The 57,671-nt window shown below is 49.9% G+C and carries 40 protein-coding genes (1 of these 40 cut by a window edge); 23 read left to right on the top strand and 17 right to left on the bottom strand.

Features of this window, described 5'->3' with window-relative positions:
• The first annotated feature begins 222 nt into the window (after window positions 1–222).
• On the top strand, window positions 223–2,829 hold the full coding sequence (clpB, locus tag IE117_RS18155) for an ATP-dependent chaperone ClpB (RefSeq protein ID WP_189565887.1): 2,607 nt from the start codon (window positions 223–225) through the stop codon (window positions 2,827–2,829).
• Window positions 2,830–2,962: 133 nt separating this feature from the next.
• Window positions 2,963–3,526: a type 1 glutamine amidotransferase domain-containing protein gene (locus IE117_RS18150; protein ID WP_189565886.1), complete on the top strand. Its 564-nt coding sequence runs from the start codon at window positions 2,963–2,965 to the stop codon at window positions 3,524–3,526.
• 98 nt (window positions 3,527–3,624) lie between these two features.
• Here the strand turns inward: IE117_RS18150 and IE117_RS18145 are convergent, their stop codons facing one another.
• Window positions 3,625–5,034, bottom strand: a complete 1,410-nt coding sequence (locus IE117_RS18145; RefSeq protein ID WP_189565885.1) for a dicarboxylate/amino acid:cation symporter — start codon at window positions 5,032–5,034, stop codon at window positions 3,625–3,627.
• Window positions 5,035–5,204: 170 nt separating this feature from the next.
• On the opposite strand from IE117_RS18145, the gene IE117_RS18140 reads away from it, so the two are divergent.
• Entirely contained in the window at window positions 5,205–6,572 is a 1,368-nt protein-coding gene (locus tag IE117_RS18140; RefSeq protein WP_189565884.1) for a hypothetical protein, read from the top strand.
• 221 nt (window positions 6,573–6,793) lie between these two features.
• Here IE117_RS18140 and IE117_RS18135 read toward each other — a convergent pair whose 3' ends face one another.
• Together IE117_RS18135 and IE117_RS18130 are read right to left on the bottom strand one after the other, a co-directional pair.
• Window positions 6,794–8,104: a dicarboxylate/amino acid:cation symporter gene (locus IE117_RS18135; protein ID WP_189565883.1), complete on the bottom strand. Its 1,311-nt coding sequence runs from the start codon at window positions 8,102–8,104 to the stop codon at window positions 6,794–6,796.
• Between the two features lie 206 nt (window positions 8,105–8,310).
• Window positions 8,311–9,564, bottom strand: coding sequence for a C45 family autoproteolytic acyltransferase/hydrolase (locus IE117_RS18130; protein ID WP_189565882.1), 1,254 nt, complete (start codon window positions 9,562–9,564; stop codon window positions 8,311–8,313).
• Window positions 9,565–10,030: 466 nt separating this feature from the next.
• Between IE117_RS18130 and IE117_RS18125 the strand changes: the two genes are divergently transcribed.
• The 8 genes from IE117_RS18125 (at window position 10,031) to IE117_RS18090 (ending at window position 23,350) form a co-directional block, all read left to right on the top strand.
• Window positions 10,031–11,344, top strand: coding sequence for an aspartate aminotransferase family protein (locus tag IE117_RS18125; protein WP_189565881.1), 1,314 nt, complete (start codon window positions 10,031–10,033; stop codon window positions 11,342–11,344).
• A gap of 104 nt (window positions 11,345–11,448) precedes the next feature.
• Window positions 11,449–12,405, top strand: coding sequence for a carbon-nitrogen hydrolase family protein (locus IE117_RS18120; RefSeq protein ID WP_189565880.1), 957 nt, complete (start codon window positions 11,449–11,451; stop codon window positions 12,403–12,405).
• Window positions 12,406–12,462: 57 nt separating this feature from the next.
• Window positions 12,463–15,225 carry an aminotransferase class I/II-fold pyridoxal phosphate-dependent enzyme gene (locus tag IE117_RS18115; RefSeq protein ID WP_189565879.1) on the top strand — a complete coding sequence of 921 codons (2,763 nt, stop codon included), beginning with the start codon at window positions 12,463–12,465 and terminating at the stop codon, window positions 15,223–15,225.
• Between the two features lie 109 nt (window positions 15,226–15,334).
• Window positions 15,335–16,810, top strand: a complete 1,476-nt coding sequence (locus IE117_RS18110) for a biotin carboxylase (RefSeq protein ID WP_189565878.1) — start codon at window positions 15,335–15,337, stop codon at window positions 16,808–16,810.
• Window positions 16,811–17,017: 207 nt separating this feature from the next.
• Window positions 17,018–17,455 carry a hypothetical protein gene (locus IE117_RS18105; protein ID WP_189565877.1) on the top strand — a complete coding sequence of 146 codons (438 nt, stop codon included), beginning with the start codon at window positions 17,018–17,020 and terminating at the stop codon, window positions 17,453–17,455.
• Between the two features lie 201 nt (window positions 17,456–17,656).
• Window positions 17,657–18,571 (top strand): ABC transporter ATP-binding protein, encoded by a 915-nt coding sequence (locus tag IE117_RS18100; RefSeq protein WP_189565876.1) that lies wholly within the window; start codon window positions 17,657–17,659, stop codon window positions 18,569–18,571.
• A gap of 156 nt (window positions 18,572–18,727) precedes the next feature.
• On the top strand, window positions 18,728–20,071 hold the full coding sequence (locus tag IE117_RS18095) for an ABC transporter permease (RefSeq protein WP_189565875.1): 1,344 nt from the start codon (window positions 18,728–18,730) through the stop codon (window positions 20,069–20,071).
• A 312-nt stretch (window positions 20,072–20,383) separates the two neighbouring features.
• A complete protein-coding gene (locus tag IE117_RS18090; protein WP_189565874.1) occupies window positions 20,384–23,350 on the top strand; it encodes a glycosyltransferase family 117 protein in 2,967 nt (988 codons plus the stop codon).
• Between the two features lie 92 nt (window positions 23,351–23,442).
• On the opposite strand, the gene IE117_RS18085 is transcribed toward IE117_RS18090, so the two are convergent.
• The 5 genes from IE117_RS18085 to IE117_RS18065 form a co-directional block, all read right to left on the bottom strand.
• Window positions 23,443–24,414: a GSCFA domain-containing protein gene (locus tag IE117_RS18085; RefSeq protein WP_189565873.1), complete on the bottom strand. Its 972-nt coding sequence runs from the start codon at window positions 24,412–24,414 to the stop codon at window positions 23,443–23,445.
• Window positions 24,415–24,506: 92 nt separating this feature from the next.
• Entirely contained in the window at window positions 24,507–25,484 is a 978-nt protein-coding gene (locus IE117_RS18080; RefSeq protein ID WP_189565872.1) for a gluconolaconase, read from the bottom strand.
• Between the two features lie 94 nt (window positions 25,485–25,578).
• A complete protein-coding gene (locus tag IE117_RS18075; RefSeq protein ID WP_189565871.1) occupies window positions 25,579–26,742 on the bottom strand; it encodes an AraC family transcriptional regulator in 1,164 nt (387 codons plus the stop codon).
• 59 nt (window positions 26,743–26,801) lie between these two features.
• Window positions 26,802–28,061, bottom strand: coding sequence for an MFS transporter (locus IE117_RS18070; RefSeq protein WP_189565870.1), 1,260 nt, complete (start codon window positions 28,059–28,061; stop codon window positions 26,802–26,804).
• 45 nt (window positions 28,062–28,106) lie between these two features.
• Window positions 28,107–30,692: a family 20 glycosylhydrolase gene (locus tag IE117_RS18065; RefSeq protein WP_189565869.1), complete on the bottom strand. Its 2,586-nt coding sequence runs from the start codon at window positions 30,690–30,692 to the stop codon at window positions 28,107–28,109.
• A 189-nt stretch (window positions 30,693–30,881) separates the two neighbouring features.
• Between IE117_RS18065 and IE117_RS18060 the strand changes: the two genes are divergently transcribed.
• From IE117_RS18060 to IE117_RS18050, 3 genes are all read left to right on the top strand, one after another.
• Complete coding sequence (locus IE117_RS18060) at window positions 30,882–31,979, top strand: acyltransferase family protein (protein WP_189565868.1); 1,098 nt, start codon at window positions 30,882–30,884, stop codon at window positions 31,977–31,979.
• A 124-nt stretch (window positions 31,980–32,103) separates the two neighbouring features.
• A complete protein-coding gene (locus tag IE117_RS18055) occupies window positions 32,104–33,612 on the top strand; it encodes a sodium:solute symporter family protein (protein WP_189565867.1) in 1,509 nt (502 codons plus the stop codon).
• Window positions 33,613–33,667: 55 nt separating this feature from the next.
• Entirely contained in the window at window positions 33,668–34,570 is a 903-nt protein-coding gene (locus IE117_RS18050) for a CPBP family intramembrane glutamic endopeptidase (RefSeq protein ID WP_189565866.1), read from the top strand.
• Window positions 34,571–34,581: 11 nt separating this feature from the next.
• On the opposite strand, the gene IE117_RS18045 is transcribed toward IE117_RS18050, so the two are convergent.
• The 6 genes from IE117_RS18045 to rfbC form a co-directional block, all read right to left on the bottom strand.
• The gene (locus IE117_RS18045; protein WP_189565865.1) at window positions 34,582–34,995 is read right to left on the bottom strand and encodes a hypothetical protein; all 414 of its coding nucleotides are present in this window, start codon (window positions 34,993–34,995) and stop codon (window positions 34,582–34,584) included.
• Between the two features lie 87 nt (window positions 34,996–35,082).
• Window positions 35,083–35,973, bottom strand: a complete 891-nt coding sequence (locus IE117_RS18040; protein WP_189565864.1) for a hypothetical protein — start codon at window positions 35,971–35,973, stop codon at window positions 35,083–35,085.
• Between the two features lie 89 nt (window positions 35,974–36,062).
• Entirely contained in the window at window positions 36,063–37,178 is a 1,116-nt protein-coding gene (locus IE117_RS18035) for an MBL fold metallo-hydrolase (protein ID WP_229581102.1), read from the bottom strand.
• Window positions 37,179–37,376: 198 nt separating this feature from the next.
• Window positions 37,377–38,837 (bottom strand): 1-hydroxycarotenoid 3,4-desaturase CrtD, encoded by a 1,461-nt coding sequence (gene crtD / locus IE117_RS18030; RefSeq protein ID WP_189565987.1) that lies wholly within the window; start codon window positions 38,835–38,837, stop codon window positions 37,377–37,379.
• A 74-nt stretch (window positions 38,838–38,911) separates the two neighbouring features.
• Window positions 38,912–40,378 carry a nicotinate phosphoribosyltransferase gene (locus IE117_RS18025; protein WP_189565863.1) on the bottom strand — a complete coding sequence of 489 codons (1,467 nt, stop codon included), beginning with the start codon at window positions 40,376–40,378 and terminating at the stop codon, window positions 38,912–38,914.
• Window positions 40,379–40,396: 18 nt separating this feature from the next.
• Window positions 40,397–40,942 (bottom strand): dTDP-4-dehydrorhamnose 3,5-epimerase, encoded by a 546-nt coding sequence (gene rfbC, locus IE117_RS18020; RefSeq protein WP_189565862.1) that lies wholly within the window; start codon window positions 40,940–40,942, stop codon window positions 40,397–40,399.
• A gap of 111 nt (window positions 40,943–41,053) precedes the next feature.
• Here rfbC and pyrF point away from each other — a divergent pair, with 111 nt between their 5' ends.
• From pyrF to IE117_RS17985, 7 genes are all read left to right on the top strand, one after another.
• Window positions 41,054–41,893: an orotidine-5'-phosphate decarboxylase gene (gene pyrF / locus IE117_RS18015; RefSeq protein ID WP_189565861.1), complete on the top strand. Its 840-nt coding sequence runs from the start codon at window positions 41,054–41,056 to the stop codon at window positions 41,891–41,893.
• Window positions 41,894–41,984: 91 nt separating this feature from the next.
• Window positions 41,985–43,187, top strand: a complete 1,203-nt coding sequence (lysA, locus tag IE117_RS18010) for a diaminopimelate decarboxylase (protein ID WP_229581100.1) — start codon at window positions 41,985–41,987, stop codon at window positions 43,185–43,187.
• Between the two features lie 80 nt (window positions 43,188–43,267).
• Window positions 43,268–44,068 carry an alpha/beta hydrolase gene (locus IE117_RS18005; RefSeq protein WP_189565860.1) on the top strand — a complete coding sequence of 267 codons (801 nt, stop codon included), beginning with the start codon at window positions 43,268–43,270 and terminating at the stop codon, window positions 44,066–44,068.
• An 87-nt stretch (window positions 44,069–44,155) separates the two neighbouring features.
• Window positions 44,156–44,797 carry a hypothetical protein gene (locus IE117_RS18000; RefSeq protein ID WP_189565859.1) on the top strand — a complete coding sequence of 214 codons (642 nt, stop codon included), beginning with the start codon at window positions 44,156–44,158 and terminating at the stop codon, window positions 44,795–44,797.
• 187 nt (window positions 44,798–44,984) lie between these two features.
• Window positions 44,985–47,300: a PSD1 and planctomycete cytochrome C domain-containing protein gene (locus IE117_RS17995; RefSeq protein ID WP_189565858.1), complete on the top strand. Its 2,316-nt coding sequence runs from the start codon at window positions 44,985–44,987 to the stop codon at window positions 47,298–47,300.
• A gap of 102 nt (window positions 47,301–47,402) precedes the next feature.
• Window positions 47,403–48,857, top strand: a complete 1,455-nt coding sequence (locus IE117_RS17990; protein ID WP_189565857.1) for a DUF1501 domain-containing protein — start codon at window positions 47,403–47,405, stop codon at window positions 48,855–48,857.
• A gap of 50 nt (window positions 48,858–48,907) precedes the next feature.
• Entirely contained in the window at window positions 48,908–51,070 is a 2,163-nt protein-coding gene (locus IE117_RS17985; protein WP_229581098.1) for a c-type cytochrome domain-containing protein, read from the top strand.
• 54 nt (window positions 51,071–51,124) lie between these two features.
• Here IE117_RS17985 and IE117_RS17980 read toward each other — a convergent pair whose 3' ends face one another.
• Window positions 51,125–52,591: an energy transducer TonB gene (locus IE117_RS17980; RefSeq protein ID WP_189565856.1), complete on the bottom strand. Its 1,467-nt coding sequence runs from the start codon at window positions 52,589–52,591 to the stop codon at window positions 51,125–51,127.
• A 126-nt stretch (window positions 52,592–52,717) separates the two neighbouring features.
• Between IE117_RS17980 and IE117_RS17975 the strand changes: the two genes are divergently transcribed.
• Together IE117_RS17975 and IE117_RS17970 are read left to right on the top strand one after the other, a co-directional pair.
• The gene (locus IE117_RS17975) at window positions 52,718–53,077 is read left to right on the top strand and encodes a BlaI/MecI/CopY family transcriptional regulator (protein WP_189565855.1); all 360 of its coding nucleotides are present in this window, start codon (window positions 52,718–52,720) and stop codon (window positions 53,075–53,077) included.
• Window positions 53,078–53,079: 2 nt separating this feature from the next.
• On the top strand, window positions 53,080–55,086 hold the full coding sequence (locus tag IE117_RS17970; RefSeq protein WP_189565854.1) for a M56 family metallopeptidase: 2,007 nt from the start codon (window positions 53,080–53,082) through the stop codon (window positions 55,084–55,086).
• A gap of 78 nt (window positions 55,087–55,164) precedes the next feature.
• Here IE117_RS17970 and IE117_RS17965 read toward each other — a convergent pair whose 3' ends face one another.
• Together IE117_RS17965 and IE117_RS17960 are read right to left on the bottom strand one after the other, a co-directional pair.
• Window positions 55,165–56,796 (bottom strand): sulfatase family protein, encoded by a 1,632-nt coding sequence (locus tag IE117_RS17965; RefSeq protein WP_189565853.1) that lies wholly within the window; start codon window positions 56,794–56,796, stop codon window positions 55,165–55,167.
• A 50-nt stretch (window positions 56,797–56,846) separates the two neighbouring features.
• Window positions 56,847–57,671: the end of an arylsulfatase gene (locus IE117_RS17960; protein WP_189565852.1), read on the bottom strand. The gene runs 963 nt beyond the window's last position; the window shows 825 of its 1,788 coding nt (coding positions 964–1,788); its start codon lies beyond the right edge, outside the window — the gene reads right to left on this strand; the stop codon is at window positions 56,847–56,849.

The following is a 57,671-nucleotide window of genomic DNA, read 5'->3' as shown; positions in this document are numbered from 1 at the left end:
TGCATGCTCATTTAAGCAGATTTTTTATCACCTTCCCACCCCTGGCCAGTAATTGACATATTGTCACCTCTAAGTACCAACCCTCCTTAATAAAATGTCATTTTGGCACTAATTGTAGAAAAAAGGGGACAGTAACAGCCATTTTTGCGGGCTCAATGGATCGGTATGTGCTTTTTTGAATTAAAAATGTAGTAGATAGTCAACAATTTTAGGAATAGAGTCATGAACTTTGATCAATATACCATCAAGGCCCAGGAAGTAATCCAGAAAGCCTTACAGATTGCCCAGTCGAATCAGCAGCAGGCTGTCAACACGGGGCACGCATTGCAATCAATCTTACAGGAAGATGTCAACACCTCCACCTTCCTGATGAATAAGCTGTACGTCAATCAGGAGGTGCTCGCGCAGGCCCTGGAAGCAATTGTGAAAGGCTACCCAAAGGTAAGCGGAGCACAACCGTATCTGGGTACCGGCCTGACGGATGCCCTCAACAAGTCTCAAACGTATTTGAAAGATTTCGGCGATGAGTTTGTAAGTATTGAACTGTTATTGCTTGGGCTATTAGCAGGCAAGGACTCGGTCGCCAAGCTGATGAAAGACGCCGGATTCAAGGAAAAAGAACTTATCGCAGCAATCAAAGAACTTAGAGGTAAAAACAATCCCGTGAAAGATCAAAATGCCGAAGCCAAGTACCGCTCTCTGGAACGGTACAGCAAAAACCTGAACGAACTGGCACAGGCCGGAAAAATCGACCCCGTCATTGGCCGTGACGAGGAAATCCGCCGCGTGTTACAGATTTTAAGTCGCCGTACCAAGAACAACCCTATTCTTATCGGTGAGCCTGGTGTGGGCAAAACGGCCATCGTGGAAGGACTCGCACAGCGCATTGTGCAGGGCGATGTCCCCGAAAACTTGAAGTCAAAGATCATCGTATCCCTTGACATGGGGCTGCTCATTGCGGGAGCCAAGTATAAGGGTGAATTCGAAGAACGCCTCAAATCGGTCATCAAAGAAGTCACTGACTCCGAGGGTGAAATCATTTTGTTCATTGACGAAATCCATACGTTGATCGGTGCAGGGGGCGGGGGTGAAAGTGCGATGGATGCCGCCAACCTTCTGAAACCCGCATTGGCAAGGGGCGAACTCCACGCCATCGGTGCAACCACGCTGAAAGAGTACCAGAAGTACATGGAAAAAGACAAAGCGCTTGAGCGCCGATTCCAGGTTGTAGTGGTAGATGAGCCATCCGTGGCGGATGCCATCAGCATTCTGCGTGGAATTAAGGACAAATACGAACTCCACCACGGGGTACGGGTTCAGGATGATGCCGTTATTGCCGCAGTTGAACTCTCCAATCGCTATATCAGCGACCGGTTCCTGCCCGATAAAGCCATTGACCTTATGGATGAGGCAGCCTCAAAGCTACGGCTGGAAATGGATAGCGTTCCGGAGGAGCTTGATGAGTTGAACCGCCGCATCATGCAACTGGAAATCGAGCGGGAAGCCATTCGGCGGGAAGATAACAAGGACAAGGAAACTGTCCTGAACAAAGAAATTGCCGACCTCAGCGAGGAGCGCGACGCCTTGAAAGCCGAATGGGAAAACGAAAAAGGGGTAGTTAATGAAATACGCAGCCTGAAAGAATCGCTTGATCAAATGAAGCTGGAAGCCGAGCAGGCCGAACGCAGCGGTGAGTTCGGTAAAGTAGCCGAAATCCGGTACGGACGCATACCCGAGGCGCAGCAGAAGTTGGATGAGCTGCAGAAAGCCGAAGGTGACCGGCGATTGATGCAGGAGGAAATCGGTGCGGAGGATATTGCAGAAGTTGTGGCAAAATGGACAGGAATCCCCGTTCAGAAAATGCTTCAGAGTGACCGCGAGAAACTACTCCATCTGGAAGACAGACTGCACCAACGCGTAGCCGGACAGAACGAAGCAATCGAGTTGGTATCCGACGCCGTGCGCCGCAGCCGCGCAGGCTTGCAGGATGCCCGGCGACCCATCGGTAGTTTTCTGTTCCTCGGTCCGACGGGCGTCGGTAAAACCGAATTGGCAAAGACCCTCGCCGACTACCTGTTTAACGACGAAAATTCCATCGTGCGCATTGATATGAGCGAGTATCAGGAGCGCCATGCCGTCAGTCGATTGGTCGGAGCCCCTCCGGGCTATGTGGGCTACGATGAAGGCGGCCAACTGACGGAAGCCGTGCGTCGCAAACCGTACAGCGTGATACTGCTGGATGAAATTGAGAAAGCGCATCCCGACGTGTGGAACATTCTGCTGCAGGTGCTGGACGATGGCCGCCTGACTGACAACAAAGGGCGGGTCGCCAATTTTAAGAACACGATCATTATAATGACGTCTAACATTGGCAGCCACATTATTCAGGAGAAGTTTGCCGAAGACGAGGGATGGAACCACAGCCTGATCATCGAGGAAACCAAGCAAGCTGTTCTGGAACATTTGAAAGCTTCCGTGCGGCCCGAGTTTCTGAACCGAATCGACGAGATCGTACTCTTCGAGCCTCTGACAAAAGACAACATCCGGATGATTGTGGACATCCAGTTCAAAGGAATTCAAAAGATGCTGGCCGAGCAGGGCATTACCCTCGATGCCACTGACGAAGCTTTAACCAAACTTGGTGAGGAGGGCTTCGATCCTGCCTTCGGTGCGCGCCCCCTCAAAAGGGTACTTCAGCGGAGTATTCTCAATGAATTGTCCAAAGGTATTCTGAGTGGACAGGTTGCCCGAGACTCCGTCATCATGATGGAACTGAACGACTCAGGTGAAATCGCATTTGAGAACGTCGGTGGCGGTGTGGAGATATAAGGACAGAGTCCATGGTGCCATGAGTCCTGACATAAATTAATAAGAGAAAGCGCGTACCAACTGGTGTGCGCTTTTTTGTTTTGGCACACCCTTTTTAGGTAATGCCAATAAGTACCAATAAATAGATACAATCATGGAAAATACCCTTAATAAAATGAAAATAGCCATCCTCGTAACAGATGGCTTTGAACAAGTTGAATTGACTAAGCCACGCGAAATGCTGGATGCTCAGGGCGCTACCACTCACGTGATTTCGCCGCAAAAAGATGAGGTGAAAGCCTGGAATAGCATTGATTGGGGAGAGAAGGTGAAGGTGGATGTACCGCTGGATAATGCCCGTCCCGAATACTACGATGCACTTCTCCTGCCTGGTGGCGTGATGAACCCAGACACATTGAGAACCAATAAAGAGGCTATTGCCTTTGTGAAGGCCTTTTTTGATGCCGGAAAACCCGTTGCCGCCATCTGTCACGGCCCTCAGCTATTGATTGAGGCTGGGGTGGTCAAGGGGCGTAAACTCACCTCGTTCCCATCGCTGCAAACCGACCTCAAGAATGCCGGTGCCGAGTGGGTTAATGAAGAAGTAGTCGTTAGCGACGGTTTGGTTACGAGCCGTAAGCCTGATGACATTCCCGCTTTTAATAAGGCAATCGTAGAGCTATATAGTCAGCAGTTGGCTGAATCCAGTCACGCATAGCCAAAGCAATGTGGGATTAAAGAAGGCGGCGACTGTAAACAATCATATGATTGTTTACAGTCGCCGCCTTCTTGTTTGAAGGTCAGAACGTTGTATTTCTAATGTTCCAGGATTTCTTCAATTATGTCTTCCTCTACCACCTGATCAGACATTTGCATTTTGGAGTCGTCAAGTTCTCCTTCCCAGCGAGCGATTACCGTTGTAGACAGACAGTTGCCTATTACATTGACCGACGTCCGGGCCATGTCCATCAACTCATCAATTCCCATAATGAGGAACACAGGCCACTCAGGCAAGCCGAAGTTTGCCACAGATCCCAGCAAAATGACCAGCGTGGCGCGGGGAATACCCGCCACGCCCTTACTCGTAAGCATGAGCATGAATACCATCGCGATCTGCTGGCTGATCGGGAAGTCAACGCCCGCCGCCTGAGCAACAAAAATGGTTGCCAGCGAGAGGTATAAAGTAGACCCGTCGAGATTAAAGCTGTATCCTGTTGGAATCACAAAAGAAACTATTTGCCGTGGCACACCGAAGGCCTCCATTTTCTCCATTGCCTTGGGCAGAGCGGCCTCCGAACTCGTGGTGGCAAACGCGATTGAAACAGGTTCGGCAATCTGCTTGGCAAACTTGATGATAGGTACTTTGGCGATCAGCGCTACGGGTACCAGCACCAGGATGATAAAAGCGAGCAGAGCGCAGTAGAGCGTTACAAGCAGCATAACCAGGTTGCGCAACACGTCGATCCCCATGTGACCGACGGTTTCGGCGATGGCCGCTCCCACCCCAATCGGAGCAAAGAGCATGACGATGTTGGTGAACTTAAACATCACTTCCGCCAAGAGTTCGACTCCCGAAACGAATTTGTTCTTTTGGGCGGCAGGCAACATTGCCAGGGCCACACCAAAGATCACGCTGAATACCACTACCTGAAGAACCTCACCGTTGTAAATGGACTTCGCCAGGTTCTCGGGAAAGACATGGACGATAATGTCCTGCCAGGTTTGCGGCTCCACCGTTGGTAAGGTACCGGCAAGATCAGTCGGCGCCACGATGCCCGCGCCGGGTTCAAACCAATTGGCGAAAAACAATCCGATGAATAGCGCGATGGTCGTTACGATTTCGAAATACACCAGTGACTTCCAACCCATTCGGCCTACCTGTTTCAGGTCGGAATGTCCGGCAATGCCCGCCACCAGCGTCGCGAACAGTAGCGGCGCAATGATCGTTTTGATCAATTTCAGGAAGATCTGCCGCAGGAAGTGTAGATTTTTGGCAAGTTCAGGGAAGTCGTAGCCGATCTCGGTCCCAATGACCATCGCGACCAGAATGGAGGTAGTAAGGTTGCGCTTGATGAAGGCGTAGGCGAGAAGTCCGGCCATCGCCGACCAGCGCAGTAAAAGGAGGATACCCTCGGGAATGGCAATCAGGTTGTATTCATTGAGGACTGTAGCGATAGCCGCCACGGTGATCAGCCCCCAGTTGAGGAGGGTAATGTTTTTCTTCATACAGGATAGCTAGTAGAACCTTTGGTAAATAAGGCGGTAAACTTAGCAAAAAGGATGATATTTACTGCGTAGACAAGATAAATTAATTCTCATGTCCTTGGATCTGGGATTCTTTGAGGTTTGATTCATTTTGCTTGATCATTTGACCAATGAAGTGAAAATATTCAAATATGTTTAAAGGCAGCGGTGGGTTAACAGATTCAGAAAAATATTTAAAGTGGCTTTGCGATAAAAGTTTTCTTTCACTTTGGAGTCATGCGAATGTATTTAGACAGTCAGGAAGTGAACTCTGTGATTTGTTAGTTATATTTGGTGATGAAATAATAATATTTTCTGATAAATATTGTCAATTTCCAGATTCTGGGAATTTAGATCAAGATTGGAATCGATGGTTTCGAAGGGCAGTTGCGTCATCAGCAAAACAACTTTGGGGTGCAGAAAATTGGATAAGGAACCATCCAGAACGTATTTATTTGGATAATAAATGCCAGCACAAATTATCAGTTCCTATAGAAATCACAGAGAATACAAATTTTCACCTTGTTTTAGTATCTCATGGAGCTTCAAATAAGTGTGCTCAACTATCTGGTGGTAGCGGAAGTTTAATATTTTTTAATGAGATAAAAGGTTTTGATAATCACTCTTTTCCATTCCATATTGGTGATCTAGATGTTAATAAAACCTTTATCCATGTACTAGATGATAATACGCTTAACATTCTATTAAACAATAGAGATACAGTTGCTGATTTTTCAATCTATTTAAAAAAACGCAAAAAGTTTTTACGATCAGGGATAACTGTATTTTCAGCTGGCGAGGAAGAGTTATTAGCACATTATCTTAAATTTCTAAATATTGAGGGCGAACATGATTTTGTATTACCCAACAATCTAGAATCAGATTCAGCAATAGCCTTTGATGAGGGGCTGTGGATAAACTTTCAAGGAAGTAGCCAACGTCTAGCGCAGTTACAAGCAGATAGAAAGAGTTATATCTGGGATGATTTAATTGAAGAATTCAGTAGGCATGCAATAGCTGGAACACAGCATTATGTAAGTGAAGGAGGCTTTTTGGATAGCGAGAAGGCGATTAGATTCTTGGCTCAGACCACGCGTTTGGAGAGACGATTGCTATCCAATAATCTTTTAGATATCATAGAAACTACACCAAGTAATATGCGTAGACTTCGCGTAATCATACCCACAAATCCAGACAACATATATTATGTATTACTGCTTTTTCCTTGTTATGAATTGAAGGATAAGTATTCTTATGAAGACTACCGAGAATCAAGAAGATATTTTTTACAAACTTGTTGCATGATTACTAGACTAAAATATCCTGATGCAAATTATGTTATCGGAATCGCCATGGAATCGGGGTACCATTTTACAAAAAGGTCTGAGGATCTTATTTGTTTTGATTGTAATAATTGGAACGAAGGTTTAGAACGATCTGCACGAGAAGACCAAGAGCAATTAGGGATATTAGTGTCACCAAGCCGATTTGAATTTAATGAAAAGGAATACCCTGATTGACTCCCTTCCTGTTTCAGCTTATTTCCCTATTGCTTCATCATCTCAAGAGTCCTCTGCTCAAAATATGCCATTAACCGCTAAGATCGTGCCTTTCCAGTTTCTATTTTTTGCAATATGTATGATCAGTTTCTTTATCAGTTAATCGGTCGAGAATGGTCTCTGCAACCCTTTCATGCTGTTTACTACTTGCGCATTCCTAATTGTAGTGTTTTTTAAACAATTTAAGACCTTTCCACCAAATGATCATCCCAATCCTTTACCTTAGGTCCGGTAATTTTTCCTAAACTTTTTCCAACCAAAATTGCCACCGTGGCATCGCTGGTGACGTTGACCACCGTGCGGCACATATCGAGTGGGCGATCCACGGCAAAGATGAGCGCGATGCCCGCCGGGTTGACACCAATGGATTCCAGGACAATCACGAGCATCAGTATGCCGGCGCCAGGTACGGCAGCCGAGCCAATGGAAGCGAGGGTAGCTGTCAGCACAATAGTCAGTTGCTGACCTATGGTCAGGGCATCGCCAAAAGCCTGGGCAATAAAGACCGCTGCCACGGCCTGGTACAAACTGGTGCCATCCATATTGATCGTCGCTCCCACGGGCAGTACGAACGACACCACATCCTTATCTACACCAATGTGTTCCTCCACCCGTTCCATCGTTACGGGAAGCGTAGCGGCGCTGGAACTGGTCGAGAACGCCAGCAGTTGCGCCGGCGCCATACCCCGGAAGAAATCGCCGTACGAAATATTGGTAAAGATTTTGACCAAGGTGGGGTAAAACGCAAAAACCAGAACCGCCAGGCCAAAAACTACCGTAAGAGCATAGGCACCCAAAGCCTTGAACACATCGGGAGAAGGTGACTCCACTACCAACGCGGCCAGTAATGCGAACACGCCATATGGCGCAGCCAGCATGATGAGGTCAATCATTTTCAAAACTACCTCATTGACCCCATCAAAGAATCGCTTCACGGGTTCCGACTTCTCCGCAGGAATGAGGATGAGGCCAATGCCGAAAAAAACGACAAAGAAAATTACCTGAAGCATGTTGCCATTGGAGGCAGCCGCCCCGATGACATTATCAGGGACCACATCCACCAGAGCGCTGAGCGGACCCTTATTCTGATTTTCGTTGGCCCGACCCACATTTTGCTCGGCACTCACGCCAAAACTCGCCATGAGGTCGCTGCGCGTGGCTTCTTCAATGAAACTGCCGGGCTGCACAAGATTGACGACCAGCAGCCCCAGAGAAACGGCGATCAATGTGCTCATGATGTACAAGCCGAGGGTCCTGGTACCAAGCCGCGACAACTGCCGGATATCGTCCAAGTCGGACACGCCTTTTATCAGTGACGCAACAATCAGCGGAATGGCAATGAGCTTCAGCAGATTGATGAAAATCGTCCCCCAGGGCTTGATCCAGGCTACCACAAAATCACTGCCCCAGTCGAAACGCGAAAAAAGGTAACCAGCGAGTATTCCGGCCGCCATGCCGATAAGGATTTGCCAATGGAGCGCGAGCTTTTTCAATTAGTTGAAATTTGACAGTGAAGACAGAGCCGCCTGAGCGTTTGACATTTGATGCTATTCTTTCTTCCGAATACAGGCCGAAACAACAAATAGTGTTTGGCTGCAAATACGAAGAGATGTCCAAACATCGGCATTTCAGGCGGGAATTGCAATTTCTGTCATACAGGGAAAATCCCGCTACTCCATTATCCATTGACCACTCTCAACTATTCACTTTCCCACAAATCCGCCAGCATTTCCCATGGTACCTGGCCTCGCTTTTTAGTTTCCGAAGTGAATAACTCGAGCAGGCGGGTGAGTTCCTTGTCATCGGTTTTGCCCGAAGCATTGAGTACCGCCTGCGCGACATTCTTGGCCATAACCGCCGGATCACCAGTAGCCCAGGCCTGTCCGTACTGCGTCCAGAAATCGTCGGTTGCAGTGGGAGCATATGGAGGAATTTCCTGCGTTTTGCCATCGTCATTCGCAGTCACTGGCATCGCCGGGGCTTTCTCAGAATAGTGTACGGAGGTGATGCCATCTTTGAAGCTATCGAAAGTTTGCCGCAGGGTTTGTCCCGGCCAGCGCAGTTCCATGGCGCCTTCTGTCGGACGATAAACAGCCGTGTAGATGGTACCAAAACCCTCATTGAAGCGACGAGCGTAGAGCGGCGAATGGAGAAACGTTTGTATGGTAGTTTCGGCATCGGGTTTGGTTATTTTCAACAATTCCAGCAAAAACTTCTCCCGCTCGATAGTCTTGGAAAATTTCGCGTGCTCCGGCCAGTCGACTTCGCCCTGGTGGTTTGTGGACACGGGTGCGTCAGTAATTACCGCCGCGTGATCGGGGGCGAGTTGCAGCATCTTATGGTTGCCACTTTTATCCAGTACCATGATATTGTAGGCCATGTGCGATGGAATGCGTACCAGCGCTTCCACTGCCTCTTCGACATTACTACAAAATTCCAGCACGTAGCGCAAAATGAAGGGAATACCGAAGCCCTTCCCAACTACCCTACGCCCGCCAAAGGTCAAAGATGCCACCAGCCCGTCTTCATTTATACCATCCACCACACCCCACAGGCAGTCGCCGGTAGCCATCACCTGTTTACCATTCCAGGCACTATGCAGTACGGTACCTTCGCTGAGGTTGGGGTGATAATCGTAGTTCCGGACCAGCTGCGGCGGGTTTTGGGTCACGACCTGCGAACAGCCCGAAATGTAAGCCGGCGGCTGCCAACCGGTTAGAAAGCGTTCAGCCACAGGATCATTGCCCGCCAGCGCGCACAAGCGGCGGTAGGTAGGCATAAGTTCGGGCATATAGCGTTCCAGCTCCGCTACCGATGTGGCCAGGTCAGGATTGTTTGTGGCTCCTTTGGATTGAAACCAGGCACGGTAGGCGGGCCAGTGCAGGTTAAACAGTTGGTTCCATTTGGGGCCGGGTGTGGATTCGGAAATTGAATTAAAGTCGAGATTGAGCATGATAACTAAGTACTAGCAGATGTTTGGGTGGGTGGATGAAAAAGCGGTAATCCACGGTGAGAGCTGCGCGGAATAAGACTGGGACTTAGAACGTTTGCCGGGGCGGTTAGTTCAAACTCAATTTTCTTTTGTGGCCTATTTTACGTATATTTGAGAAACGCAGTCAATTGCCCAAAGCATTTTATGAGTGAAGCTTCACTAAATACCAGCTTACCCACCTACTATTTTCTTCTTCTGAATAAAAGACGCCTCGGCAGGGGAAGTTACTTCTAGCATTTCCGATTGCTGATCAGAATTTCAGTCTGCTTGGCGGCCTTTGAAACCCTTCCGCACCACGTTCAACGTCTGGTGCTCCTGGTTCTGTTTAATCATAGTCAGCTATTCCTTATTGTTTGAAAATTCCGAATGTGGAATTTTCCAGATACCGCTTTGCCGTAATCTCCAAACTTATTAATGATCTACCCTAATGATAACCGAAGTCACTAAATCCCAGGAATTATTTAAAAGAAGAAAAAATGCCGTAGCCAATGGAGTTGGCGTTTTCAATACGGCCACCGCCCGAGATGCCAAGGGGGCAATCATCACCAACGAAGACGGCGAGGAACTTATCGATTTTGCGGGCGGGATCGGTGTTGTTAACGCCGGCCACTGCCCTGAGCCCGTCGTGGCTGCCATCCGTGAACAGGCAGGCAAGTACCTGCACACCAGCTTCAATGTCGTCACTTATGAGCCATACATTGAACTTTGCGAGCAGCTGTGTGAAATTCTGCCGCACGGCGAAAGTACCAAGGCCATGCTTGTAAGCACGGGTGCTGAGGCGGTGGAAAACGCCATCAAGATCGCCCGAATGGCAACCAAACGACAGGCAGTCTTATGCTTCACGGATGCTTACCATGGCCGTACCATGATGGCGATGACGCTAACCAGCAAAATAAACTACAAAATCGATTGCGGGCCTTTTGCCCCGGAAGTGTACCGCCTGCCCTTTCCAAATTTTTATCGTTACGGCAACGGTCTGAGTCTCGACGATTATATCGATCAGGAGCTCCGCCGCCTCGACGACAGCGGCCATAATCTTATTGCTCCCGGTAGTTTGGCAGCAATCATTCTGGAACCCATCCAGGGCGAGGGGGGCTTTTACGCCGTCCCACAACGCTACCTCGAAGGACTCCGCGCCTACTGCGACCAGCACGGTATCATGCTCATTCTGGACGAGGTGCAAAGCGGTTTTGCCCGCACCGGAAACTGGGCCAGCTGGCAGGAATACGGGGTCCAGCCCGATCTGAGTACTTACGCAAAGTCCATGGGCTCAGGTCTGCCCATCGCGGCGGTTGTGGGCCGGGCGGAAGTGATGGACGCGGCAGGGCCGGGGACCATAGGAGGTACTTATATTGGCAGCCCCATTTGCTGCGCGGCGTCGCTGGCTACCATTAAGTATATGAAGGAAATTGACCTGAACACCCGCGCCAAAGAAATCGGCAGGATGTTCATGGAGCGCTTTGAAAAACTCCAAAAGCAAGTGTCGGCCATCGGCGATGTGCGTGGGTTCGGTGCTATGAATGCCATCGAATTCGTAAAAAACGGCGACCCGACCCAGCCGGATGGCGACCTGTGCGACGAAATCGTCAAAGGGTGCGCCGAACGTGGCCTGGTACTTATTAGCGCTGGCACCAATAAAAATATAATCAGGGTACTTTCGCCGCTCGTCATTAAGGACGAACAGTTCACAAAGGGGCTGGATATCATGGAAGAAGTAATACTCAAGGTAACGAACTCCTAATAGTTTGGAATGTCGGGCTGTCGGAATCAGGGATTACGTATTGATTCCAGAGAACGACAATTGCATTCCGGCATTCACCAATTCACTCATTCAAAATCGATTAAATGAAACCATTTGCTATTGCGGGCATTCAGATGCGCGTATCGGCCACGTACCCCAACGTGGAAATGATGAAATTGAAACTGGACATAACCATGAACCTTTACCCTTGGGTGGAGATGGTTGTGTTCAGTGAGTTATGTGCCTACGGTCCGCTGCTGCACAATGCGCAGGAAGTACCGGGTGCTTTTGAGGCAGAAATGCAGGCGATGGCCAGAAAGCACAAGGTTTGGATATTGCCGGGTTCTGTTTTTGAAAAAAGGGACGGAAATATCTACAATACCGCCTCGGTCATTAATCCCGAAGGAGAAGTCGTGAAGCGTTACAGCAAGATGTTCCCCTTCTACCCCTTCGAGGTCGGCGTGACGCCCGGCAGCGAATTCTGCGTCTTCGATGTACCTGCGGTCGGCCGCTTTGGCGTATCGATTTGCTACGATATGTGGTTTCCCGAAACGATCCGCACACTCACGGTCATGGGAGCCGAAGTCATCCTGCATCCTACCATGACGGGTACCATTGACCGCGACGCCGAATTGTCCATCGCCCGCGCCATGGCAACCGTCAACCAATGCTACCTTTTTGATGTGAATGGTCTGGAAACGGGCGGAAATGGCCGCTCTATTGTCTGCGGCCCCGACGGGCGAGTGATTTATCAGGCAGGTAGTACCGAAGAGATTTTCCCCCTTGAACTAAACATCGAGCGGGTGAAACGCAGCCGGGAATTGGGCGTTTTGCGCCTTGGACAGCCTTTGAAAAGCTTCCGCGACCACATGGGAGATTTTACAATCTACCAAAAGGGACAAAAACACCCGTATCTGGAAGAGCTCGGGCCGCTGATAAAGCCCCAAAAACTCGAAACGCTGAGCGAACTCAAACAAAGGGAAAGCGAACTCGAAATACCTATCAGTGGCATTGCCTACAAAGGCGACGAGACCCTGAATTCTGAAATCACTTTTGAATGACCGAAAGCCGGGAAATTATTCCAAAAAAGGCCACACCCCAATATTCCTAAACTACCTATGAAAACCAAAAAGCCCCAATCTTCCTCCTATTTCAGTATCGGTCAGCTTCGGCTTGACCATTGGAACGAACTCAAAAATGAGTGCTCTTTCCTGGCGCGGGGCAAGCCTGATTCTAAACTCGCCAAACAACACAAAGCCCGAATCGAAGAGCTGCTGGATCATCTCAAAACGGTGGAGCGGTACTACACTTTTCCGGGAAGCGGGAAGGTCGAAAAGCTCCGCCATATGCTGACCCGGGATGAGCATACCGCATTGGCCCATAACGTGGCCGTAACTACCCGTCAGTTGGTAGGTGATGCCTATCGCAGTCATCCTTTGTCGGCTCTGGAAGAAGAAAGCGAGTACGGCGGGGTGCAGGAAATTCGGGAACTGGGCAACGGTACCGCAAAAAACTATTTCGAAGTACTTTTCGTCGAAGACATGACGCCCATCGACGAAACCGCTTTGCACGAAAAATTGCAAGATCTGCGCGACCCGAACGAGCAGTTCGTGTATGACGTCCTTGTGCAGCATTCATTTCAGGACGCGCTCATCGCTTTGATTTTCAACCATAACATTCAGGCCGTCGTAATACGGTATGCGCCCCCGTTCCTGTCAGAAAATATTTCGCCGCTCATCAAGCCCTATATCCAGAACGTCCTGAATATCGATCTGGAAGAGCGTTCGGAGGCCGATCTCGGTCCGCTGCTGGGAGAGTTGGTGAAGCAATTCCGGCCCGAGCTGGACACCTACTATGTCACGGACACTTCACTCAATGATTTAAAAGACAGCACTTTGCAAACTTTTCAGCGAATCTACTATCGCCGGGAAGATTTACAGGAGTTGCACTTGGGCATCATTCGCGGCATCCGTGAGCGGTACGCTACGCCGTTTTTCAGTGCCTTGAAAGAATACAGCCAAAAGCCCACCGGCGTCTTTCACGCGATGCCGATTTCGCGCGGAAACTCGGTATTCAAATCCCGCTGGATCAAGGACTTCGGCGATTTTTATGGTCGTAATATGTTCCTGGCCGAGACGTCCTCCACCACCGGTGGGCTGGATTCGCTTTTGCAACCTACGGGTTCATTGAAAAAAGCCCAGGAAATGGCATCGGCGGCTTATGGTTCTCAGCATACCTATTTCGTGACCAATGGTACTTCTACGGCTAACAAGATTGTTTTACAGGCTCTTGTAGAGCCGGAGGACTTGGTCTTGATTGACCGTGATTGCCACAAGTCGCACCACTACGGCATGGTACTGGCGGGCTCATATCCCGTATATCTCGACTCCTACCCCATCGAAAAGTACTCGATGTACGGCGCAGTGCCGCTGGCTTCGATCAAGGAAAAATTACAGCTACTCAAAGCCGCCGGACAACTCCACAAAGTCAAGATGCTGCTGCTCACCAATTGTTCGTTCGATGGGCTCGTCTACAATGTAGAGCGCGTGATGGAGGAAATTCTGGCTATCAAGCCAGACATGATTTTCCTTTGGGACGAGGCTTGGTTTGCCTATGCCGGTTTTACCTACGTTTTCAAGCAGCGCACCGGCATGTACACCGCCAAAAAACTTTACAATAAGTACCGGACGGAAAAGTACCACCTCAGCTATGCGGAGCACGTGAAGAAACTAGGAAAAGGCGAAGACCCCAAGATGCCCGATCCGGATAAAGTACGCATCCGGGTATATTCGACCCAAAGTACCCACAAAACCCTGAGTAGTTTCAGGCAGGGCAGCATGATTCATATCTGGGATGAAGATTTCCGCAAAAAATCGGAAAACACCTTTTTGGAAGCCTACATGACGCATACCTCCACCTCACCCAACTACCAGATGCTGGCCTCGCTCGACGTGGGGCGTCGGCAGGTTCAGTTCGAGGGGTACGAGATGGTGGAAAAGAGCATCGAAATGGCAATGGTACTTCGGGCCAAGGTCAACGATGATCCCCAACTCAACAAGTACTTTGACGTCCTGACCATTAAAGATTTCATTCCTGACCAGTATCGACAAAGCGGGCTGGGTGAATATTACGATAAGGAGAAAGGATGGAACCGCATGGAGGAAGCCTGGGAAATGGATGAGTTCATGCTCGACCCAACCAAAATCACGCTATTTATCGGACGCACGGGTGTAGACGGAGATACCTTCAAGAATAAGTACCTGATGGATCAATTCAACATCCAGATAAATAAAACTTCCCGCAATACGGTGCTGCTGATGACCAACATCGGTACCACACGCGGCAGCGTCGCCTACCTGACCAACGCCTTGCTGACCATCGCCCGGCAGCTCGACGAGGAATTCGAATCGCTGAACAATCGCGAGATGGAAATTGCCCAGGGAAAAATCTGGTCGATGACTGAAGACGTACCGCCACTCCCTGATTTCAGTCATTTCCATGACTCGTTCCGGGCCCTTCCGGGCGTTCCGGGCGGCAATTTGCGCGAAGCCTATTTCCTGGCCTACGACGAAGAGAACTTCGACTACATCTCTTTACCTGACTGTAAAAAGGCGGTGGACGAAGGGCAGGAACTCGTCGCTTCGTCCTTTGTAATCCCCTACCCTCCCGGATTCCCGGTGCTCGTACCGGGCCAGGTAGTTAGCCCCGAAATCATCGACTTCATGCTGGCCCTCGATGTCAAGGAAATCCACGGTTTCCGCGCCGACCTGGGGCTGAGGATTTTTACCAAAACGATTTTGAATAGAAAAATCAAAACGATAGAAATCAACGCCAACGGCAAAAAGGAAACGAAGAAGGCAATCGAAGTCGCGGAAGCTTGAATTTGGTTAAGGGTCAAAGGGTTAAACGGCGCTATACGCTAATATTCGCCTTTAACCTTTTAACTATTAGCCATTTCACCCAATACTATTTTAACCATATACCCCAATTATGTCCCAAGAAATCAACCCTACCCCGGCCCTAAAAGGAATACCCGATATTCGCCGCTACTTTCACAAGAATGAAGTACCTCTGTACTTCATCAGCGCTACCAATTTCAATTTGTTAGGCGCCGATGAGTGGATCAAAGGCTTTAAGTTCATCTGTCATATCGAGTGTTTTGACGGGCTGCACCCCAATGTGTTTTCGCCTAAGGAGGAAATGCCGCACGACGAGTTTACGAGCATAGAGGACATCAATAACTACCTGCTGATGCACCCAGAGGTTCAGAACTACATCAAGCTTCGCGAGAAAAACGGGGTGGCGGGAAAGGTGATGTTCCTGATGTTTGATGAAAAAACCGAAGAACTGGCCAGGAAGCTGGGACTGGAAATCATGTTTCCGCCCGCCGAGATGCGCACGTTCATGGATAATAAGGTGAACACCAACCGCATCGCCGAAAAGGCGGGCGTAACTTGCGTGCCCTACGTTTTGTCCAAGGTTAAAAACTACAAAGACCTGGGTAAAGTCTCGAAAGACCTCGGAACCGACCTGGTGATCCAAACGCCCTTCGGCGACTCAGGTCACACGACTTTCTTTATCGCCAACGAGGAACAATACAATGAACACGCTGAGGAGATCGAAGCGGAGGCAGAAGTGAAAGTTATGAAGCGCATCAACTGCCGGGGTTCGGCCATTGAAGCCTGCGTGACCAAACACGGTACCGTCGTAGCACCTCTGATGACGGAATTGGTGGGTTTCAAAGAACTCACCCCTTACAAAGGCGGCTGGTGCGGCAATGAAATATTTCCCGATTCGTTCCCACCTGCCATCCGCCAGAAAGCCCGGAAGTACACGCAGCTTTTCGGCGACCAATTGCGTAAGGAAGGCTACAAGGGGTATTTTGAGTTGGATTTCCTGATCGACCAGGACAACGGCGAAATTTATCTGGGTGAATTAAATCCCCGGGTGACAGGTGCCAGTTCCATTACCAACCACGCTGTGTTTGCCCTGGCCGATGCCCCGCTATACCTCTTCCATATTCTTGAATGGATGGATGTGGAATATGAATTCAGCGTAAAAGCCATCAACGATCGCTGGGCGCGGCAGGAGAACTCCGACAGTTGGAGTCAGATGGTTATCAAGCACACCAAAAACACCATTGAATACGTCACGGAAGCCCCGCAGTCGGGTATCTGGCACATGTTTGACAATGGTCACATTCAATTCGACCGCATGGACACGCACCGTCGGGCCGTGGAGAGCGAGAACGAGGCATTTTTCCTGCGCATCACTAAGCCGGGTGATTACTTATACGAAGGGGCTGATATGGGTATTCTGGTGGCGAGGGGCCGCATGATGACCGAAGACTTCCTGCTCACCGATCGTGCCAAAATGTGGATCGATGCCATTCATGGTAAGTTTGCCTCAACGCTGATCGAGGACAAAAGAGAAATGCCAGATCTGATCGGGAGTTTGACGAAGTAAGCACAGTATCGACACAGTATGACGCGCCAAAGCCACGAAGTGAAAAAGACTTTGTGGCTTTGGCGTTTTACGGCTCTAATACTCTGATCACACAGCCAAAACGACCGATTAGTCATTGATTACAAGCTTTCTGTTGTTTCTGTGGCTGATTTAGTTTAGTTTGGCTGAAATTAATCTAAACCTCCTCCCTCAACTATACGATTACACATGGAAAAAGAACTTCCCCTCGAAAAAGAAATGCGCGACTTGTTCGCCAAATTCCCCGCCTTCCCTGATAGTCTGGTCGAAATACTAGTAACGGTGGCCCCCTGGGGAGCCCTGATAGGTGCAATTTTTGGCATTCTCGGCTTTTTAGGGCTGGTAGGTGTGGGCTCTTTTGTGAGTGTTGCTTCGATCGGCGTTGGTGCCTATGGCTCAACCTGGAAAATGTGGGTCAGTATCATCGGGCTGGGCATCGTCGCGGTAATTTACCTATTGGCGTTTTCTCCACTTCGTGCCCGAAGCAAGCGCGGCTGGGACTTGATGTACTACGCTTTTTTGCTCAATCTGGCGATCAACCTCATCACTTTCAGCTTCTTCTCATTAATTTTAAGCTTCATCATCGGCGGCTGGATTTTGTTCCAGGTACGTCCCAAGTACGTTTGATTACACTAAAAAGCGATAATGAAACGAGTGGAAAACATTCCACTCGTTTTTTTTATTTACCACTTATCCCAATTCCGGCACCTTTGTTGAAATCACCTTTGTACCGGGACGTAATCCTTTGCAATTTTGAAGCCGCCAACCATACCTTCACCCCAGCAGATTGAGCGAAGCCGTTGTTTCGCTCCTACCAAATCGGACTAAATGAATATCCTTGAAACCCACCATATCGTCAAAGACTACGCCGAGCACCGGGCGCTGGACGACGTGAGCATCAACATTCCAAAGGGCAGTATCTTTGGACTCCTCGGACCGAATGGCGCAGGGAAAACCTCGCTGATTCGCATCATCAACCAAATCACCGGACCGGATGAGGGCAAAGTACTCTTTGACGGACAGCCGCTCAATGAAGACCACATCCGCCGCATCGGTTATCTGCCCGAGGAGCGTGGCTTGTATAAAAAGATGAAAGTCGGCGACCAGCTGCTTTATCTGGCCCGGCTGAAAGGCCTTTCCAAAAGCGAGGCAATGGACAAGCTGAAAATCTGGTTCACGAAGTTCGATATCAAAACCTGGTGGGACAAGCAGGTTTCGGACCTGTCGAAAGGAATGCAACAGAAAGTACAGTTCGTGTCGACCGTCCTGCATCAGCCCGATCTGATTATTCTGGACGAGCCATTCTCCGGCTTTGATCCCATCAATGCCAATCTCATACGAGACGAGATTCTGGAGCTGCGCGAAAAGGGCAGCACCATCATATTCTCGACCCACCGGATGGAAACCGTCGAAGAATTATGCGACTACATCGCCCTCATCCATCGCTCGAAGAAGGTACTTGACGGCCCGAAGAAGCAGATCAAGGAACAATTCAAGACGAACACATTTTTTGTGGAGCACAGCGGCACCCTGAATGGCCTGGCTGAGCTGTATCAGATCACCGAGTCGCGTGTGTTGCCGGCCGGCCTGACCCGCAGCCAGATACGGCTCCCCGAAGGTGGCTCGCCCAACCAGCTTTTGCAAGACCTCCTCCCCAAAGTAGAAATACACTCGTTCGGCGAAAACATTCCGTCGATGAGCGATGTGTTCATGCGGGCGGTGAATGAAGTACCTGAATCCTGAGTTCGGTCGGAAAAAGGGAATTTCTCCCGAAACGCTCCTTTTGACTGCTTAAAAGAAACTGGATATTTAAACAACCTATCTACCGACTTATAAAACCTTTTCCCTTTGTGCGATCCGGCATCACGACGGGTTCGCTTTGTGGTTCAAAAAATTGATATGAAAAATATTCTCCTGGTTCTCCAACGCGAATACCTGGTGAGGGTGAAGAAAAAATCCTTCATCATCATGACTTTCCTGACGCCTTTTCTGTTCGTGGGCTTCTATGCCGCTATGATCTGGATTGCCATCGGCAGCACGGAAAGCAAAACCATTGAAGTACTTGATGAAAGTAAACTCTTCATCAACCAGTTCAAGGACACGGAAGAACTCAAATTCACTTATATCAATGAGCCGCTGGATTCGGCAAAATCAGCCTTTACTACCAACAAGGGAAGCGGAGTCAACGCTCTGGTATTTATTCCGAAAGATGTCCTTGATCACCCGAAGGATGTCCGCATCTACGCTGCCAAAAACGTAAGTCTTGACCTTAAAAGCGACATAGAGAAAACCATCGAGCGGCAAATCGAGAACATTAAGCTCACGGAGGCGGGTATTACCCGGAAAATTATCGAAGATGCCCGCGTAAACGTCAGCTCTGAAACAATCAGTCTGAACGAGGAGGGGGAGAAAAGCAGCAGCTCCGGCGCGGCGACAATTATCGGTGGTATTTGTGCATTCATGATCTACCTATCGGTATTCGTGTACGGCACGCAGGTCATGCGCGGTGTCACGGAAGAAAAAACCAGCCGTATTGTTGAAGTAATTATCTCATCGGTCAAGCCTTACCAACTGATGATGGGCAAGATCGTGGGGGTCGCCCTCGTGGGTTTGACCCAGTTTGTACTCTGGATTTTGCTTACTGTGCTGTTCATCTCGGCGGCTGGCTATGCATTCAAAGACAAAATGGGAGACAACCCTCAGGCAAAGATTGAGCAGGTCCAAAAGAGCATGCCCGCGGGCGGAGCCATGAGTACTGCCGCCACTTCCGCTGGTAATGACAACCCTGTCACAGAGGTACTTGGTGCGGTGAGCAGCCTCAACATACCTTACATCATCGCTTGCTTTTTATTCTACTACCTGGGGGGCTACTTCTTTTACAGTGCGCTTTTTGGTGCGGTAGGTGCGGCAGTGGACAATGACGCCGATACGCAGCAGTTCATGCTGCCCATTACAATGCCCATCATTATTTCTTTCTTTTTTGCGCAATTCGCCCTGCGCGATCCCGATGGACCGCTGGCCTTCTGGGCCTCCATCATTCCTTTCACTTCACCCATCGTAATGATGGTTCGGGTGCCATTCGGAGTGCCCGGCTGGCAGCTGGCCTTGTCCATGATTCTGCTGGTTCTGGGCCTGATGGGGACGGTGTGGCTCGCTGCCCGAATTTATCGGGTTGGCATTCTCATGTATGGCAAGAAGGTGTCTTACAAGGAATTGGGCAAATGGATATTTTATAAAATTTAATGGTACTGGTAATCGCCACCTTCTTGGTTAAAAGGGTAAGGGTTAAAAGGTTGAAGAATGTTGTACAGGATATTACTGATATTCGTAGAACGACGTTTGACCTTTAACCTTTTCACCCTTACCCCAATGCCCCATGTTCTCTTCACTCGAACCGCTCCCCGTTAACCTTTTTTAAGAACGCCGAAAACTTGCCGTTGGGGTTATTTTACTAATTTTGGGCCTAGGTTCAATGTACTGAATCAAAGGTTAATCGAGCAAACGTGAGAAAATTGCTCACTCTCAACTCTCCATTTTCAACTTTCAACTAGTAAAATGACCCGCTACAACCGCTTCAACAACCTCACCGGTTGGATTGTATTCGCGATTGCCTTCCTTACCTACGCCCTTACCGTCGAACGCACCGCCAGCTTCTGGGACTGTGGTGAGTTCATCGCATGTGCTTTCAAATTACAAGTCCCCCACCCTCCGGGCGCCCCCTTCTTCCTTTTGATTGGCCGGCTGTTCTCTTTGCTTTCCTTTGGTGATGTCACGCAGGTAGCCTACTGGGTCAATATGGTTTCCGTGCTTAGCAGCGCATTCACCATATTATTCCTTTTCTGGACGATCACCCTGTTGGGATTGAAGCTTTTGCGCAAGAAAGAAATTGATCTCACCCTGGCAGACACTATTCTGCTGCTTGGTTCCGGGGTAGTTGGCGCATTGGCTTACACCTGGTCCGATTCGTTCTGGTTTTCAGCGGTTGAGGCGGAAGTTTACGGCATGTCGTCTTTCTTTACCGCTATCGTCATTTGGGCAGTATTCAAGTGGGAGCGCATCGATGATCCTGCCGCCGAGAATCGATGGTTGATATTCATTGCCTACCTCATCGGCCTTTCCATCGGCGTCCACCTGCTGAACCTGGTGACGATCCCGGGTCTGGCCCTGGTGTATTACTACAAAAAGTACGATAAGATCACCATTTTTGGTGGCCTGCTGGCTTTCATAGCGGGTGGAGTGATCCTTGTGATCATCAACTCGGGTATCATTCCCGGCCTGCCAAGTCTGGCCGGCTGGTTCGAAATCAAATTCGTCAATCTTCTGGGCCTGCCTTTTGGCAGCGGTACCATCTTCTTTATCGTTGCCTTCCTGGGAGCTTTGGTTTACGGTATCCGATACTCCCAGATTAAGCAGAACGCTCTGCTGAATACGGCTTTACTGTCGCTGGCTTTCGTATTGATCGGCTATTCCTGCTACCTGCTTGTGCTGGTACGCGCCAACTACAATCCGCCCATCAACGAAAACAACCCCGACGGCACACTAAGCTTTGTATCGTACCTGAAACGCGAGCAGTATGGCAGCCGTCCGCTGTTGTACGGCCCGACTTTCGTCTCCCGCCCCATCAAGCAAAATCGTGGCGAACCTATCTACCGTAAACAAGGAGGCAAGTACGCTATTATCGACTACAAGCCTGAGTACGAATACGAACCGGGCACCAGTATGCTGCTACCCCGAATGTACAGCACGCAATCCAATCACCCGCAGCTTTACCGTCAGATGCAGGGCTTGGCCGAAGGTCAGAAACCGTCGATGGCGGACAACCTGGGTTTCATGTTTAAGTACCAGATCGGCCACATGTACTGGCGGTACTTTATGTGGAACTTCGTGGGCCGCGAGAGCGACGAGGAAGGCGCAGGCAACCTGCTGCCACTGGATGCAGCCAAGGATTTCCCTTACGCTATTTCTCATAACAAAGCGCATGACAACTTCTTCATGCTCCCCTTCCTGCTGGGACTGCTGGGTATCGTGATCCAGTACTTTCGCCGACGGCGCGATCTGCTGGTATTGGGGCTCCTGTTCTTCCTGACAGGCGTGGCGCTGGTTGTGTACCTGAACTCTCCACCAACCGAACCACGTGAGCGCGACTATATCTATGTAGGCTCATACTACATATTCTGTATCTGGATTGGCTTTGGGGTAGTTTCCATCGCTGAAGGCATAGCATCTTTTGTCAAGAATGCCACGACCCGGGCGGGACTCGCAACCGCTATTGGACTGATCGTGCCGGCCATTATGGGATTCAAGGGTTGGGACAATCACGACCGAAGCAATCGGTATCATTCCGTTGATTTTGCCAAGAATTTGCTCAGTAGCTGTGCTCCAAACGCTATCCTGTTTACGGGCGGCGATAACGATACCTTCCCACTCTGGTACGTGCAGGAAACGGAAGGGTTCCGCACCGACGTGCGCGTCTGTAACCTCAGCCTGCTAGGTACCGACTGGTACATCGATCAGATGAAAAGGCAGACCTACGAGTCGGCTCCCCTCCCCATTTCGCTCGAACACGACAATTACATGTTCGGTAAAAACGATATCGTGCCTTTTTACGAAATTCCCGGTGTGAAGGGAGGTATCAACCTGAAAGAGTACATGGGCCTGGTGAAATCCGAGAACAAGGCGATTCAGGTACCGCTGACGAGTGGGGACATGACTTCCATCCTGCCTTCTTCTGTGCTGTTTCTGCCCGTGGATGTTGCCAGCGTCAGCAAAATGGGTATCCTGAAACCCGATATGCTGCCTTTCCTGCGTGACTCCATCAGCTGGACCATCGGCAAGAGCGATCTGTATAAGTCTGACCTTATCATGCTGGATATCATTGCTACCAACAACTGGCAGCGTCCGATTTATTTCTCGTCCACCCTGGCAAGCTCCAACTACCTGAGCCTGAAAGAATACATGCAGGTGGAAGGCTACGCTTACCGATTGCTGCCCGTGTTCGTTCCCAATGCGACGGACGGCTACGTTAACTCCGACATCATGTATAATAACCTGATGACCAAGATGGCATGGCGGGAATTGAATAATCCGAATACGTACTACGACAACACATTCCTGGGTTCGCCCGTCTTTACAGCGCGTATCGCGTTCCTACGCCTGGTTGGGCAGTTGATTGCGGAAAACAAAATGGACAAAGCCAAACTGGCCTTGAACAAAATTCTGGAAGTGATGCCGGATAAGAGCATTCCCTACGACCAGATTTCGTCTAACTACATCCGACCGCTATTCCAGTTGGGCGAAGACAAAAAAGCGATGGAAATCGCCGATACCATGGCCTCGCGGGCAGATGAAAATCTCAACTTCGCCAGGGAGAACGGTAGCAGCAACCAGCGCGACGCAAACATCGACCTCTATATTCTGCAAACGATCGTGAACTCGCTGAGAGAATCAGGTAAAGAGGAGGCTGCCCAGAAGTACGATGCTATTTTTCAGAGGCACATCAGTGGCTTCAACATCGGACAGTAGGCGTCGAACGGTTTTGTTCCTATAAAAATCGCCCCCTCAGATTGAACCATCTGAGGGGGCGATTTTTTAGATTTTCAATATGGTTGGGTGAATCAGGTACCCAGCTTCTCTTTGATGTTCTGAATTTCCTCCTCTACCGAAATCTGCTCAGCCAACTCATTCAGCTTTTCCAGGGTAGCTTGCAGATGAGTTTGATACGAGGAGGTTTGGTTTTGAAAAGGACGGTGTGCAATCATCTTTTGCACGGCTTGCCAGCTTTCCATTGTTCCCCGAGATTCTTCTGAAATATACGCATCCGAAAATTTCTGGAAGATCAATTTTTCGGCTAATGCACTGGGGTGAATCAGGTCTTCCTTGTAAAAACGATAATCGCGCAGCTCATCCATCATTATCTCATAGCTGGGAAAATAGCTCACATTCTTATATTGTTCTGAAAGCCGGTGACAGAGTAGCCGCAGCACCGCCTTGCTTACCTGGTTGAGCGACAGCGTATCACGGGTGTGCCGTACCGGGCTGACAGTCAGGATGACTTTACGGGACGTCCTTAGCCTGCGTATCAGGTCGCCCCAGGTATTCTGCAGCTGCTCGTAGCCGAGTAGTTCCTTCACAAAAGCACTTTGAGGGGTCTTGTGGCAATTGGCCACTAAGGAAAGATTACTTCGATAACGGTACACGTAGGCCGTTCCAAAGGTTACAACCAGCACCTCGGTCGATTGCAGGAATTCCCGAACCTTCGCTAAGGTATCGAGTAATTTGTCAGCTAATTCCTCTTGACTATTTCCCAAAAAAGATGAATGGAAGTCATAGTGGCGCCAGATTCCATCACTATTCTGGGTGTACAGTTCTTCGTTCGGGTACTTTCCATCCAGAGCCATCGTCAGTACTTTGGCAATAGAGTAAGGGTTGAAAATTGTCCCGAAAGGATTGCTCAACACCGGAAATTTATTGTCGATCAACTGGTTGCCAAGTACCTCGGCGAAACATGAACCGATGGTAAAGACCTCCGTTTGATGGGAAATTTGCCAATCAAGGGGCAAAACAGATACTTCTGTGGTAAGTTTCAAAGCGACGATTCTAATGGATTTATGGATATGGGATCGCCCCAATATACACCCCATCGCCCTTCCGGGAATAATTTCCCTGAAAATTATTCCCCTTATTTGTACCGCTGGATGCTGTAAGTGTTGGATGTCAGTTTGGATGGGTCGCCCATAGCCGCGCCGATTTCACCGATCCGGGCATTCAGGGTAAAAATTTGCCCGTTGACGTAGGTACTCGTCGTAGCCTGAGCGTAGCCGTCAGTCTGTGAATCAGCCACCCTGGCATTGACGAAATTGTCGGCGCTTCGGACAAGCGCCACTTTATTTCCGCCCGTAACTACATAAAGATCAGACGTTCCGACCAAAGTGAGGCCATCACCGGGCAAGCTACCAATTCCCATCACTTCCGAAATAGCGTTCCCATTGGTCAAATCCACTTTGAGGAGTTTACCCGTACCCGTATTCGCCACGATCAAATACCCATTGGGGTGGTAAACAATTCCATTGAGTCCAAACATGGGGCTGGAAAACAGCACATCGTCACGAACCAGGATACTGGCTGAACCATCAGCGGTGACTTTGTAAATAACGGGTGAAAATGAATCGGTAATGTACACCGTACCATCGGGACCAAGAGCCAGATCGTTGGCAAAATGCCGGGCCCCGGGTAATAGATCGTCGAGGTTCACGCGGCGCTCCAAGCTCCTCGAATCAATGTTGAACACCAGAAGTTCTGCCGTTTGGGCTGCTGTTGCGGGGCTGCTTTTGCTTGATACCCCGTTATCGCTGTTGGCCACAAAAATGCGATTGTCCGCCACTTTGACCCCTACCCCACTAATGAGGGCCGGGTCAGAGACCAGGTCTTCGTACTTTCCGTCCGTACTGACTGTGCCAATTTTTCCCTGAGTGAGGGAAGTTAGTACGAACCGATCCAGCTTTTGTGAGTACGCGATGCCTTCGGGATACTGCCGCTCGGCGAAAAACTCGATGCGCTCCGGAAAATTGGCATCAGGGCTGAGGCGGTGATCTTCACAGGCGGTAAAGGTCAGCAGGATGGCCCCCAAAAAGAGACCTGAAAGAAGTTTGGTCTTCATGGTTTATGGATATTTGAGTTGTGGAATCTGGAAAGTACCTGCCTTTAAAAAAATCAGTCCAAACTAAAAACTCAAATGCCAGCGGGTCGCTTTATCACTTACCGGCCAGGTACCGCTTCCGGTACTCGATGGGAGTGCAACCCTTCACTTGCCGAAACTGCCTGGCGATGTTCTTACTATCGGTCAAGCCCATGTCCAGCGCAATTTCGAAGATAGACATATCGGTATCCAGAAGTTTTTGGGTAAACTTCTGAATGCGCAGATTGAAAATGTATTTGTAAACCGGGTAGCCCGTAATGGCCAGAAAACGCTTTTCCAGAGCGCGGCGCGACAGCGGGACTTGCTTCACTACTTCGTCGACTTGCAGGTTACGGTCGGCATTCTGGTGGATGTATTTCAGGGAAGTGGCGATGCAGGTGTCGTTGGTGGCATAGATATCCGTAGAATGGCGGGTGATGATTTGCGTAGGTTTTACGACAATGTCATAGGCTTCGATTTTCCCGTCCCGAATCATCTGATGTAGTAGTTTGGCGGCGTCATACCCCCCTTTTTCCACATCAAGGGCAATGCTGGAAAGCGGCGGATCTGATAACTCGCACAACATCACATCGTTGTCGACCCCTAAAACAGCTACTTCTTCAGGAATACGAAACCCCGCCAGGCGGCAAGCTTCCGTGATGTGCTGGCCCTGGTTATCGTCACAAGCCAGCAAAGCGACAGGTTTTGGCAACGATTTGAGCCATTGGCTAAGCGAACTGGGCTTGTAGTACCATAGTTCACTCGATCGGGCTTTTCGGTGTTCAAAGTACTCAACCGCATGTCCGGAGGCGGCAATTCGCTCCTCGAACCCTTCGGCCCGTTCCCGCGACCACACAATATCGCTGAATCCATAGAAGGCAAAATGTTGAAATCCTTTTTTTAGAAAATAGTCCGCCGCCATCTGCCCGGTTTCGCGGTAAGCGCCCGTGATATTTGGTATTTCTTTGAATCGCTCCTTAAAATCCTGCGCGATGATCGGGAGGCCCGATTTTACGATCCTGAAAATATCCTCATCGTTGTAAAGCTGACCGACGATACCGTCTGCTCCCCATTCCAGGGCCCATTTGAGAATGCCGTCCAGCCCCATCGTTTCGCGGTGATAGAGGGGCATCCGGCAAAAAATCCAGGGCCCATGCTCCCGTGAGTAAGCCGAAATCCCTTTCAGCAAACTCTTGCTATACTCCTCCGCAAAGTCAATAAGCAGGATGATTTTGTACACCTATACAAGGGGTATGGAGACTATGCCTGATTCTGTGAAGTATGAATTCAGTACAATCTTCATGTCCGTTTTTTATTGAAAAAATCCCGAAGACTAACCGTCTCGTTGTTTACCAACGGCTTTGACCAGACACCAATGCTGAAAATATAGCCTAACGTAATCAAAATAAATAACATCGCCAGCTGCAACCCCACCCACTCGGCAAGGCCACCGATGATGAGCGGCACGACCGCCCCACCGGCAATGCCGCTGCAAAGGATTCCCGAAAAGGTACCGTGGTGGTTAGGCACCGAATTAAGCGCCAGCGACACGATGATTGACCACATGACCGAGGCAAAGAATCCCGCCAGTGGAAAGGCAACCACGGCCATACTCAAACTACCGAACAACGCGACCAGCAAAGACACAATGGCTCCGGCAGTGAACAGCATCAGGACCTTCCGGCTATCAAACAATTTCAAAAGTACCAGCCCCAGCAGACAGCCGATGGTCAGCAGGCCCCAGAAATTGGAGATGACGGTTGCTCCGCTGGTAGCCGGATCGACGCCATGGTAGGTTTGCAGGAATTTTACCATCCAGTTGGCTATGCCCTGCTCGGTGCCGACGTAGGCGAAAATCCCGAGGAAAAACAAAATTACTTTTCGATTGGCCAGCAGTTCACGGAAGGCGCGTCCCGTATCTATCTTCTCGTCCTCCTTTAATTCCACCATCGGGAATCTGACAAGCTGAATAACAAGTACCATCGTGAGGGCAATGAGGGCAAAAACCCAATATAAGGATACCCATTTCAGATTTTCGGGCACCAGGGAATCAAACAACCGGATGATTGCCGATTTGCTGCCGGAGTGGACATTCGCTACGAGGTAGCTGTATAGGTAAGGACTCAGAAATGAGGCGGCGCCAAAAGCCAGCTGACCCAGCACCGAGTTGAAGGCAAATTGTTTTTCGCCACCCGCTACGCGCAATAGCGGGTTGATCACCACCTGCAACATCGCCATGCCGATGCCAATCAGGAATAAGGACAACAACGAAACGCCAAAGCTCGGTACAAGCGCAAACAATAACGCTCCGGCAAAAGCAACCAAAAATGCCCAGAGTAGTACTTTTTTCTCCCGGTACTTTTCAACCAGTAATCCGGCAGGAATCGACATTACGCCGTAGGAAACAAAAAAGGCAAATGGCATGAATCCCGCCAGCCCCAAACTCAAATCGAAACTCTCGACAATATCAGGGATAATGGGCCCCAAAATATTGCTGAGGAACGAAATGACAAAGAAAATGAGGATAATGAGGAATACGATGAAAGAGTTATGCTGCATTCAGTTGAGGTTTAGTATCGTTATAGCCTGACCTTTTTTAAGAAATCACTGTCCCGCAATTGAGGTACTTTTACCCGATCGCCCCGATTTATCGAAGGCTTTCAGCTTGACACTACCGGAAATTTTGACCGGGGCCGAATATTCAGCCGATTTCATGGTGGGTTCGGTGCCATTGGTGGTGTAAAAAATACGCAGCCCCGGGAGCGCGACATTGGCTTTGAGTGAGCCATCCTCAATAATGGCACCGGGAAGCGGGATGCGGTAGTTGTACCCGCCATTCAACCGGGAAAGCTTTGGCAGGTCTCTTGCTGCCAGGGTATTGGCAAAAATATTCCACGCCTCCCCTACCGTCTTTTGCCGGTTTTCGCCCGGCGGCATTTCTTCCCAGTCGCGCGCTTTGGCCCAGGCACTTTCGGCGAAACCCATGAGTTTGGGCAGCATCAGGTACTCCATCATGGCGCGGCCTTTCACGGTTTCGCTCCAAAGCTGAGCTTCCACACCAATAATGTTTTTTCGGGCATCCCGGCGGAGTTTTTCCATTCCGGCAAAGTCATTTCTGACATCGAGTTTTTTTCCAAAATTAGTCTCCTCCGTTGTGCTGAACATATTGTACGGCGCAAACTCCCAGTTGTCGCGGGTATCGACAAAGCCTGCCCAATACAACCCGGGTTCTTTGGGGTCATTGTTGTAGGACATGTCGAAATAAAAATTGGAGACATTGCAAAGGATTACGGGATAGCCCTCATTGGCCAGGCGATAGCCCAGGTCTTTGTAGTCGAACAAATTATTCCAGATGTAAGGCACTACGCTTCCGTCGGCGAAGGCAGCATTGGGCTGGTAGCTACCATCTGCGGTTTTGAGCAAAGCCACTTCCTCCCAACCGTGGACAGCCAATCCTTTTTTCTTCATCCGGCCCACCAGTTTCTCGAAAAAATAAGCCTGCAAATTTTTCGGGTCATTGATTGCAGGATTTTCTTTCATCAGTTTAGCGGCAAGCGGCGACGCCGTCCAGGAGCCTTCAGGTACTTCATCGCCGCCTGCGTGGATCACATCCATTTTAAGGCCCGCTTGCTGGTACATTTTGGCTATTTCGTCAACTACTTTGTCATAAAATCGATAGGTGGATTCCTGCGCCACGCTGACCACGTTGTTTTTGTATCCCTGCGCTGAAAGGTACTTTGATTGGTCGTCGGGGTCGGTGAGGCGGTACTCATTGGCTTCTTTTTCTTTTCCTTCCTTCATCAATCTCTGATAGCGGGCTTCCATTGCCTTGATCGCAGCAAGGGCGTGGCCCGGCAAATTCACCTCGGGAATTACCTTGATGTGGCGGGCAGCGGCGTATTTCAGAATTTCCACGAAATCAGCTTTGGTGTAGTAACCGCTACCGTGCTTGCCCACCTCATAGGCGATCGGCCCCGACCCGTAAGCCGGATGCAAGGCCGGGGCGTCCATACCTGAGGTATGCTGACGCTGTCCGCCTACCTCCGTCAACTCGGGTAGTCCTTCAATTTCAAGTCGCCATCCTTCGTCCTCGGTAGTGTACAGCAAAAAGTGATTCAGTTTGTAGGCCGCCATCAAGTCAAGCGTTCGCAGAATTGTTTCTTTTGTCTGGAAATTTCGGCTCACATCTACGTGTAGCCCCCTGGTGTGGAAGCGCGGAGCATCTTCAATTTTCATGGCGCTCAGCTCAACCGCTTTTTTTCCATACGCCTCAAATGGAATCAGTGCCAGCAAACTTTGAATCCCGTAAAAAACGCCGGCCGCATCGGAGCCCACGATTGTTATACCGTCTTTGGTTATATCCAGTTTGTAAGCTTCTTTGCTAATCCCGTTTACAACTACCTCTCCAATTTTCAGGGTTATTCCGGCAGTTCTGGCGGCGTCAGCGCTCGTTTTGTAGTTGAGTTTAGTAATTTCTCCGAGTCGTTTACTCAAAATGCTGGCTTCATTTTCCAAACCCTTCCCGAATCCGATAATAGTAGTACCGTCCAGTGTATACATTCCGGCACTTTTAACCAGACTGACGGGCGAAGGAATAATGTTCAGAAGCTCATCCTCGGCCAGCGGGCGGAGTGGAAGGTTGTCGAAATATCGCTGTGAAGCCGAAGGCAAGGGTTTTTGGTCTGCTTTGCCACGAAGCAGCTGTTCTTTTGTGTTAAAAGGCAGGACGGTAGCATCGCCAATCTGCTCAATTCGCTTTTCGTTACCTTCTTTATCGTAGTGTACGACATAAAGCCCGAGAGGTGCATCGGTTTCTTTGATCACTCCTTCGGTACCCGAGTACCGGACTTCAACCGAATCACCGGATGCGAGTGCGAAGCCGCTTTCGGGTACCAGTTTGTACCAGTCACCATTGATATGTTCGACACGGGCGGGCTGGGGAGCTTTGTTGGGCAAAATGGGTCGGGGCGCCATATTAAAGAAGATGGCCCAGTCCTTATCATTCAGATCCTCTTTCCCATTATTTTTAATATAAAATCGGGCATCGAACTCATCATTTTCTCCGACAAAATTGCTTATTAGCTCCCAGGATACGGCTAATTCACTTTTTCCGGTAATTTTTTCCTCGCTGGGATAGCTGCAACCGTAAATCAAAAATACTGAGAAAAAAATCAGCGAAAATCTTTTCATAAAAAGATGACTATCAATTAGTAACTATGAACTATTTACCTAAAATCAGAAAATACAGGATAGAAAGTACCCACTTTCTATTTCAAACTACCCGCTAATTCAATTAGCCCTTATAGTACCCTTTGGCGTATTAAAACGACTACTGAACACAGAAGACACGCTCGATCTATTTCTCCTGAAAAAACCAAAATGGGTACAACCTCCCAACGGCTGATTTCGCTGGATGCCCTGCGCGGCTTCACGATAGCAGCCATGATTACCGTCAACTTTCCCGGCCTGGAAAAATACGTATATCCTCCTCTGCATCACACCGCCTGGAACGGGCTAACGTTCACTGATCTGATTGCGCCGATTTTCCTTTTTGTCATTGGGGTTTCGATTGCATTGGCCTATTCCCGGCGGTTGGATCAAAATGCACCCAAAGCCGAGCTGCACCGGAAAATCATCATCCGCGCATTGAAAATTTTTGCGGTGGGTATGTTTCTGAATCTGATGCCTGACTTCGACTTTGCGGATGCCCGCTGGACGGGGACCCTGCACCGCATTGCGTTCGTATTTCTCTTTTGCGGCCTGCTTTTCCTGCATACCAACTGGCGGGAACAAGCCTGGATAGGTGCATTAGTCCTGGTGCTTTATTGGCTGGCGATGACTTTAATCCCAACACCCGGCGTGGGGGAAGTCATGCTCGAACCGGGCGTGAATCTGGCGGCATGGATAGACCAGCAACTACTTCCGGGCCGGATGTGGCAGGGCAACTGGGACCCCGAAGGCATTCTAAGTACGTTCCCGGCCACCGTGACGGGGATTACCGGCATGCTGGCCGGGCGGCTGCTCCTCAGCAAATATTCTCCCAACGAAAAAGCCAACTACCTGATGGCCGCAGGTTTGTTGTCCTCGGCACTCGGATATGGGTGGAGCCTGACTTTTCCGCTTAATGAAGGTTTGTGGACGAGTTCCTTCGTGCTGCTTACCTCTGGGTTTGCCTCTATGCTTCTGGGCGCTCTGTATTTCGTGGTGGATATTCTGGGGCGCAGGTGGGGAACTGGCGTGGGTGTCATTTTTGGGGCAAACGCCATCACTGTCTATGTTCTGGCCGATGTTTTCGCTCTTTTCTTTTATGGGCTTCTTTTCGGTAATCAGACGCTCAATGAGCTGACTGTTAACGCAATGATTTCGGCAGGGTTTGTCCCGAAGTTTGCGAGTATGGTTTATGCGCTCGCCTTCACAGCAGTAAATTTCATCCCTGCTTATATTTTGTACAAAAGAAAGATTTTTATAAAGCTTTGAAAAAGTACCTAAGTACCTAAGTACCTAAGTACCTAAAAAAATGGAGAACTAGCTTCGCGCCTACTTGCCTATTCATTAAAACTTTTACACTCCGGTACTTCCCGGGAAACACTGCCTCCAAAAAATGCAAACCCTCGACCTTATTGTTTTCCTGATTTATATGGGAGGCATTACTCTATTCGGAGCCTCGTTTTATTCCAAAGATAAATCGGCTTCCACATTTACTTTGGGAAACAGCAACTTCCCGACCTGGGTCGTAACCATGTCGATCTTTGCAACTTTCGTCAGTAGCATAAGTTTCTTGGGATTGCCCGGCAATGCTTACCAATCCAACTGGAATGCCTTTGTATTCAGCCTATCCATTCCGGTAGCTTCATTGATGGCTGTGCAGTTTTTCGTGCCGCTTTATCGGAAACTGAATAGTCCGTCGGCCTACGTTTTTCTGGAAACCAAGTTTGGCTTGTGGGCACGGGTGTACGTGTCGGCTTGTTATCTGCTCACACAGCTGATGCGCATCGGTACCATTTTGTACCTCCTGGCTCTGCCCGTCAATGCTTTATTCGGCTGGGATATTCTCACCATTATTGCCATTACAGGCTTCGTCGTGATGGGTTACTCCTTGCTGGGTGGCATACAGGCCGTGATGTGGACAGATGCCATTCAGGGCATCGTCCTGATCGGCGGAGCGTTGGTTTGCCTTTTGTACATCGTTTTTTCGATGCCCGAAGGACCGGGACAGATCATGACTATCGCGCTTGAAAATGATAAATTCAGCCTGGGTAGTTTTGGGAGTAGCCTCACCGAGTCCACTTTTTGGGTAGTGCTCATTTATGGGGTTTTTATCAATCTTCAGAACTACGGCATTGATCAAAACTACGTGCAGCGCTATATGGCTTCCCGCTCCGACGCCGAGGCCAAGCGCTCAGCGCTTTGGGGCGGTATGCTGTACGTGCCCGTCTCGATGCTGTTTTTCCTGATAGGCACGGCTTTATTCTCCTATTATACGGCTATGCCCGAGGCACTCCCCGCAGAACTAAGGGATATTGCCAAAAGCGACCGCGTCTTTCCGTTCTTTATTGTGGATGTATTGCCTCCCGGGCTTACCGGTCTGCTGATTGCCTCCATTTTCGCGGCCGGCATGAGCACCATTTCTACCAGTATCAATAGTTCATCGACCGTAATTCTGGTCGACTATTTCCAGCGCTTTTCCAAAACGGAGCTCTCAGAAAAAACAGCCATGAGGGTGCTGTACCTTACCACTTTCATCATAAGTATGCTGGGTATCGGCATAGCGTTCGCGATGATCAACGTCAAGAGTGCGCTGGATGCCTGGTGGAAGCTGGCTTCGGTGTTTAGCGGCGGAATGCTGGGGCTGTTTTTGTTAGGGGCGTTTGTTGATAAGATAAACCGGAAAGGCGCAATAGTTGGGGGAGTTTTAGGCGTGCTGCTGATTCTGTGGATGAGTCTTTCGCCGATTTTCTGGACCGATGGCGAAATGCAGGAATACGCCAGCCCTTTCCACGCCTATCTTGCGATCGTGTTCGGGACGATGGTGTTGTTTTTGACGGGGTTCCTGATTTCAGTAATCGCTCCCCGGAAACATCTTCCCGAAGATACAGCCGCTGGTAGTTGAAAAATTATCAGGAAGTTTGTGGTACAGATTGATTCGCCCCCATTTTTACCTGCCCATGATCAAACCTTTCCTGATTAAGCTAGGCTGGACACTCTTAGAAATCCTGACGTTTGCAGTTATCGCCTTTCTGGTGATTGTTGCCTTTGCCGGGATATTCAAGGTCTTCGGCGTCGACATCTTTTCCAGCCCTGCGATAGCGCACCATAGCGATCCCTACTGGGAGACTCTGACGGAGTACCTTCCCCAGAATGTCGCTTTTCTGACCGCTTTTTTCTTGATGCGGAAGTTTATTTTCAGGCGCTCCTTTGCGGAAATGGGCCTGACTTGGAACAATCTCTTTGTCGATCTGGGCAAAGGCTTTGGTATGAGTGTGGTGCTCATTGGCGCGGGGTTCGGCTTACTTTTGGTTTTACAAAAAATCAACCTCACCGGGACGCTGTTCAACGGTAAACAGTTTAGTGGTTTGCTGGTACTTTTCTTCTTCCAAAGCTGGTCCGAAGAAATTATGAGCCGGGGGTTCCTGCTGGCTACCATCGCAAATTATTTTGGCGACAGGGCGGGCTTGCTGGTCAGTGCGTTGTTGTTCTCACTTCTCCATTTCGCCAACCCTGATTTTGCCTGGATCGGGGCTGCCAATATTTTCCTGGCAGGGCTCGTGCTGGGGTTGCTTTACCTCAAATACCGCAACCTGTGGGTGTGCACCGGTTTTCACTGGGGATGGAATTTTGTTCAGGCTGGCTTTTTCGATTTCAACGTGAGCGGCTTCGATGTGTACAGCTTCATCCGGTTCAAACCACTTGCCCCTGCCTGGCTTTCGGGCGGTACTTTCGGCTTTGAAGGCTCGATACTGGCGGTGGCCTTTCTGCTGGCGCTCAGCGTTTACTATTGGCGCAGGATAGACTTCTCCATAAAAAAACACCCCGAAAGCGAACAGCGCTTCCGGGGTGTTGAAGAGTAAAGGGGGATGATTCAACGACCAGTCGTAAGTACCACCTCCGTACTGGGGCTCATCGTATCAGCATTGTCTTCTGCCGTGATGAAAACCCGATCCGGCTTCTCGGCCTCAGTCACGTTAATTTCGCCCGTCAGGGCTTTCGAAAACATGCCGGAGCCAACTTTGATTTGGCCCAGCTTCTTCGTTATACTCCTGTCCGAATCCATCCAGACAATGTAAACGTTACGGGATGGGGTCAATTTTTTGGGTTCGGCCAGATTAGCGACATTGACCGTGATCTGGTAGTTGTTATTCTTATCCTTTTTAACTTTCACGTCACCAGAGGCCGCCGGAACCACCGAGGAATCCTGGAAAGTCATTTTACTGGAACAGGCTCCAAGGGTTAAAGCAATGAAAAATAGTAGGGCGATAGAGATATTCGTCTTCATTTGTAGCAGATTTCAACTGTGGGAAAATATTTACATTATTAGAAATAATCCCTACAAATTCCGTTCCTGTACCTACCAGCCGTCAGTCTATTTCTTGACCCCGCCAAAACTCTGCCCCTGGGCATCGAGTGTCACACCCGTCACCTGTCCGCCAGCATTGCGCGTAAATTTCAGTGTTGCCCGGCCAGCTGCATCGAATTGATCGGGGGCGGAAAGTGGCGTCAATTCGCCTTCGTCGCCCATGGCATTGATAATGAGCTTGCCATCAACTGACTTTATCTCCATTGTCTCGAAAGGCAGCCCCTCCATTTTGTACTGTCCGGCATAGGCGGCCATAGAGTTGGCAGCCGCCTCGCGTTTGCCAACGTAGCGTTGACCCTGGATATTCACCACCATGGTACTTACATTATCAGAGGCATCGCGCGTAAAATTGACCGCAGCCTGTCCGTTGGCGTCAAACTGGTCTTTACCCGAAAGCGCTGTCAAATCGCCCTGATTGTCGCCAGCAACATAATGTAGTTTGCCTGATTTGTCAGTAAGTTCGATGTACTCGAAAGGCAGCCCCTCCATCTTGTATTTACCTACATATGAACTAATTCCCATCTCGGGTACTTGTCTGGTTCCTGAAAAATTCTCCCCCTGGGCATTCAGGCCCATGCCATTGATCATGCCATTGGTGTCGCGTGTGAACTTGACCGTGGCTTGTCCATTGGCGTCGAACTCGTCCTTTGCCGGCTTTGGCAATAATTCGCCGCGGTACTCGCCCGCTACGTAATGCAATTTTCCGTCTTTGGCGGTAAGCTCGACGTATTCGAAGGGCGTACCCTGCATTTTGTATTTGCCCGCGTACTCCTTAAAATTAGCCGTATCGGCCCGACTCACCTGGAATTGGGTCAGCTCGGAAGTCCCGGCGTATACAGCTGAACTGGAAACAGCGGTAATGATCAGGCAATTGGCAACAAGAATTAGCTTATTCATACTTGATATTTAATGGTGATTGGTTTTCTTAAGAACCCGAAATTAATATTTTTACCCGTTACCTTCCTATTTTTTATCCGACTAGACGCCTAAAATTCCGCTAGTGATTCCCACCATTTCGAGGTACTTTCCCTCGTCCCTACCGGATAGCGGGCACCTATGCCGGGCGTGGCAATAAATGCCCCCGACTTGTTGGCACGGTTCAGTCGCTCCACGCTCTCCGTCCAGGGGTGTACTGCCAGATTGAAAGCGCCCCAGTGGATGGGCATCAGTACTTTTGCTTCCAGATCCAGGAATGCCTGCATGGTTTGCTCCGGCATCAGGTGGATGTCTTTCCACTTCACGTTGTACTGCCCGCACTCGATCATAGCCAGATCGAAAGGTCCGAACCGTTGGCCTATCTGCTTGAAATGCGGTCCGTAGCCACCATCCCCGCTAAAATATACTTTATGTGTGAGCCCTTCCACGACCCAGGATGCCCATAGCGTACTGTTGCGGTCGGTTAGGCCGCGGCCCGAAAAGTGGCGCTGCGGGGTTGCCGTGAAAGTAATGCCTTCCGCTGAGGCAGACTCCCACCAATCCAATTCCGTGATTTTGGCACTATCTACGCCCCAGCGTTCGAGGTGGCCGCCTACGCCCAGCGGAACGTAAAAATGGCCGACATTAGGATTCAGTTTTTGAATTGAGCCATAATCCAGATGATCGTAGTGGTCGTGCGAAATGACTACGGCATCAATATTCACAAACTGCGAAAAATCGATTGGCTCACGGTAGGCAAAACGTTTGGCAAAGAATGGGACCGGCGAAGCCGAAGGCCCGAGCATTGGATCCAGTAAAATGCGCTTGCCCTCAATTTCCAGCAGTACCGCCGAATGGCCAAACCAAGTTACGTGCACCAGGCTATCGGTGTCAGGAGTGTTTTTCGAGAAATCAACGGGGAGGGGCTGGTCCGGCCGGGTGTTTTCAGCGCCAATAAACTCTTTCAGCGTGCTGACTATGGAATCCACACTCATGTCCATCGAAGTGTGGATGGCGTTGACAAAAGTACCGTCCTGATATTGCGGCGAGGCTTCCACCCGCGCCAGTCGCTCACCTTCGGGCGCACGCCCAAACTGAGGGGAAGTACTTACGAAAATGAATATGGTGGCTCCCACAAAGATGATCAGCAGCAGCGTGTACTTGAAAAACCCTTTCAAAAAATTCAAGTTCAGTTAATTTTATCGTAGAGATATTTGGCGAGAGCGGGAATAAAAATTATTGCAAGACCACAAATCCCACTGGCGAGCAGCGTAGCGGCACCTTGCAAATGCAGTAATTTGAACAAAACAGACAACAGAGTCAATGACATGAAAAAGGCACCCGAGATAAAAACTAACTTTTTCATATAAACTTAAAAGCTGATGTTAATTGACCATATCCACTGCAATCTTCGCTGAAAGTAAACAAAGCGGCACTCCGCCGCCCGGATGCACACTGCCGCCTACGAAGTAAAGATTATCGAACTGCCGCGAAAAGTTAGCGTGCCGCAAAAATGCTGCGAAGCGATTGTTGGAGCTGTTGCCGTACAACGCCCCTTGTGAACTGGACGTTCGGCTTTCGATCAGCCGCGGGTCGAGCGTGTCCTCGGCTTCGATCAGGTTTTCAATATCCTCGCCCAGCTGGCGGCTGAGTTTTGTCAGAATATTTTTTCGCGTTTCCGCAATGAGCGCGTCCCAGTCCTGACCGTCATTGGCGGGGGCATTCACCATCACAAACCAGTTCTCGCAACCAGCAGGTGCGTCGCCCGGCTCGTATTTGGAGGTGATGTTCACATAAACCGTCGGATCGTGGTGAATCGTTTTTTCCTGGAAAATGTACCTGAATTCGGTGGGATAATCCCGACTGAAAAAAATATTGTGCAAGCCAAGTTCGGAAAATTGCTTCTTTATCCCCCAATAAAATATCAGCGCCGAACTCGATTTAGGCTGACGCAATACCCGCTCGGGCTGTCGGGCCTCTGGCAGCAACTTACGGAAAGTATTGACCACATCCATGTTGCTGATGACCAGATCGTAATCAAGATTCCGGCCGTTCACCGTCACGCCCGAAATGCGATTGCTGGTGGTCAGCAGTTTCTCTACTTTACTGGTATAGTGAAACGTCACGCCCAGATCTTCTGCCAGTTTCACCAGACTTTCGGTGATCGAGACCATCCCACCTTTCGGAAAGAACGCGCCGATGTTATATTCCAGATGCGGAATGATGTTCATCGTGGCGGGCGTCTGATAGGGGTCGGAGCCGTTGTAAGTAGCATACCGGTTAAAGAGCTGCACCACGCGCGGATCGGAGAACCGGCTGGCGTTGGCCGCACTCATGCTGCGGAAGGCATCGAGTTTGTGCAGGTTTCGGTAGCCTTTCAAGGCATCGCGGTTGAAGTAAGTACCTAACCGGTGCAGGGAGCGGTGCAGGAAAAGCTTTTCGGTGACCTCGTACTTTACGGCGCTTTCTTTCAAATGGGCGAGCACATTTTCGGCGGGCTCGCCGAGGTACTTTTCAATGGTGCGGGCCAAAGCTTCCGGCTCGGCATCGGCGATGAAACGAGTCCCATCTTCATAGAAATAGCGGCAGATTTCGGGAAGCTTCTGATAGTGAAAATAATCCGATGGATTCTTCCCTGCCAACATGAACAAATCGTCCACCAACTGCGGCATGGTAAACAGCGATGGCCCGGCATCGAAGCGATAGCCGTTTCGCTCGAAGGAAGAAAGCTTCCCACCCGGATACGCATTGCCCTCGTACACGTCTACCCGGTGGCCTTTCGCCGCCAGTCGGATCGCCGAAGCGATACCCGCGATTCCCGCGCCAATGATGGCAGAAGTTTTGATAGAATTGTTGATTCGTGTAATCGTCTATGGAGGTTTGGTTGGTCAGAGTGGCCTCTTTGGCTAATAACACAAACTCATTCCCCGCCGCGAAGTTTCAATATCAACGCTGTTTTTGCATCAAAGAGGTTTTTCTCCAGACCGACCGGATAGGTATGGGGATTGACAAAGCGCCTGATTCCTTCGTGAAGTTGAGCAAGTTGCTGCTGCACGCGAAGTTTTGTCTCCTCTATCGGAGGAATCTCATAGGTCTGCTTTCCAGCGCTAAAAATGGGTTGCAGCAGGTCTTCGTAAGCATGGTTGGCGTTAAAAGTCCGATGCCGGGTAAAATCGTACGGGTCGATCATCGTCACTTTTTCGGGTTCCTGTACATTTCTAACGTCAAAAATCATGTCAGCCACAAAACCTTTTTCATTTCGGTATCGGCGTACCTGTTGTATACCGGGTGTGGAGGTTTTAATCGTCTGCTCGGATAGCTTGACCTTATTCTCCCATTCCCCTTTGCCGTTTTTGAACGCTGACAATTTATACACTCCACCCAGCGCGGGCTGGTCGTAGGCAGTGACGAGTTTGGTACCTACCCCCCAGACATTGATTTTTGCGCCTTGGTTTTTCAAACTGGCCATGATGTATTCGTCAAGATCGTTGCTGGCGACAATCGACGTATTTTCAAATCCGGCAGCATCCAGCAACTTCCGCGCCTCAATGCTGAGGTAGGCCAAATCACCGGAATCAAGCCGGATACCGCCCAGGTCGTGCCCGCGTGCCCGAAGTTGCTCGCCGACTACTATCGCATTCTTCACACCCTTTATCGTATCGTAGGTATCGACCAAAAGGGTCACGTTGTTGGGCAGGTACCTGGCGTAGGTTTCGAAGGCTGTCAATTCATCTTCGAACGACATAACCCAGCTGTGCGCATGGGTACCCTTGACCGGAATACCGTAGAGCTTACCCGCCAGTACGTTGGATGTGGCGTCGAATCCACCGATGTAAGCGGCGCGGCTGGCCGTCATTCCACCGTCGGGTCCCTGTGCGCGTCGAAGGCCAAACTCCAGCAGCGCGTCATGCGGCGCTACCAGGCGCATCCGGGCGGCCTTGGTGGCGATAAGAGTTTGAAAATTTATAAGGTTGAGCAGCGGTGTTTCCAGCAACTGGCACTGCAGGATCGGCCCCGTTATTCGCAGCAACGGCTCGTTGGGAAACACGACTGTCCCCTCCGGCACGGCATACACATCACATTGGAAGCTCAGGTTTTTGAGATATTCCAGAAAATCCTCTTCGAAAAGCGGTTGGCCGTCGCTACCCGTAAGGGTGCGCAGGTACTTGATGTCCTTAGTGGAAAAACCGTACTCATTGAGGTAGCTGATCGCGCTGCTTAGTCCGCAAGCCACCGTAAAACCTCCCCCGAAAGGATGTTTCCTGAAATATAAATTGAAAACCGCCTGTTGCTCGGCCTTACCCGACTTCCAGTAGCCGTAAGCCATCGTAAGCTGGTAAAGGTCGGTAAGCAGACTAAGAGAGGTGTCGTAAAGGCGGTTGATCACGGTTCCGGCGGGGGCTGGCTAGGAAAGCTGCTTCGCGAACAGGTCTTTAAAGGCAGGTAGTTCTATGTCCTTTTCCGACACGATCGGATTTTTCACCCCCCAGTCAATGTTCAGTGTGGAGTCGTTCCAGATGATGCCAGACTCACATGATTTATTGTAAAGATTGGTGCATTTGTAGCTGAAAATGGAATCTTCCAGGGTTGCAAAACCATGCGCAAAACCTTCCGGAATGTAGGCCATATTGTTGCGTTTTGCATCAAGCTCAAATAACTCGTATTGTCCGAAGGTCGGTGATTCGGGACGGATATCAACCGCAACATCGATGACGCGCCCCGTGATGACCCGGACCAGCTTGCCTTGGGCAAAGGGAGCATTCTGAAAATGCAGCCCCCGTAGCACGCCTTTGATTGAGAAAGACTGGTTGTCCTGCACGAAATGGGCCGGAATTCCCGCTTTCTCGAAAGCCTCGCGATTGTAAGACTCAAAAAACGCTCCCCGCTCATCTTCAAAAATTCGGGGAAAAATCTCGACCAATCCCGCTATGGACGTCTCTCGAATCAGCATGTTTGTTTGGCTATTGATGGTTAGAATTGGTACTCGCCGCTTCTGTAATGGCTGGCAAATTTATGAATCTATCGGGAGAGGTCGTAATTTTGCCCTATTATTTCCGCTCTTATGACTTCCGAAGAACTTTTTTTACAGATTAAAGCAAAAAAATCCTATCTCTGCGTAGGTCTGGACACTGATATCAGGAAAATTCCTCAACATTTGATGGCGGAGGAAGACCCAGTCTTCGCTTTTAACAAGGCAATAATTGACGCTACTGCCGATTGTTGTGTGGCATACAAACCCAACATCGCCTTTTACGAAGCTCAGGGGCCGCAAGGCTGGGAAAGCCTGCGGAAAACGCTGAACTACATTCCCGATTCGCACTTCACGATTGCCGACGCCAAGCGCGGCGACATCGGCAATACTTCCGGCCTGTACGCAAGGACTTTCTTTGATGTGGCGGCGGCGGGCCTGGATTTTGATGCCGTAACCGTAGCGCCATACATGGGCCACGATTCGGTGGAGCCTTTTCTCGAGTACAAAACCAAATGGGTGATTCTGCTGGCGCTCACTTCCAATCCAGGAGGAGACGACTTTCAGCGGTTGAAGGTCGATGACAAACCCCTTTATGAACACGTGCTGACTACCTCCCAAAACTGGGCGGATTCCGACCGCCTGATGTACGTCGTAGGGGCTACCCAGGCCGACGCGCTGAGTCATATTCGCAAAATCGTACCCGAACATTTTTTGCTCGTACCGGGTGTGGGGGCGCAGGGGGGAAGCCTGAAAGAAGTGTCGCGACATGGCATGAACAAACACTGCGGCCTGCTCGTCAATGCCTCACGCAGTATTCTGTACGCCAGCAGCGGAACTGATTTTGCTGAAAAAGCCCAGGTTGAGGCCAGGACGGTTCAGGAGGAAATGGCCCATTACCTTTCAGAATTCATGAGTCCAGGAATTCAGTAGGTCATAGTATTTTATCTTGAACAGAACTGACGGGTTCCTCTCAATTGCTAAACTACCCCCGAAAAAAATTAAAACTATAAATTCAGATACTTTGAACTCCTCCACCCTAATTGAGCTCACCCAGCAACACGGTACTCCTCTTTACGTGTACGATGGCAGTATAATCCGCCGCCAGGTAAAGAGCTTGCAAGATGCCTTTGCCGATGTCGATATGCGCATCAAGTACGCTTGCAAGGCGAATACCAATCTGGCCATTCTGCGACTCATGCGCGAATTGGGCGTGGAAATCGACGTAGTTTCCATGGGGGAAATGCAAATGGCTTTACTGGCAGGCTATGCGCCGGAGCAGCTCACCTTTACGCCCAGCGGTGTGCCTTTCGAGGAAGTACGCGAGGCGGTCGAGGCAGGAGCCAAAATTAATGTGGATAGTCTGCCACTACTCGAATGGTTCGGTCAGAACTACGGTGATACCCAACCCTGCCTGATCCGTCTTAAGCCCAATGTGGCGGCGGGCGGCAACGCCAAGATCATGACCGGGCACAGCGACTCGAAATTTGGGATTTCGGTACTGCTGCTGGACGATATAATGAATATTGTTGAGCGCTATAATCTCAAGATCATTGGGCTACACCAACATACGGGTTCAGATATTAAAGAAGCGGATGCTTTTTTACAAGCCTCGGAGGTTATCTTCAAAGCCGCCATGCGCTTTCCGGATTTAGAAATCATTGATTTGGGCGGCGGCTTCAAAGTTTCGTACAAACCAGGCGATACGACTACGGATATGCAGAGGCTGGGCGCCGAAATCACGCGCGGCTTTCAGGACTTTTGCCAAAGCTATGGCCGCGAATTGCAACTGTGGTTCGAACCGGGCAAGTACCTGGTGAGCGAGTGCGGGCAATTACTGGTGCAGGCCACGGTCATTAAAGAAGATCCTGCCCGTGATTTCGTCCACGTGGATTCAGGTCTAAATCACCTCATCCGGCCCATGATGTACGGGTCGTATCACCATATCCTCAATCTATCCAATCCCGATGGCCCTGCTCGTAACTACGACGTAGTCGGCTATATCTGTGAAACCGACACCTTCGCAACCGACCGCGAACTACCCGAAGTACGGCCCGGCGATATCCTGGCATTTCTCAACGCGGGAGCTTATGGTTTTACCATGAGTTCGCACTACAACGCCCGCTACCGCCCCGCCGAGGTGCTGGTCGATGAAGGGGAGGCCCGTCTTGTTCGGCGACATGAAACCCTGGACGATTTGCTTCGCACCCAGCTCGATTTGAATTGATGATAAGCATGCAGCCTGTGGTAGATATCATAGGTTGCATGCTTATATAGCGTCAGCGTTTTTACTTCCCAGACTGTTCCATGGCGCATCCTTTCCGCACGCTCGAAGTTTCCGACCCTCGTTTTTCAAATGAGGGTGTGCACTATATTACTGTAAAAACACCAAACCTGCAGGGCCGGGGGGACATTAGCGTTTTTCTGCCTCGGAAAATCTCGTGCCCCCTGCCATTGGTAATTCTGTTACATGGAGTTTATGGAAGCCACTGGGCCTGGACGATGAAAGCTGGCGTTCACCAAACGGCGCAACGATTGATTGATGAAAATCGGATAAAGCCCATTGCACTTGCCATGCCATCCGATGGATTGTTTGGCGACGGCAGCGGTTACCTGCCACACTCAGGACACAACTTTGAAAAATGGATTCTGGATGATGTTCCAGCGGCGGTTGAGGCCGCCTTCCCCAGCATAGAATTTGACCCTGATGCCTACTTCATTGCGGGACTGTCCATGGGCGGTTACGGGGCCATGCGTTTGGGAGCCAGATTCCCGCAACGCTTCCGGGGGTTTGCCGGTCATTCGTCCATTACCGAGCTTGAGCAAATGAGCCAGTTCGTTGAAGAATCCGTTTCTGATTATGCGCAAAACGAGCCACGGGATGCATCGGTGCTGGCGCAGCTGGTGAAAAACAAGAATTTTCTTCCCCCCTTTCGATTTGACTGCGGGCTGCAAGACTCGCTATTGGATGCCAACCGGGCGCTTCATGAAAAACTCCTTGAACACCACATCCCGCACGAATATCAGGAATTCCCGGGTGGACACGAATGGGACTATTGGGAGAAATACATTGAGAAAACCCTGCTGTTTTTTGACCATTTTAGATAAGCAAAGCTCAAATCAATCGTTGTGAGTCGGGTAGATTGCCACAGAATGGACTTTTAAATCTAAACACAACCCTACTCATTATAACGGATGTCGATACACCTCCCTGCTTTCATTAAAAAAGACCTCATCCAGCAGAAAACAGTCCGCGACTACATCGAGAACAAAGGTCTGCGGATACCCTGCGATTTTGACCAGCTGGACACGACCTGTTACAAGCCCGCCGAGAGCGATTCGTATCATGTCCACACCAAGTCTTTCTTGATAAAATCAGATTTGGATACGGTATGGAAAACGTACCTGACCATCCCCCCCCGAGAAACATGGCGTAGCCGCATGGTCAGTTTTGGCTGTATGTATTGCAAACAAAGTAAGTCCTTGACTTACCTGAAGGATAAGTACAATGGCCTTAGTGAGGGGCAGGTCTTGTTTCTGAACATCAGTTTGTTTTGGGGCATGGTGAACATTGCAGTGGCACACCAGATTACCCGCATCGACCAGAAAGAAAAATATATTGAGTTTTCTTACATAGAAGGAGGGAAAACCGAGGGTAGCCAGCGGCTTATTTTCCAGGAAACCAATGATTATCAGACAAGAATAATCCACCGTACTACTTATCGGGGTAAAACCAAATCCTACATAAGAGAGAAAAGGCTATATCCTTACCTGCATGGTAAAGTGATCGCGGCCTTTCACCGCAATGTGGAGCAGAAGGTGCTGGAGATCGGCTGATAACCAAAAAAAGAAAGCCCCAGGCGGAGCTTTCTTTTTACAATCAATTACCTATGAGAAAAACTTTACAAAAAAATTCTTCCTTTTCATAACTGACGATCCGGTTAGGGTATTACCCTGACATTATCAAAAAAAAATGCGCTTCAATTTAGGGAGCAGGATATCCACATTCCCGGAAACACTACCAATGCGCAAAAACTTCCTCTTCATCGCGAGTCTGTTTCTCCTGGCCACCGTTATTCAGGGATGCGGAGAGAATGCGTCCGGCCTGACATCAGAGACCAGGCTACCGGACCAGGTCAGCTACAACTTTGACATAAGGCCCATTCTTTCGGACAAATGCCTGGCCTGTCATGGTCCAGACGCCAACAAACGTGAAGCCGGCCTGCGACTTGACCTGGCGGAGAATGCCTTTGCGGCCTTGCAGGAAAACCCGACTGCTCACGCTCTGGTCGCAGGGAAGCCGGAACTTTCCCAGGTTTTTCTACGCATCACTACCGAAGATTCCACCGAGCGGATGCCTCCTGTGGACTCCAATTTAAAGTTGACGCAACAAGAGATTGAGCTGATCGAGAAGTGGATCACGCAGGGGGCCAGGTACGAAAAACATTGGGCGTTCGACCCGCCCGTAAAGCCAGCCTTACCCAAAGTGGACGATACGGACTGGCCACAAAACGAACTTGACTACTTCATTTTACAAAAACAAGAGCAGCGAGGGTTGGCTCCCAATGAGGAGGCGGATAAAGAACGTCTCCTTAAAAGACTGAGTCTGGACATTCTGGGCTTGCCACCCACTTTGGAAATGCAGAACGAATTCCTCGCGGATACCCGTCCTGACGCTTATGAGAGAATGGTAGACCGGCTCTTAAAAATGCCGGCCTACGGAGAAAAAATGTCCCTTCATTGGCTGGATCTGGCCCGCTACGCCGATTCGCACGGCTACCAGGACGACGGCTACCGTACCCAATGGCCGTGGCGTGACTGGGTGATACACGCCTTCAACCAAAACATGTCCTATAAAAAATTCGTAACCTGGCAGCTCGCGGGGGACCTGCTGCCCGATAGTAACAAAGAGCAATTACTGGCTACGGGCTTTAATCGGAACCATAAGATTACCGAAGAGGGGGGCATCATTAATGAAGAGTACCGATTGCTCTACGTTACCGATCGCAACGACATGTTTGGGAAAGGCTTGTTGGGCGTGACGCTGGAATGCGCCCACTGCCATGATCATAAATACGATCCATTTTCCCAAAAGGAATACTATCAGATGTTCGCGTTCTTCAATAACGTGAAAGAGGTTGGCCGGGAGTCGGTCATTGGGGGGCCGGAAACCTACGCCAAGAAGCCGCTGATGGAGATTAGTGAAGAAGACACGCAAAACATCCTGAGTTTTATCAACAAGCCTGATACCAACCGCCTTATTGTATCGGTCATGGGTGATCTGGATTCTACCCGGAAAACACATATCCTCAAGCGCGGAGTTTATGATGCGCTTGGCGACGAAGTAGAGCCGGGAACCCCCAGTTCGATCTTGCCTTTCAATAAAAACTACCCCAAAAATCGACTAGGCTTGGCCCAGTGGCTATTTGACAAGAAAAATCCACTGACGGCCCGCGTCTATGTGAACATTCTTTGGCAGGAATTTTTCGGGAAAGGCATAGTCAAAACCTCCGGTGATTTCGGCATGCAGGGCGACCTGCCCACGCACCCCGCCCTGCTCGACTGGCTCGCCGTGGATTTTATGGAACATGGCTGGGACATTAAACGGCTCGTGAAGCAAATGGTGACTTCGGCTACCTACCGCCAATCGGCCACAGTGAGTAAAAAGAAATTGGCAGTAGACCCCGAAAACATTTACCTGGCGCGTGGCCCCCGCTACCGTATTCACGCTGAGTACGTCAAGGATTTGGTACTTGCCAGCAGTGGTTTGCTCAATCGCAGCATCGGCGGACCGAGCGTAAAACCTTACCAACCCGACGGCCTTTGGGAAGGCGCAACTTCGGGACGAGGTTTGCTGTCGGTATACAAACAGGACCATGGCAGCAAACTCTACCGCCGGGGCATGTACACCCTTATCAAACGTACGGTACCCCCGCCCGTGATGGGCATCTTTGACGCCAGCAACCGTGACCTTTGTGAGGTCAAGCGACTAAAAACCAACACGCCGCTGCAAGCACTCGTCATGATGAATGATCCCGCCGTGCTGGAAGCCTCGCGGGTTTTGGCCGCCAATCTATTGAAGGAGAAAAGCAGTGTGAATGAAAAATTAACGAATGCATTTCGTCTGATTATCTGCCGAAAGCCCAGCGCTAAGGAGTTGAATATCCTGACAAACTACTACGAGAAACAACGGAGTACCATTACGCCCGAAGCCGCCCACAAGATGCTGACGGTGGGAGAATACCCAATGACCCGGAACCTTGATAAGGTAGATCAAGCAGCACTCATGCGTGTAATTTCTACAATTTATAATTTAGAAGAAGCGATAACAAAGACATAGGCAATCAATTTTCAATGAGCGATTTAGCGAATGGGAGAAGGTTGCTTTCGCACCTATACTCCAAAATTCTCTCCATCCCTCACTCTGTCATCCCCGAATAGTATGCACAACGCCCAAACCGAACACGGCTTCACCTTCAATCGGCGTCGTTTCCTTTCTTCCATGAGCCTCGGAATCGGAGGCGTGGCATTAGGGTCTCTGCTGATGCCTGATCTTTTCACGGGCGGCGAAGGTACTTTGGACGGGCTGGCACCGGGGATTCCACATTTTGCTCCCAAGGCCAAGCGGGTCATCTATCTGTTCCAAAATGGAGCGCCTTCGCAGCAGGAGTTATTTGATTACAAACCCAAACTCCGCGACTTGCAGGGCGAGGAAATCCCACCCTCGGTGCGTGGCGACCAGCGCCTGACGGGCATGACGGCCAACCAAGCATCATTTCCCCTCGTGGGTTCCTTCGTGGATTTCCAGCAGTACGGACAGTCCCGGGCGTGGGTGAGCAGCCTGATGCCCTACACGGCAAAAATCGTGGACGACCTTTGTTTTGTAAAATCGATGTACACGGAGGCGATCAACCACGACCCGGCTCTCACTTTCCTACAAACGGGTTCGCAACAAGGCAATCGACCCAGTATGGGTTCCTGGCTGAGTTATGGCCTGGGCAACGAAAACAAAAACCTGCCTACTTTCACCGTCTTACTATCGCGGGGTGTGGGAAACGGCCAGGGCGTGTACTCCAAATTGTGGTCGAGCGGTTTCCTGGATTCGGTACATCAGGGCGTGCAGTTCAGCAAAGGCGAAGACCCGGTGCTGTACCTAAGCGATCCGGAGGGCATGAACCGCAGCGATCGACGCGAAATGCTGGACAACCTTTCGGAATTGAACGACCTTTCGTACCAGGAATTTGGCGATCCCGAAATCGCGGCCAAAGTCAAACAGTACGAGATGGCCTACCGCATGCAGACTGCCGTCCCGGAAGTGATGGACCTGTCCAAAGAATCGGATGACATCGTGAAGCTCTATGGACCCGACTGTCTGGTGCCGGGTACCTACGCGGCCAACTGCCTGCTGGCGCGCAAACTATCGGAGAACGGCGTCCGTTTCGTCCAACTTTATCATCAGGGCTGGGATCAGCACGGGGATTTGCCTTATGAAATCACCCAGCAGGCCAAAGACGTGGATCAGGCTTCCGCGGCTCTCGTCACCGACCTGAAACAAAGGGGAATGCTGGATGAAACACTGGTGATCTGGGGTGGGGAATTTGGCCGTACCAGCTACACCCAAGGCAAACTAACCGCCGACAACTATGGGCGCGACCATCACCCCCGCTGTTTCACCATCTGGATGGCCGGCGGTGGCATCAAGCCCGGAATGGTGTACGGCGAAACGGACGAATTGGGCTACAACATCGCGCACAATCCGGTTCACGTTCACGATTTTCAGGCCACAGTACTGCACCAGTTGGGGCTTAATCACGAAAAACTGATTTTCAAGCATTTGGGCAGGCGATACCGGCTGACGGATGTTTCAGGAAAAGTGGTCAGGGACATTATCTCATAATTTTGAATATTGACGGGATAGCCCGCGCCGGGATGAATGAGAGAATAACTATGAGGTACATAGCGGAGAATCTCCTTTTGGGACTCACCATCACCATTGCTTTTCTGCTGGTTTTTGAAAGCAATCTGGTGCTTCCAGTTTGGTTGCAGAGCTTTGGGCGTCTGCACCCGATGCTGCTTCATTTTCCACTGGTGTTGCTGATCGTGGCGGTGATTCTGGAATTCTTTCGCTTCTCTCCTGCCAATGCCGCCAATGATTTTTACCAGAACTTCTCAAGAAATTTCCTGCTATCCGGTGCTTTGCTGGCGGCGGTCACGGTCGTAATGGGCTTATTTCTGGCGCAGGAAGAAGGCTATGCGGGCGATACACTTTTCTGGCATAAGTGGACGGGCGCCGGCATTTTCTTCCTGTCTTCTGCCCTGTACTTTGTGCGGAATGCGAACTGGTACCGCGCTCCTGTCGCCAGGGCGGGGGGTAGTTTACTCCTGCTGGTACTTGTACTGGGTGGACATTTCGGGGCGTCGCTGACGCACGGAAATGATTATGTGTTTGCTCCTTTCAAGGTCGACGAGGCTACTGTACCCGTTCCGTTTGAGAAGGCATTGGTTTTTAACGATGTTATTTTACCCATCTTCAATCAGAAATGTGTGGGGTGTCATAATGCCGACAAACAGAAGGGCGGCTTGTTGCTGACCGATGCAGAATCTGTCATGAAAGGCGGGAAGAATGGGGAGTTGTTTGTGGCCGGACAGCCCGAAATCAGCTTATTGCTGCAAAGAATACACCTGCCGATGGAAGAGAAAAAGCACATGCCTCCATCGGGCAAAACCCAGCTTAGTCCCGAGGAGATTCGCCTTCTGGCACTTTGGGTACAACGACACCAAAGTTTCAAACAGAAATTAGCCGACCTTCCCGTGGGCGATTCGCTTCGCGTATTGGCCGCTGCGAGATTTCAGCCCGCCAATGCCGACGATATCTTTGATTTTGAGCCTCCGTCAGAAGATGTGGTGACGGAGTTGAACACGGACTACCGTACAGTATCTTTCCTGGCGAGGCAGTCGCCGGCGCTGGAAGTAAACATTTATAATAAAAGCGAATACGCCCCGCGGCTGTTGGAAGAACTACGAGCCGTTCGAATGCAAATCGTGGACCTCAACCTGAGCAAAATGCCGGTTAGCGATCAGGACCTGTCCATCGTGGCTACTTTTGAAAACCTGCGCAACCTGAACCTCAACTTCACCGAAATCAGCGCCAGGGGTCTGCATAGCCTGGCCGCCCTACCCTACCTTAGATCGCTCAATCTATCCGGCACGAAGCTAAACTTCGATGATCTGCATAAGCAATTGGGCACCTTTAAAATGCTGAAAAGCGTGTCGGTCTGGGACACAGAGCTTACCGGAGAGCAAATAGCCCGACTGAAAAAAGACCACCCCAACCTGAATGTTATTGGTGGTTTCGTGGACGATGGTAATTCTCCCTTAAAGCTAAATCCACCGCAGGAAGGAAATGCGTCCACGGTCTTCGATAAAGAAATCGCTCTCCGCTTGAAGCATCCCATTCGGGGTGCCACCATCCGCTACACTACCGATGGCAGCGAACCGGACAGCCTGACTTCGCCCGTTTTCAACGGAAAAATGACGCTTACAGAACCCGCAACGATTAAGGCCAAGGCGTTCAAAAAGGGTTGGCTAGGCAGCGAAACGGCTACCTTCGATTTTTTCAAAAGTACATACGACCCCGATAGCCTGCGGCTTCTGTACCCATTGAACAGAGTACATCTGGCCGAGGGAGCGGAAACCTTTTTCAATAAAAAACTGGGCACTATCGGGGCAAACAATCCGGCCTGGGCCAACTTCTGGGCGGGGGTGCGGGATAATGACCTCGGGTTGGTCGCTACCTTCAAGGCCCCAGTTACTATTTCATCGGTAGGGCTGCATTACATGATTGAGGAGGATACGGGCATTTTCCCGCCTGAGTGGGTGGAAATCTGGGGCGGAGCAAGTGAAAAGGAAGCGAAGCTACTGGCCAAAGTTAAACCAAGGCAGCCCCAAAAAGGCGAGTTTGAGAGTCTTCAATCCCTGGCTGGAACTTTCAAACCCCAGCCGATTGGTTATCTTAAAATAATCGCGAAGCCCGTAGAAAAAATTTCGGAACAAAATACCCAAAAGGGCAGAAAAGCGCTCTTGTTGGTCGATGAGATGTTCATCAACTAAATGTCACGAAAACGTTTGATTACCTTCCGCTTACGCATATAAAAAGACAATTTGCTATCTTGAAAACGTCCGAACGGACACCGTAGATTCAGTATTGAATCCGATGGGCATGGTAAATCGCTGTTTGATAGCCATACCCTTGTGCATACCGGGCAGCCATTTGCCACTCATTAGTTTGATGACCCGAAGCGCTTCATCGTTCAGGCTCTTTCCAGCACTCTGCTCGATGCGGTAGTCGCTGAAAGTACCATCCTCATTGACAACATAAGAAATGGCTACTTTGCCCGTGGTATTGTTTCGACTGGCCTCAACAGGGTAGCGAATATTTTTAGCCAGAAAACGGTACATTTCCTGCAAAACCTCCTGGTAGCGTGGCGCTATCGGGTACTCGCTTTCGTAAGCCGTCTCTTTCCCGCTCAGTACGGTTTTTCCATTTATGAATTTTCCATTCTCGTAAAACTCCTCATATACCAGTGTGCTGTCGGCCAGTTGCCCAACCCAACGGCCCTGCTTGCGATTCCCGTTCACTTTCCCCTGCTCAAAAACGACCAATCCGTTCAGCGAACTACCTGAAAGTTTGGCCCAGCCGTCACCTTCGGCGACAAGCGGCAATCCATCGCTGCCCCACACCTCGTGGATGACAGTGCCCGTAGCGGGGTTTGTTTCTATTACGCTATTCATTAATCCTGTGTCGTGCCAGATTGTGGTGTTGAGCGTGCTGTCTACCTGAGTTTCGTATTTACGCAGCATTCCGTTCAGATAGTATTCCTTATGCAGGTAAGGAGCCTTTCCCATTCCCGGATAGGCTGTAAGCGATAGCAATTTGCCATCTTTTTGCCTGACTACCTCTTCCCACGGTCCACCCGAATTGTCGGTGCGAGTGGTGGCCCGGATGGCCCGCACAGAGTCGGCACCGCTGGCACCGTGCACCTTTACCCACATCTCCAATTTTTCATAGGGAAATGTCACAACGTCCTGCCAGCCCTTGCGACGACTTTGCTGAAAATGTACATCGGCGCGTATCATTCCATATTCATCCACGGGAATCACACGGCGATACGCATACTCACTCTCTTCCCCAGTCAGCACCTGATCTTTGTCAAAATATTCATACAATACATTTTCCCCCGGGTCGTAGTTGGGAATTGGAGGCGAGCGAAAAAATACCGGGTAGGTGATTTCCTGCCGCACGGGTTTTCCGTCCTTACGGGCAGGCTGCCAGGAGCGGTACAGGCCAAGTACCCGCAGTGCTTCCCGGTTGCATAAGCTGTCAACGGATTTGACCACTTCCATACTGGTAAAGCGTCCGTCGGGTTCAACGATTCCCTTCACGTACACGCCGCCATTCAATCCTTTGGCTGCCGCCTCGATCGGAAGCCGGAGATTGGCGGTGATGAATTGATTGAGCAGCATCGTTCCGCCCGTTGGGTTAGCGGATTGCTCGACTTCCTGGCTTTGGTACACCGTCTGGGCAAAAACAGACATATTGAACAGGGTCAGGAGGAGTATAATAGTTCTCATCGGAGTTGTGTAGTTTTTGATAAAAGTACTGATCAACAACGATACAATTGATGCCAATCACTATTTTTTTTGATACCATTTGCTTTTCTACGAAACTCTCGTAGATTTACGAAAAAATCGTAGATAATGGAAAAACTAACCCAACAGGAAGAAGAAGCCATGCGGGCCGTCTGGAAAACAGGCTCAGGGAACATCAAGTCGTTTATAGAGCATTTCGACGAGCCGCCGCCCTATACTACCCTGGCTTCTACAGTCAAGAATCTGGAAAAGAAAGGTTACGTAAAAAGTGAATTGATTGGAAACACGCTGCTGTACGCCCCGACAATTGAAGAAGCCGACTACAAACAAAAATTCCTGGGCAACGTCGTGAAGGATTACTTCGCAAATTCCTACAAAGAGTTGGTCAGCTTTTTTGTGGAGAAAGACAAAATCAACGCAGAGGAGCTTCGGGAATTGATTGATTTGATAGAAAATAAACCCAAATAATCATGACTCTCTACCTGGTATACCTGTTAAAACTCTCCGCCAGCCTGGCATTGGTCGGGCTGTTTTACCAATTGGTACTTCGGCGGCTGACATTCTACCATTGGAATCGTTGGTACCTGATGGTGTACTCCGCTCTGGCCTTCTTTATACCGCTAATCAACCTGAACCAGGTCTTGCCCCCCGAAAAACTGGCAGGAATTCCCACGATGGCAGAGACGCGGTTTATAGCTTCCGGCGACGCCGGCCTAAGCGACGACAGCAAAGTGCAAACCCGCTCAAATCTAAACCAGGAAATTCCAAGCCAACTACCCATTCTCGAAAAGAGCGATTCGGGCGTTTTCATACCGCACTTGCTGGTTGCGTGCATTATCTCGGGCATCGCTCTGTTGCTCCTGCGCTTTGCCTTTTACCTCATTTCTTTCGCCAGAATAAAAGCCCGCTCCCAACTCGTATCGAATGCTGATGGCATAAAGGTCTATCATGCCGACCGAAAAATTCTGCCCTTTTCTTTCGGTAATGCCATTTTCTACAATCCGGATTTGCACAAGGCCAGCGATCTGGAAGAAATTATGCGGCACGAATTGGTGCACGTGCGGCAGCGACACACACTGGATATCCTGTTTGCCGAACTACTCTGTATTCTTAATTGGTACAATCCCTTTGCCTGGCTCATTCGCCACGCCATTCGCCAGAATCTGGAATTCATCGCCGACCGCGAGGTACTTGAAAACGGCACCGACGCGCGAACGTACCAATTTCTCCTCCTGAAAGTAGCGGGTGTCCCGGAATTTCGGCTGGCGAATCAGTTCAACTTCTCTTCGCTCAAACAGCGAATCATTATGATGAATCGTTTGAAATCCACCCGAATTTATCTAGTCCGCTTTCTTTACCTCATTCCGGTTACGCTGGCTCTGTTGGCATTTTTCAGAACAGAATTGGACACCTTTTCGGCGAAAGGGCAGCTCATGGTTCCGATTGAATCCAGTGAAGTCGAGTTTGAATATCTGGCGGGAATACTAATGGATGCCGAGACGGGCGAGCCAATTGCCAATCTAGCCCTGGAAAAAACGGTATCCAAAATAGTGAAGAAAGGTATTAATTGGAGTTCTGTTCCTATCAAAACTTTGGAGACGATTTCGACGGATGAAGATGGCTTTTATTTCTGGAAAATTGATGTGCGTGACCAGCCTGATGGAGACTATGTCTATGAGTTAAAACCAATAGGGGAAAAGTACAGGGATATAAGCCCGTCTGTTCATCACAGTAATCGCAGGTACAGCTACGCAAATCCTAATTTCAACATTCAATTTGTAAATGAAAATGGGAAATCAGGGCACCAGGATTTTTATCGTGTATGGAATGAGATAGAGCCGAGAGGCGGCAGGGTACAAATGGAAAGTAAGGATGCTAAGGATTTACTTCTAAAAAAACTACCTGAATTCGTCGCCCGAAACAGACTGATTGTTGATTTTAAGAAGGAATACTGGAAGCCGTTGAAAATCATCACAAAATTCAGAAATGGCTATTTTAACAAAGACCGCCATTTGCTGGGATACGAAGGGGGGCTTGAATTTTATCTGGATGGAGACAAAGTCGATTATGAAGAGATCAACCGAGAGTTTAGGGGCTATTTAATCGAGCCAGCCAAGCGTGAGTACGACGAAGCCGGAATTAGATCAGGAATCTATAATAAACTCTTCTACCTCACCTTTCCCGTTTTCCGAAAGCCCCCGGACCAGGTTTTGCTGACTGACCAGAATGTCGAATGGGTACAGCCAGAAGATTTCGACCTGGCGATACTTGAAAAAGAGCCTTACATGCTCGACGGCTTCCGCCAAACCTACGGAACGAGTAGTAACCTCATGCCCCTGAAATCGGAGATTAAACGCATCGCCGTTTTCAAAGGCAAATTGGCCCGCTACTACGACCGCAAACTCGATAAACTCTGGTGGATCGAAACCCGACCAGCCGATGAGGTAATGGAAAGGCCGGCTTTTGTGTCCAGGTGACGGCAAAATGAATTCAACAGAAAAGGTCGGCTGGGGTACTTTGGGTACCATCGCCGACCTTTTCTATTTCACTACTATTTACTGCTTTCGATCTTCCGGCTTTCCGGACTTTTCGATGTACGTCTGATCCAACTCTTTCGAGTCCTTGTATTTCACTCGCAGGGCATCGAGGTCTTTGTGCAGCTTGGCCCGAATGTCGGCATACGCCGGATCGTCGTAGACATTCTTCATTTCATTCGGGTCTTTCTTGCGGTCGTACAGTTCCCATTCGTCCACGTCGTAGTAAAAGTGGATGAGCTTGTAGTCCTCCGTCACGATGGCGTAGTGGCGCTTGGCCATGTGGACACCGGGGTACTCGTAATAATGATAATAGGCAGCCTTTCGGAAATTCTCGGTTTTACCCTCGAAGAGCGGCACTAAGCTTTCCCCCTGCATATCGTCGGGTACTTTCACACCCGCTGCCGTAAGCAACGTGGGAGCGAAATCGAGGTTCTGTACCATCTGAGTATTGACGGCGCCCGGCTTGATAACGCCCGGCCACCGAACCAACAACGGCGTCCGGAACGATTCCTCATAGACAAACCGCTTGTCGAACCAGCCGTGTTCGCCCAGATAGAATCCCTGATCAGAGGTATACATGACGATGGTGTTTTCGTCCAGCCCGTTCTCTTTCAAGTAGTCAAGTACCTCTCCCACACCTTCGTCCACGGCGGCGATGCAACCCAGGTAGTCCTGCATATAGCGCTGGTAGCGCCACGCCATCAGTGCCCGGTCGTCCATCCCTTTTTTGTATTTCTCTTCAAAATCGTCGCTGATAGGCTGGTAGTACTTATCCCACTCGGCTCGCTGCTCGGGATTCAGGCGGCCCACTTCGCGTTCAAAGCCTTTGATCGTGTTTCTGCCTTTTTCCAGATTCAATTTCTCCACCAATGCCGGATAAAGCTTTGAATCGCCCGCCCAGAACATGTGTTTCAGGATGTTCATTTCGGCAGTCTTGGCGGCCGTACCCCGGCCCTCGTAGTCATCATACAGCGTTTCTGGTTCCGGGAAAGTACGCTTGGTGTACTCGGGCAAATGCCGCAGGGCAGGAAGCCACTCGCGGTGCGGTGCCTTGTGCAGGTACATCAGAAAAAATGGCTTTTCCGGCTCCCGCTCGGTTTTCAGCCAATTGAGCGTCATGTCCGTAATGAGGTCTGTGACATAACCCGTCAGGGTTATTTTTCCTTCTTTTTTAGTGATGAAATCCGGGTTGTAATACGAGCCTTGCCCAGGCAGTATCTTGAATTCGTCAAAGCCTTTGGGATTGTTGCCAAAGTGCAACTTGCCGAACATGGCCGTCTGGTAACCCGCCTGTTGCAGCAGTTGCGGGAAAGTCATTTGGGTGGTATCGAAGGGGAAATTATTGTCGATCTTGCCATTGAGGTGGCTGTGCTTCCCCGTCAGGATCACGGCGCGGGAAGGCGCGCAAATAGAATTGGTGACGCTTGCGTTGGTAAACTTCATCCCGCCTTCGGCAATGCGGTCAATATTGGGAGTTTCGATCAATTTATCGCTGTAGGCGCTAATGGCCTGATAGGCGTGATCGTCGGACATGATGAAGACAATATTAGGCTGCTTGTTCGCCTTTTTTTCGTCGGCTCCGCCGCAGGCGGTCACAAGCAAAACCAGAGAGAGGCTAAATGCAAAGGAAATCGAGTGGGGTATTTTCATTGTATTCAATAAAAAAATGTTTGAATTAGTCTGGTACTTAAATACCTTTTTCAACGCAACTTACTGATGTAGGCATAAAATGCGCCGTATTCCTGCCCCTGATCGTCGGTGAGCCAGGTTTGTAGTTGCGTGTCTCCGGCGGGTAGGTCCATATCGAAGTCGACGGATTTGCTGCCCGGTTTTACCGCCATCGTTTTTTCGACTGTCCCCGCCTTTACTTTCGCTTTCCGAATCGCCAGCGGTTTTCCTGCGGGATAAGGATCGGCACCCGGTTCGGCGGTTGGGACCGGTGCGGCGGCATCCATAGCAAGGCCACTTTCCAATGGGTAACGGCGCAACGAAACGCGATAGCGGCCCGCGCTGGCCACCGAGATTTCCCAGGGTCCATTCCCACCTTTGGCCTCCCGAATCTGGTACTGGTTCCAGGCTGGAAAATTATCCAACGCAAAATAATCATGGGCCGTCAGGCAAATAACGGGCTGTTTTTCGCTGCCTACGATTACCCGGTTGAATGCATTGCCATGGCGGGAAATGTCTGGCCACCAAGCCTGATACGCTTTTTGCAGTTCATTTACTTTGGCCGGATGCGCCTGCGCAATGTTGTCCTTTTGGCCTGGATCGGTCGATAGGTCGTAGAGCTCTTTACCGTCGATCAGCCGCCAGCTCCCCTGCATGACGGCAGACATTTTCCCTTCCTCCAAGTACCCCTCCCTTTGTGTGTCCGTAATTAAAATGCGTTCGGGCTTAATAGGTTGGTTTTGCAAGAGGCTCGGAGCCAGACTGATGCCGTCAAAATCCGTCTTTGTTTTTGGTTTTATATCGCAAAGGTCGAGTAGTGTGGGGAGCAGATCCACCATCCCCGCCAGTCCGTCCAC

Origin of the sequence: Persicitalea jodogahamensis, assembly GCF_014651615.1 — a bacterium.
GTDB lineage: Bacteria > Bacteroidota > Bacteroidia > Cytophagales > Spirosomataceae > Persicitalea > Persicitalea jodogahamensis.
The sequence above is the reverse complement of the archived record's forward strand: the minus strand, read 5'-3'. Positions and strand labels throughout refer to the sequence as shown.

Excerpts from the sequence above, each read along its gene's own strand:
- clpB (WP_189565887.1), top strand. The coding sequence starts at position 223 with ATGAACTTTGATCAATATACCATCAAGGCCCAGGAAGTAATCCAGAAA.
- pyrF (WP_189565861.1), top strand. The coding sequence starts at position 41,054 with ATGACTTCCGAAGAACTTTTTTTACAGATTAAAGCAAAAAAATCCTAT.
- IE117_RS18105 (WP_189565877.1), top strand. The coding sequence starts at position 17,018 with ATGGAAAAAGAACTTCCCCTCGAAAAAGAAATGCGCGACTTGTTCGCC.
- IE117_RS17985 (WP_229581098.1), top strand. The coding sequence starts at position 48,908 with ATGAGGTACATAGCGGAGAATCTCCTTTTGGGACTCACCATCACCATT.
- IE117_RS18045 (WP_189565865.1), bottom strand. The coding sequence starts at position 34,995 with ATGAAGACGAATATCTCTATCGCCCTACTATTTTTCATTGCTTTAACC.
- IE117_RS18040 (WP_189565864.1), bottom strand. The coding sequence starts at position 35,973 with ATGAATAAGCTAATTCTTGTTGCCAATTGCCTGATCATTACCGCTGTT.
- IE117_RS18070 (WP_189565870.1), bottom strand. The coding sequence starts at position 28,061 with ATGCAGCATAACTCTTTCATCGTATTCCTCATTATCCTCATTTTCTTT.
- IE117_RS18065 (WP_189565869.1), bottom strand. The coding sequence starts at position 30,692 with ATGAAAAGATTTTCGCTGATTTTTTTCTCAGTATTTTTGATTTACGGT.
- IE117_RS18150 (WP_189565886.1), top strand. The coding sequence starts at position 2,963 with ATGGAAAATACCCTTAATAAAATGAAAATAGCCATCCTCGTAACAGAT.
- IE117_RS18140 (WP_189565884.1), top strand. The coding sequence starts at position 5,205 with ATGTTTAAAGGCAGCGGTGGGTTAACAGATTCAGAAAAATATTTAAAG.
- IE117_RS17980 (WP_189565856.1), bottom strand. The coding sequence starts at position 52,591 with ATGAGAACTATTATACTCCTCCTGACCCTGTTCAATATGTCTGTTTTT.
- IE117_RS18000 (WP_189565859.1), top strand. The coding sequence starts at position 44,156 with ATGTCGATACACCTCCCTGCTTTCATTAAAAAAGACCTCATCCAGCAG.
- rfbC (WP_189565862.1), bottom strand. The coding sequence starts at position 40,942 with ATGCTGATTCGAGAGACGTCCATAGCGGGATTGGTCGAGATTTTTCCC.
- IE117_RS17970 (WP_189565854.1), top strand. The coding sequence starts at position 53,080 with ATGACTCTCTACCTGGTATACCTGTTAAAACTCTCCGCCAGCCTGGCA.
- IE117_RS18090 (WP_189565874.1), top strand. The coding sequence starts at position 20,384 with ATGACCCGCTACAACCGCTTCAACAACCTCACCGGTTGGATTGTATTC.
- IE117_RS17965 (WP_189565853.1), bottom strand. The coding sequence starts at position 56,796 with ATGAAAATACCCCACTCGATTTCCTTTGCATTTAGCCTCTCTCTGGTT.
- IE117_RS18100 (WP_189565876.1), top strand. The coding sequence starts at position 17,657 with ATGAATATCCTTGAAACCCACCATATCGTCAAAGACTACGCCGAGCAC.
- IE117_RS18055 (WP_189565867.1), top strand. The coding sequence starts at position 32,104 with ATGCAAACCCTCGACCTTATTGTTTTCCTGATTTATATGGGAGGCATT.
- IE117_RS17995 (WP_189565858.1), top strand. The coding sequence starts at position 44,985 with ATGCGCAAAAACTTCCTCTTCATCGCGAGTCTGTTTCTCCTGGCCACC.
- IE117_RS18130 (WP_189565882.1), bottom strand. The coding sequence starts at position 9,564 with ATGCTCAATCTCGACTTTAATTCAATTTCCGAATCCACACCCGGCCCC.
- IE117_RS18050 (WP_189565866.1), top strand. The coding sequence starts at position 33,668 with ATGATCAAACCTTTCCTGATTAAGCTAGGCTGGACACTCTTAGAAATC.
- IE117_RS18110 (WP_189565878.1), top strand. The coding sequence starts at position 15,335 with ATGTCCCAAGAAATCAACCCTACCCCGGCCCTAAAAGGAATACCCGAT.
- IE117_RS18115 (WP_189565879.1), top strand. The coding sequence starts at position 12,463 with ATGAAAACCAAAAAGCCCCAATCTTCCTCCTATTTCAGTATCGGTCAG.
- IE117_RS18095 (WP_189565875.1), top strand. The coding sequence starts at position 18,728 with ATGAAAAATATTCTCCTGGTTCTCCAACGCGAATACCTGGTGAGGGTG.
- IE117_RS18060 (WP_189565868.1), top strand. The coding sequence starts at position 30,882 with ATGGGTACAACCTCCCAACGGCTGATTTCGCTGGATGCCCTGCGCGGC.
- IE117_RS17990 (WP_189565857.1), top strand. The coding sequence starts at position 47,403 with ATGCACAACGCCCAAACCGAACACGGCTTCACCTTCAATCGGCGTCGT.
- IE117_RS18005 (WP_189565860.1), top strand. The coding sequence starts at position 43,268 with ATGGCGCATCCTTTCCGCACGCTCGAAGTTTCCGACCCTCGTTTTTCA.
- IE117_RS17975 (WP_189565855.1), top strand. The coding sequence starts at position 52,718 with ATGGAAAAACTAACCCAACAGGAAGAAGAAGCCATGCGGGCCGTCTGG.
- IE117_RS18080 (WP_189565872.1), bottom strand. The coding sequence starts at position 25,484 with ATGAAGACCAAACTTCTTTCAGGTCTCTTTTTGGGGGCCATCCTGCTG.
- IE117_RS18145 (WP_189565885.1), bottom strand. The coding sequence starts at position 5,034 with ATGAAGAAAAACATTACCCTCCTCAACTGGGGGCTGATCACCGTGGCG.
- IE117_RS18120 (WP_189565880.1), top strand. The coding sequence starts at position 11,449 with ATGAAACCATTTGCTATTGCGGGCATTCAGATGCGCGTATCGGCCACG.
- IE117_RS18125 (WP_189565881.1), top strand. The coding sequence starts at position 10,031 with ATGATAACCGAAGTCACTAAATCCCAGGAATTATTTAAAAGAAGAAAA.